The 56,392-nt window shown below is 69.2% G+C and carries 55 protein-coding genes and 2 tRNA genes (2 of these 57 cut by a window edge); 40 read left to right on the top strand and 17 right to left on the bottom strand.

Annotation, left to right across the window (positions count from 1 at the left end):
* The 3 genes in view from IFU30_RS10770 to ilvC are tightly spaced (at most 48 nt apart) and all read left to right on the top strand, a layout consistent with a single transcriptional unit that may run on beyond the window.
* Positions 1-505, top strand: the 3' end of a protein-coding gene (locus IFU30_RS10770) for an acetolactate synthase large subunit (protein WP_085510581.1). Its footprint begins 1,301 nt before the window's first position; only the last 505 of its 1,806 coding nucleotides appear in the window; its start codon lies off the left edge, out of view; it ends in the stop codon at positions 503-505.
* Between the two features lie 2 nt (positions 506-507).
* Positions 508-1,017 (top strand): acetolactate synthase small subunit, encoded by a 510-nt coding sequence (gene ilvN, locus IFU30_RS10765; RefSeq protein ID WP_064296248.1) that lies wholly within the window; start codon positions 508-510, stop codon positions 1,015-1,017.
* Between the two features lie 48 nt (positions 1,018-1,065).
* Positions 1,066-2,094 carry a ketol-acid reductoisomerase gene (gene ilvC, locus IFU30_RS10760; protein WP_064296249.1) on the top strand — a complete coding sequence of 343 codons (1,029 nt, stop codon included), beginning with the start codon at positions 1,066-1,068 and terminating at the stop codon, positions 2,092-2,094.
* An 87-nt stretch (positions 2,095-2,181) separates the two neighbouring features.
* On the opposite strand, the gene IFU30_RS10755 is transcribed toward ilvC, so the two are convergent.
* The 3 genes from IFU30_RS10755 to IFU30_RS10745 form a co-directional block, all read right to left on the bottom strand.
* Complete coding sequence (locus IFU30_RS10755) at positions 2,182-3,504, bottom strand: alpha-L-fucosidase (protein WP_236555404.1); 1,323 nt, start codon at positions 3,502-3,504, stop codon at positions 2,182-2,184.
* A gap of 124 nt (positions 3,505-3,628) precedes the next feature.
* Positions 3,629-4,627 carry a Gfo/Idh/MocA family protein gene (locus IFU30_RS10750; RefSeq protein WP_192005156.1) on the bottom strand — a complete coding sequence of 333 codons (999 nt, stop codon included), beginning with the start codon at positions 4,625-4,627 and terminating at the stop codon, positions 3,629-3,631.
* 7 nt (positions 4,628-4,634) lie between these two features.
* Entirely contained in the window at positions 4,635-5,660 is a 1,026-nt protein-coding gene (locus IFU30_RS10745) for an N-acetylglucosamine kinase (protein WP_192005155.1), read from the bottom strand.
* A gap of 93 nt (positions 5,661-5,753) precedes the next feature.
* Between IFU30_RS10745 and IFU30_RS10740 the strand changes: the two genes are divergently transcribed.
* From IFU30_RS10740 to IFU30_RS10715, 6 genes are all read left to right on the top strand, one after another.
* Positions 5,754-6,701 (top strand): MurR/RpiR family transcriptional regulator, encoded by a 948-nt coding sequence (locus IFU30_RS10740; protein WP_137241910.1) that lies wholly within the window; start codon positions 5,754-5,756, stop codon positions 6,699-6,701.
* Positions 6,702-6,711: 10 nt separating this feature from the next.
* Entirely contained in the window at positions 6,712-7,491 is a 780-nt protein-coding gene (locus tag IFU30_RS10735) for a sugar isomerase domain-containing protein (protein ID WP_192005154.1), read from the top strand.
* 95 nt (positions 7,492-7,586) lie between these two features.
* Positions 7,587-8,993 (top strand): N-acetylglucosamine/diacetylchitobiose ABC transporter substrate-binding protein, encoded by a 1,407-nt coding sequence (gene ngcE, locus IFU30_RS10730; protein WP_079705609.1) that lies wholly within the window; start codon positions 7,587-7,589, stop codon positions 8,991-8,993.
* On the top strand, positions 8,990-9,994 hold the full coding sequence (locus IFU30_RS10725; RefSeq protein WP_079705610.1) for a carbohydrate ABC transporter permease: 1,005 nt from the start codon (positions 8,990-8,992) through the stop codon (positions 9,992-9,994). The genes ngcE and IFU30_RS10725 overlap by 4 nt, the downstream gene beginning before the upstream one ends.
* Positions 9,991-10,902 carry a carbohydrate ABC transporter permease gene (locus tag IFU30_RS10720; RefSeq protein WP_079705611.1) on the top strand — a complete coding sequence of 304 codons (912 nt, stop codon included), beginning with the start codon at positions 9,991-9,993 and terminating at the stop codon, positions 10,900-10,902. Before IFU30_RS10725 ends, IFU30_RS10720 begins: the two co-directional genes overlap by 4 nt.
* Positions 10,903-10,955: 53 nt before the next feature.
* Complete coding sequence (locus tag IFU30_RS10715) at positions 10,956-11,711, top strand: copper homeostasis protein CutC (RefSeq protein WP_192005153.1); 756 nt, start codon at positions 10,956-10,958, stop codon at positions 11,709-11,711.
* A gap of 45 nt (positions 11,712-11,756) precedes the next feature.
* On the opposite strand, the gene IFU30_RS20400 is transcribed toward IFU30_RS10715, so the two are convergent.
* Complete coding sequence (locus IFU30_RS20400) at positions 11,757-12,143, bottom strand: DoxX family protein (protein WP_236555406.1); 387 nt, start codon at positions 12,141-12,143, stop codon at positions 11,757-11,759.
* A gap of 71 nt (positions 12,144-12,214) precedes the next feature.
* On the opposite strand from IFU30_RS20400, the gene IFU30_RS10705 reads away from it, so the two are divergent.
* The 3 genes from IFU30_RS10705 (at position 12,215) to serA (ending at position 14,848) form a co-directional block, all read left to right on the top strand.
* Positions 12,215-12,763 (top strand): hypothetical protein, encoded by a 549-nt coding sequence (locus tag IFU30_RS10705; protein WP_192005481.1) that lies wholly within the window; start codon positions 12,215-12,217, stop codon positions 12,761-12,763.
* A 5-nt stretch (positions 12,764-12,768) separates the two neighbouring features.
* A complete protein-coding gene (locus IFU30_RS10700) occupies positions 12,769-13,140 on the top strand; it encodes a bacitracin resistance protein (RefSeq protein ID WP_192005152.1) in 372 nt (123 codons plus the stop codon).
* 115 nt (positions 13,141-13,255) lie between these two features.
* Positions 13,256-14,848: a phosphoglycerate dehydrogenase gene (gene serA / locus IFU30_RS10695; protein ID WP_071260923.1), complete on the top strand. Its 1,593-nt coding sequence runs from the start codon at positions 13,256-13,258 to the stop codon at positions 14,846-14,848.
* Between the two features lie 107 nt (positions 14,849-14,955).
* On the opposite strand, the gene IFU30_RS20675 is transcribed toward serA, so the two are convergent.
* Entirely contained in the window at positions 14,956-15,513 is a 558-nt protein-coding gene (locus tag IFU30_RS20675) for a TetR/AcrR family transcriptional regulator (RefSeq protein WP_079705616.1), read from the bottom strand.
* 114 nt (positions 15,514-15,627) lie between these two features.
* Here IFU30_RS20675 and IFU30_RS10685 point away from each other — a divergent pair, with 114 nt between their 5' ends.
* The 4 genes from IFU30_RS10685 (at position 15,628) to IFU30_RS10670 (ending at position 20,306) form a co-directional block, all read left to right on the top strand.
* Complete coding sequence (locus tag IFU30_RS10685; protein ID WP_240043915.1) at positions 15,628-17,151, top strand: MFS transporter; 1,524 nt, start codon at positions 15,628-15,630, stop codon at positions 17,149-17,151.
* Between the two features lie 100 nt (positions 17,152-17,251).
* A complete protein-coding gene (locus IFU30_RS10680; protein ID WP_192005151.1) occupies positions 17,252-18,307 on the top strand; it encodes a 3-isopropylmalate dehydrogenase in 1,056 nt (351 codons plus the stop codon).
* A gap of 40 nt (positions 18,308-18,347) precedes the next feature.
* Entirely contained in the window at positions 18,348-19,463 is a 1,116-nt protein-coding gene (locus IFU30_RS10675; RefSeq protein ID WP_085510591.1) for a branched-chain amino acid aminotransferase, read from the top strand.
* Positions 19,464-19,541: 78 nt separating this feature from the next.
* Entirely contained in the window at positions 19,542-20,306 is a 765-nt protein-coding gene (locus tag IFU30_RS10670; protein WP_192005150.1) for a fumarylacetoacetate hydrolase family protein, read from the top strand.
* Positions 20,307-20,312: 6 nt separating this feature from the next.
* On the opposite strand, the gene IFU30_RS10665 is transcribed toward IFU30_RS10670, so the two are convergent.
* On the bottom strand, positions 20,313-21,386 hold the full coding sequence (locus tag IFU30_RS10665; protein WP_192005149.1) for an aminotransferase class V-fold PLP-dependent enzyme: 1,074 nt from the start codon (positions 21,384-21,386) through the stop codon (positions 20,313-20,315).
* A gap of 81 nt (positions 21,387-21,467) precedes the next feature.
* Here IFU30_RS10665 and IFU30_RS10660 point away from each other — a divergent pair, with 81 nt between their 5' ends.
* The 4 genes from IFU30_RS10660 (at position 21,468) to IFU30_RS10645 (ending at position 25,026) form a co-directional block, all read left to right on the top strand.
* Positions 21,468-22,430, top strand: coding sequence for a LysR family transcriptional regulator (locus IFU30_RS10660; protein ID WP_236555409.1), 963 nt, complete (start codon positions 21,468-21,470; stop codon positions 22,428-22,430).
* The gene (gene gltX / locus IFU30_RS10655; RefSeq protein WP_192005147.1) at positions 22,423-23,943 is read left to right on the top strand and encodes a glutamate--tRNA ligase; all 1,521 of its coding nucleotides are present in this window, start codon (positions 22,423-22,425) and stop codon (positions 23,941-23,943) included. The genes IFU30_RS10660 and gltX overlap by 8 nt, the downstream gene beginning before the upstream one ends.
* Complete coding sequence (locus IFU30_RS10650; protein ID WP_192005146.1) at positions 23,940-24,860, top strand: NAD(P)/FAD-dependent oxidoreductase; 921 nt, start codon at positions 23,940-23,942, stop codon at positions 24,858-24,860. The genes gltX and IFU30_RS10650 overlap by 4 nt, the downstream gene beginning before the upstream one ends.
* A 91-nt stretch (positions 24,861-24,951) precedes the next feature.
* Positions 24,952-25,026 (top strand) — tRNA-Gln (locus tag IFU30_RS10645).
* Positions 25,027-25,131: 105 nt separating this feature from the next.
* On the opposite strand, the gene IFU30_RS10640 is transcribed toward IFU30_RS10645, so the two are convergent.
* From IFU30_RS10640 to IFU30_RS10615, 6 genes are all read right to left on the bottom strand, one after another.
* Entirely contained in the window at positions 25,132-25,743 is a 612-nt protein-coding gene (locus tag IFU30_RS10640; RefSeq protein WP_192005145.1) for an arsenate reductase/protein-tyrosine-phosphatase family protein, read from the bottom strand.
* A complete protein-coding gene (locus IFU30_RS10635) occupies positions 25,740-27,146 on the bottom strand; it encodes a polysaccharide biosynthesis tyrosine autokinase (RefSeq protein WP_192005144.1) in 1,407 nt (468 codons plus the stop codon). Before IFU30_RS10635 ends, IFU30_RS10640 begins: the two co-directional genes overlap by 4 nt.
* A gap of 107 nt (positions 27,147-27,253) precedes the next feature.
* Positions 27,254-27,730, bottom strand: coding sequence for a DapH/DapD/GlmU-related protein (locus IFU30_RS10630; RefSeq protein ID WP_079002213.1), 477 nt, complete (start codon positions 27,728-27,730; stop codon positions 27,254-27,256).
* Between the two features lie 154 nt (positions 27,731-27,884).
* A complete protein-coding gene (locus IFU30_RS10625; protein ID WP_124769075.1) occupies positions 27,885-31,307 on the bottom strand; it encodes an error-prone DNA polymerase in 3,423 nt (1,140 codons plus the stop codon).
* A 44-nt stretch (positions 31,308-31,351) separates the two neighbouring features.
* Positions 31,352-32,947: a DNA polymerase Y family protein gene (locus IFU30_RS10620; RefSeq protein WP_192005143.1), complete on the bottom strand. Its 1,596-nt coding sequence runs from the start codon at positions 32,945-32,947 to the stop codon at positions 31,352-31,354.
* Entirely contained in the window at positions 32,944-33,681 is a 738-nt protein-coding gene (locus tag IFU30_RS10615) for a hypothetical protein (protein WP_192005142.1), read from the bottom strand. The genes IFU30_RS10620 and IFU30_RS10615 overlap by 4 nt, the downstream gene beginning before the upstream one ends.
* A gap of 141 nt (positions 33,682-33,822) precedes the next feature.
* Here IFU30_RS10615 and IFU30_RS10610 point away from each other — a divergent pair, with 141 nt between their 5' ends.
* Positions 33,823-34,524 (top strand): SOS response-associated peptidase, encoded by a 702-nt coding sequence (locus IFU30_RS10610; RefSeq protein WP_079705628.1) that lies wholly within the window; start codon positions 33,823-33,825, stop codon positions 34,522-34,524.
* A gap of 167 nt (positions 34,525-34,691) precedes the next feature.
* Here IFU30_RS10610 and IFU30_RS10605 read toward each other — a convergent pair whose 3' ends face one another.
* The gene (locus IFU30_RS10605; RefSeq protein ID WP_056006986.1) at positions 34,692-34,895 is read right to left on the bottom strand and encodes a cold-shock protein; all 204 of its coding nucleotides are present in this window, start codon (positions 34,893-34,895) and stop codon (positions 34,692-34,694) included.
* Between the two features lie 374 nt (positions 34,896-35,269).
* Here IFU30_RS10605 and IFU30_RS10600 point away from each other — a divergent pair, with 374 nt between their 5' ends.
* Positions 35,270-36,364 carry a fatty acid desaturase family protein gene (locus IFU30_RS10600; protein ID WP_085510601.1) on the top strand — a complete coding sequence of 365 codons (1,095 nt, stop codon included), beginning with the start codon at positions 35,270-35,272 and terminating at the stop codon, positions 36,362-36,364.
* A gap of 10 nt (positions 36,365-36,374) precedes the next feature.
* Here the strand turns inward: IFU30_RS10600 and IFU30_RS10595 are convergent, their stop codons facing one another.
* Positions 36,375-37,013: an MBL fold metallo-hydrolase gene (locus IFU30_RS10595; protein WP_124769078.1), complete on the bottom strand. Its 639-nt coding sequence runs from the start codon at positions 37,011-37,013 to the stop codon at positions 36,375-36,377.
* Between the two features lie 83 nt (positions 37,014-37,096).
* Here IFU30_RS10595 and IFU30_RS10590 point away from each other — a divergent pair, with 83 nt between their 5' ends.
* From IFU30_RS10590 to IFU30_RS10540, 11 genes are all read left to right on the top strand, one after another.
* Positions 37,097-37,999, top strand: a complete 903-nt coding sequence (locus IFU30_RS10590) for a YegS/Rv2252/BmrU family lipid kinase (protein WP_192005141.1) — start codon at positions 37,097-37,099, stop codon at positions 37,997-37,999.
* Between the two features lie 108 nt (positions 38,000-38,107).
* Positions 38,108-38,180: transfer RNA gene (locus tag IFU30_RS10585), tRNA-Glu, on the top strand.
* A gap of 164 nt (positions 38,181-38,344) precedes the next feature.
* Positions 38,345-39,400: a trypsin-like serine peptidase gene (locus IFU30_RS10580; protein ID WP_192005140.1), complete on the top strand. Its 1,056-nt coding sequence runs from the start codon at positions 38,345-38,347 to the stop codon at positions 39,398-39,400.
* Positions 39,397-40,323, top strand: a complete 927-nt coding sequence (locus tag IFU30_RS10575; protein ID WP_192005139.1) for a hypothetical protein — start codon at positions 39,397-39,399, stop codon at positions 40,321-40,323. The genes IFU30_RS10580 and IFU30_RS10575 overlap by 4 nt, the downstream gene beginning before the upstream one ends.
* On the top strand, positions 40,320-41,441 hold the full coding sequence (locus IFU30_RS10570) for a DUF4333 domain-containing protein (protein WP_192005138.1): 1,122 nt from the start codon (positions 40,320-40,322) through the stop codon (positions 41,439-41,441). The genes IFU30_RS10575 and IFU30_RS10570 overlap by 4 nt, the downstream gene beginning before the upstream one ends.
* A 190-nt stretch (positions 41,442-41,631) precedes the next feature.
* The gene (gene leuC / locus IFU30_RS10565; protein WP_079705635.1) at positions 41,632-43,128 is read left to right on the top strand and encodes a 3-isopropylmalate dehydratase large subunit; all 1,497 of its coding nucleotides are present in this window, start codon (positions 41,632-41,634) and stop codon (positions 43,126-43,128) included.
* Entirely contained in the window at positions 43,128-43,724 is a 597-nt protein-coding gene (leuD, locus tag IFU30_RS10560) for a 3-isopropylmalate dehydratase small subunit (RefSeq protein WP_079705636.1), read from the top strand. Before leuC ends, leuD begins: the two co-directional genes overlap by 1 nt.
* A 19-nt stretch (positions 43,725-43,743) precedes the next feature.
* On the top strand, positions 43,744-45,114 hold the full coding sequence (gene murA, locus IFU30_RS10555) for a UDP-N-acetylglucosamine 1-carboxyvinyltransferase (RefSeq protein ID WP_064296294.1): 1,371 nt from the start codon (positions 43,744-43,746) through the stop codon (positions 45,112-45,114).
* Between the two features lie 6 nt (positions 45,115-45,120).
* Positions 45,121-45,861, top strand: a complete 741-nt coding sequence (locus tag IFU30_RS10550; RefSeq protein ID WP_192005137.1) for a 1-acyl-sn-glycerol-3-phosphate acyltransferase — start codon at positions 45,121-45,123, stop codon at positions 45,859-45,861.
* Positions 45,851-46,990, top strand: coding sequence for an NAD(P)H-dependent glycerol-3-phosphate dehydrogenase (locus IFU30_RS10545; RefSeq protein ID WP_064296296.1), 1,140 nt, complete (start codon positions 45,851-45,853; stop codon positions 46,988-46,990). Before IFU30_RS10550 ends, IFU30_RS10545 begins: the two co-directional genes overlap by 11 nt.
* Positions 46,893-47,984 (top strand): D-alanine--D-alanine ligase family protein, encoded by a 1,092-nt coding sequence (locus IFU30_RS10540; protein ID WP_192005136.1) that lies wholly within the window; start codon positions 46,893-46,895, stop codon positions 47,982-47,984. The genes IFU30_RS10545 and IFU30_RS10540 overlap by 98 nt, the downstream gene beginning before the upstream one ends.
* A gap of 20 nt (positions 47,985-48,004) precedes the next feature.
* Here the strand turns inward: IFU30_RS10540 and IFU30_RS10535 are convergent, their stop codons facing one another.
* Positions 48,005-48,496, bottom strand: a complete 492-nt coding sequence (locus IFU30_RS10535) for a DUF3515 family protein (protein ID WP_192005135.1) — start codon at positions 48,494-48,496, stop codon at positions 48,005-48,007.
* Between the two features lie 25 nt (positions 48,497-48,521).
* Between IFU30_RS10535 and thiL the strand changes: the two genes are divergently transcribed.
* Positions 48,522-49,538 (top strand): thiamine-phosphate kinase, encoded by a 1,017-nt coding sequence (thiL, locus tag IFU30_RS10530; protein ID WP_192005134.1) that lies wholly within the window; start codon positions 48,522-48,524, stop codon positions 49,536-49,538.
* 64 nt (positions 49,539-49,602) lie between these two features.
* Here thiL and IFU30_RS10525 read toward each other — a convergent pair whose 3' ends face one another.
* Positions 49,603-50,175: an RsmD family RNA methyltransferase gene (locus IFU30_RS10525; RefSeq protein ID WP_192005133.1), complete on the bottom strand. Its 573-nt coding sequence runs from the start codon at positions 50,173-50,175 to the stop codon at positions 49,603-49,605.
* A gap of 71 nt (positions 50,176-50,246) precedes the next feature.
* On the opposite strand from IFU30_RS10525, the gene IFU30_RS10520 reads away from it, so the two are divergent.
* The 6 genes from IFU30_RS10520 (at position 50,247) to mutM (ending at position 55,397) form a co-directional block, all read left to right on the top strand.
* Positions 50,247-52,415, top strand: coding sequence for an ATP-dependent DNA helicase RecG (locus IFU30_RS10520; protein WP_079705642.1), 2,169 nt, complete (start codon positions 50,247-50,249; stop codon positions 52,413-52,415).
* 19 nt (positions 52,416-52,434) lie between these two features.
* Positions 52,435-52,917, top strand: coding sequence for a pantetheine-phosphate adenylyltransferase (coaD, locus tag IFU30_RS10515; protein ID WP_064296302.1), 483 nt, complete (start codon positions 52,435-52,437; stop codon positions 52,915-52,917).
* A gap of 111 nt (positions 52,918-53,028) precedes the next feature.
* A complete protein-coding gene (locus IFU30_RS10510) occupies positions 53,029-53,541 on the top strand; it encodes a YceD family protein (RefSeq protein ID WP_071261222.1) in 513 nt (170 codons plus the stop codon).
* Between the two features lie 3 nt (positions 53,542-53,544).
* Positions 53,545-53,754 (top strand): 50S ribosomal protein L32, encoded by a 210-nt coding sequence (gene rpmF, locus IFU30_RS10505; RefSeq protein ID WP_056006932.1) that lies wholly within the window; start codon positions 53,545-53,547, stop codon positions 53,752-53,754.
* 91 nt (positions 53,755-53,845) lie between these two features.
* The gene (rnc, locus tag IFU30_RS10500; protein WP_086473824.1) at positions 53,846-54,523 is read left to right on the top strand and encodes a ribonuclease III; all 678 of its coding nucleotides are present in this window, start codon (positions 53,846-53,848) and stop codon (positions 54,521-54,523) included.
* Entirely contained in the window at positions 54,507-55,397 is an 891-nt protein-coding gene (gene mutM / locus IFU30_RS10495; RefSeq protein WP_192005132.1) for a bifunctional DNA-formamidopyrimidine glycosylase/DNA-(apurinic or apyrimidinic site) lyase, read from the top strand. Before rnc ends, mutM begins: the two co-directional genes overlap by 17 nt.
* A 3-nt stretch (positions 55,398-55,400) precedes the next feature.
* On the opposite strand, the gene IFU30_RS10490 is transcribed toward mutM, so the two are convergent.
* On the bottom strand, positions 55,401-56,392 hold the 3' portion of the coding sequence (locus IFU30_RS10490; RefSeq protein ID WP_192005131.1) for a GNAT family N-acetyltransferase. Its footprint extends 91 nt past the window's final position; the window shows 992 of its 1,083 coding nt (coding positions 92-1,083); its start codon lies off the right edge, out of view; its stop codon occupies positions 55,401-55,403.

Here is a 56,392-nt window from a genome sequence, read left to right as displayed (position 1 = left end):
CGGCGGTGCCGGGACCATGGGCTACTCGGTCCCCGCGGCCATGGGCGCCAAGGTGGCCCAGCCCGATCGCCACGTGTGGGCGATCGACGGCGACGGCTGCTTCCAGATGACCAACCAGGAACTCGCGACCTGCACGATCAACAACATCCCGATCAAGGTCGCGATCATCAACAACTCCTCGCTGGGCATGGTCCGCCAGTGGCAGACGCTCTTCTACGACGGTCGCTACTCGAACACCGACCTGAACACCGGGCACGACACCATCCGGATCCCCGACTTCGTCAAGCTGGCCGAGGCCTACGGTTGCCTCGCGATCCGCGTGACGAAGGAGGAGGAGGTCGACGCCGCCATCAAGCTCGCCCTGGAGACGAACGACCGTCCGGTCGTCATCGACTTCGTCGTGAGTGCCGACGCGATGGTGTGGCCGATGGTGCCGCAGGGCGTCAGCAACAGCTACGTCCAGTACGCCAAGGACCACAGTCCGTCGTTCGATGAGGAGGCCTGAGCATGAGCAGCCACGTCCTGAGCCTCCTCGTCGAGGACAAGCCCGGTCTGCTGACCCGCGTCGCCGGGTTGTTCGCCCGCCGGGGCTTCAACATCGAGAGTCTCGCGGTCGGCCACAGCGAGATCGAGGGTCTGTCCCGGATCACGGTCGTCGTCGACGTCGAGGAGCTTCCGCTCGAGCAGGTGACGAAGCAGCTGAACAAGCTCATCAACGTCATCAAGATCGTCGAGCTGGATCCGGCGCAGTCCGTCCAGCGTGAGCACCTGCTCATCAAGGTCCGCGTCGACAACTCCACCCGTTCCCAGGTGCTGGAAGCCGTCAACCTGTTCCGGGCCCGCGTCGTCGACGTGGCGACGGACGCCCTCGTGATCGAGGTCACGGGCGACTCCGGGAAGACGACCGCGCTCCTCAAGGTGCTCGAGCCCTACGGCATCAAGGAGATCGCCCAATCGGGTCTCCTCGCCATCGGGCGCGGCTCGAAGTCCATCACCGAACGCGTCTTCAAGAACTAGTCGCATCTGCGGCATATTGCGAAACCACAACCAAGGAGAGAACCACCAGTGACTGAGATTTTCTACGACCAGGACGCAGACCTGTCGCTCATCCAGGGCAAGAAGGTTGCCGTTATCGGCTACGGCTCGCAGGGCCACGCACACGCGCTCAACCTCCGCGACTCCGGTGTCGAGGTCGTCGTCGGCCTGAAGGATGGCTCGAAGTCGATCGCCAAGGCCGAGGAGCAGGGCTTCACCGTCAAGAACGTCGCCGACGCCTCCGCATGGGCCGACGTCATCGTCATCCTCGCTCCGGACCAGCACCAGCGCACGATCTTCGCCGAGTCCATCAAGGACCAGCTCGCTCCGGGCAAGGCGCTCGTCTTCGGCCACGGCTTCAACATCCGCTTCGGCTACATCGAGGCTCCTGAGGGCGTCGACATCTTCATGGTCGCCCCGAAGGGCCCGGGCCACACCGTCCGTCGCGAGTACGAGGCCGGCCGCGGCGTCCCCGTCATCGTCGCCGTCGAGAAGGACGAGACCGGTGGCGCCTGGGCGCTCGCCTGGTCCTACGCCAAGGCGATCGGTGGCCTCCGTGCCGGTGGCATCAAGACCACCTTCACCGAGGAGACCGAGACCGACCTCTTCGGCGAGCAGGCCGTCCTGTGCGGTGGCGTCTCGCAGCTGATCCAGTACGGCTTCGAGACCCTGACCGAGGCCGGGTACCAGCCGCAGATCGCCTACTTCGAGGTGCTCCACGAGCTGAAGCTCATCGTCGACCTCATCTGGGAGGGTGGCATCGCCAAGCAGCGTTGGAGCGTCTCCGACACGGCTGAGTACGGCGACTACGTCTCCGGCCCGCGCGTCATCGACCCGAGCGTCAAGACCAACATGCAGGCGGTCCTCAAGGACATCCAGGACGGCACCTTCGCCAAGCGCTTCATCGACGACCAGGACGCCGGCGCGCCCGAGTTCCTCGAGCTGCGCAAGAAGGGCGAGGACCACCCGATCGAGGCCACCGGTCGCGAGCTGCGCAAGCTCTTCGCGTGGAACGCCTCGAACGACGACGACTACGTCGACGGCAGCGTCGCCCGCTAGTCTCCGCTCGTCCAGCCGCTCAGCGGCACCGAGCCAGAATGCCCGCCCCGATCCGTCGGGGCGGGCGTTCCGTCGTCTGCGGGAGCCTCAGGCCGTCGCTGCTCCGGTCGTGCCGGGCTCGAGGAAGATCTCGATGACCGGGATCGGGGTGTCGGGTTCACCGATCGGCAGGTGCAGGGTCACCGTGTCGGGACCGAGTCCCTTCGGTTGGGTGTGCTGGTTCGGCAGATCGTGCTCCGGGCGATGCACCTGGAACGGCACCTCGGAGCCGTCCGACAACAGCTGCGCGTAGCGCACCCGGCCGCCGAGACCGGGCAGGTGCAGGTGCACGAACGGCCAGGCGAAGACGTGTACGTACAGCCGGTCGCCGCGTTGCGTGTATCGGACGTCGGTCGGACTGCTGAACTCCGACGGGCCGCATCCTCGGATCGCCCGCTCGTGGAGCGCGAACCAGTCGGCGAGGACGTCGAGTCGTTCGATCGCGCGAGGATCGATCGTCCCGCGCGCGGTCGGTCCGATGTTCAGCAGCATGTTGCCGTTCTTCGAGACCGAATCGATCAGCATCCGCAGGAGCAGCTCCGGCGACTTGTAGTCGAGGTTGTCGCGGTCGTACCCCCAGCTGCCGTTCAGGGTCTGGCAGGCCTCCCACCGGAGGGGGTCGCCGTCGGGACCGACCGGTGTCACCACGGGCTGGTACTGCTCGGGGGTGGTGACGTCGCCCGGGAGTTCGAGGCGGTCGTTGATGAGGATCTCCGGCTGCAGCCCGCGGATCATCTCGACGAGTTCCTCGGAGCCCCAGTCGGCGGCGCCCTTCCCCGGCAGACCTTCGATGCCCTGCGAGTAGCTGAAGTCGAAGAAGAGGTAGTCGATCGGGCCGTAGCCGGTGAGCAGCTCGCGCACCTGGCCGTGCAGGTAGTCCCGGTAGCGGGACCAGTCACGGTCGGCGTTCGCTGCGAGCGCCTCGGGGTCGTCGCGTCGCGGGTGGATGCCGTCGACCGTGAAGTCGGGGTGATGCCAGTCGATGAGCGAGTGGTAGAAGCCGATCCGGAGCCCCTCGGCGCGGAAGGCCTCCACGAACTCCGCCACGAGGTCACGGCCGGCGGGCGTGTGCATGGACGTGAAGTCGGTGAGTGCCGAATCCCACAGGCAGAAGCCGTCGTGGTGCTTCGTCGTGAGCACCGCGTACCGGAAGCCGGCCGCCTTGGCCTGCCTGGCCCAGGCGCGGGGGTCGAACCGGTCGGGGTCGAAGTGCTCGCGGTAGCGCTCGTAGTGTTCGGCCGAGAGGTGTTCCCGCGTCTGCACCCACTCATGGCGTGCCGGGAGGGCGTAGAGGCCCCAGTGCAGGAACAATCCGAATCTCGCCTCGTCGAACCAGGCGGTGTCGGGTCGGGGGATGGTGGTCTCGGTCACGGCGGCCCTTCGATCGTCGAGTGGGTTCACGGCGGTGCGGGGGCAGGCTAACACGAAAGGTCGGATGTCTGCTGTCCGGTGGGCCGGCGTGGTCAGGACGTCGGACCTCCTGCGCGTCGACGATTCAGGCGTCGTGGGGTTCGAAGACCTGCACGGGCACGCCGGTGTCCAGCGATGCCTTCGCCGCCAACGCGACCGTCAGGGCCGCGAGGGCACTCCGGCCGGTCACTCGGAACGGTTGGACGTCTCGCTTCACGCAGTCGAGGAAGGAGGCCATCTGTCGTCGGTAGGGATCGGTCTCGTCGAGGTCGTAGGAGCCGTGCGCGGCGGCCGATCCCAGCGCGTCGACCGAGAGCGGCGGTGCGTGGGTCGGGGACGCACCGACGAATCGGTGGGCGATGAGCCCGGTGCTGCCGAGCACCTCGATGGCCGAGCTGAATCCGAAGGCGGGCGGGAGCTCCATGGAGGTGAGGACGCGCCCGATCCCGCCGTCGGCGTAGTCGACCGTCGTCTCGATCGGGCGACCGGTGCCGGTGCGTCGTGCTGACACGGATCGCGGCTGACCGAGGAGCTGGTTCAGCTGGTCGAAGTCGTGGATCGCGAAGTCGACGAGGGGGCCGCCGGAGCGTCGCTCGTCCTGCCACCACGGTGACGGGGCGGCAGGGGAGCTCAGCCGTTCGGCCGTGACGGCGAGGGGTGTGCCGACAGCCCCGGCCCGCACCGCGTCGTCGACCGCCTCGTACCCGCCGAAGAACCTGACGACGTGCGCGACCATGAACGTCCGGCCGGACTCGTCGGCGGCCTGCAGGATCGCGTGGGCGTCGGCGAGCGTCAGGGCGATCGGTTTCTCCAGCAGGACGTGCTTGCCGGCACGGAGCGCCCTGACGGCGAGATCCCGATGGGTGTCGGTCGGCGTGCAGATGACGACGATCCCCACGGAGGCATCCAGGAGCACCTCGTCGACCGAGGTGGTGAGTCGTGCGGCCGGTGCCTCCGGCATGGCTCTCGGCGACCGGGCCGAGCACAGGTAAGTGATCCGGTCGGCTGCACGGAGTCCGGCGAGCGCGCGGACGTGCGCCAGTCCCATGGCACCGGTGCCGATGACGGCGATCCGGTCCGCCATCACCGCGTCACCGCTTCTCTCCAGCAGCCAGGTCCTCGCGCAGGCGGCTGAGGGTCGCGTCGTCGACGTCCCCGCCCAGCATCCTGATGCCCAGGGCGGCGGCTCCGACGAGGCCGTCGGCGACCGGGACGAGTCGGGCCCCGGCGGCAGCCGATGACAGGCGGTCCGCGGCCGAGGGGACGGACGGGAGGAGTCCGTCGACGAGCACGCTGCCGCCGACGACGAGCGTGCTCTCCCTGTGGTCCGAATCCGGAGCCAGCACCCGTTCCACGAGGACCGCCAGGCGGTCGACGGCAGCGTCGAGGATGGACCGCGCGACGTCGTCGTCCGCGGCTTGGAAGGCGAGCGGCGCCAGGCGGGCGATGGCGATGGGGGGACCGTCGTTCACCGAGCGGATGAGTGTGTCGAGTACCGGGGACCGGCGGTGGTCCGCGTCACCGGATGAGGACGGGTCCGGAGTGAACCCGACCGCCCGGGAGAGCAGCGGGGTGAGGCCCGTGCGGGGGCCGATGCCGTCGAGGTCGGCGGCGACCGCGCGGATCACGCGCCGGGCGATCCAGAATCCGGAGCCGCCATCGCCGAGGAGCCAGCCGGCACCACCGACCTCCCGGACGACGAGACGGTCCCTGATCCGTCCCGCGACGCTCCCGGTCCCCGCGACGAGCACGACGCCGTCCGGCGACGCCGAGCCGGAGCCGTACATGCCGAGCAGATCCGGTTCGATGACGACCGGTCCGAGTCCGAGCGGTACGAGGTGTGCGTCCAAGGCGCGGCGGTAGGCGTCGGACACCTGCCCCGCCTGCGTGATCACCACGAGCGACCCGGACGGGAGGGGCGGTATGGACGACGTCGTCCTGGCCTGGTCGAGTGCGGCACGAGCCGCGAGCGCGATCTGCGTGGCAGCGCTGTCCAGACCGGACGACGTCGGATTCCCGCCGCCCGCGCGCCCGGAACCGAGGCGACGTCCTGAGGCGTCCACGAGCACCGCGCGGGACGAGGTGCCGCCGGCGTCGACCGCCAGAGTTGTTTTCATCATCGTCATCATCTCGAAACATGTTGCCGTGGGCCACAACGTACTGTAAGAATCAGTTTCGCGTCACTCCAACGAAGGAGAAAAGGAATTTCCATGACTGTTTCCATCCGCACCGACCCACCGGTCGAGCACGCCACCGGCGTGACCAACCGGATTCGGTCGCGGATGCCGGAGATGTCCGGGGTCATGCTGCGTATCGCGGACTACCTGTTGGAGAACCCAGACGCGCCCCTCACCCTCACGATCGGTGAGCTCGCAGCCGATTCGGGCGTCTCAGCGGCGACCATCACCCGCTTCTGCCGGATCATCGGGTACACCGGCTACGCGCCGTTCCGGGTCGACCTCGCCAAGGACTTCGGTCGCAGCACCGCACGCGACTCCTGGCAGACCGACATCGGCCGGGCGTTCGGCCCCGACGACTCGGCTCCGGACGTCCTGAGCACGCTGCTCAACGCGCACACCCGGACGCTGCGGGAGACCGCCGACGTGATCGACCTCGAGGTCATGCTCGAGATCGCCGCAGCCATCGCGAGCGCCCGGAACGTCGACATCTACGGTGTCGGCGGCAGCGCGATGCTCGCCGACGAGATGCAGGCCAGGCTGTACCGGATCGGCATCAGCACGCACGCCTGGTCGGAGGTCCACGCGGGCCTCACGAGCGCGGCGATCCAGGGCCCGGACTCGGTCGCTCTGGGGATCAGCAACACCGGGCGCACCGAGGAGACCATCCAGATGCTCCGCCAGGCGGGTCGCGCGGGCGCGCTCACCGTGGCGATCAGCAACAACCCGGACTCCCCGCTCGTCGCCGCGTCGACGCTGGCCATCATCACCTCGGCCCACGAACGATTCCTGCAGCCCGACGACCTCTCCGCCAAGCACGGTCAGCTGTTCGTCCTGGATCTGTTGTACCTGTTCGTCGCGCAGCAGAACTTCGAGCGCACGACCAAGCGCCTCGCGGCCTCCGCCCTCGCGGTCGCCCCGCACCGCCGACCGACCAAGGCCGGAGCCCTGTCCGAGACCGCCTCGCCCGTGGGCGTCTGAGAGGAACCGAATGAGCACCACATCCACCACGACCTGGACCGATCACGTCGATCGCTACACCGACGAGGTCACCTCGCGCCTCGCGGACATCACCCAGGCGGCACGGTCCGGCGAACTCGACCCCGCGATCGACCTGCTGGTCGCGGCCCTCGAGCGCGGAGCGGTCATCCAGGCGTTCGGCACCGGCCACTCGGAGGCGTTCGCGATGGAGATCGCCGGCCGGGCCGGTGGACTGATCCCGACGAACAAGATCGCCCTGCGGGACGTCGTCCTCCGCGGCGAACGGTCCGTCGACGACCTCGGTGGTGCCGCGCTGGAGCGCAGCGGCGACGTCGCGGCGGAGCTCTTCGCGATCTCACCGGTGGGGGAGGGCGACGTGTTCATCATCGCGTCGAACTCCGGCGTCAACGGGTCGATCGTGGGACTCGCCCTGATCGCCAAGGAGCACGGCCACCCCGTCATCGCCGTGACCTCGCTGGAGCACACCTCGCGCGTCGAGCCGAAGCACCCGAGCGGGCTGCGGCTCTCCGAGGTGGCCGACGTGGTGCTCGACAACCGTGCTCCGTTCGGCGACGCGACCATCGAGGTCAAGGACGGCGTCCCGGTCGGCGCGGTGTCCTCGATCACGGCGGCCTACCTCGCGCAGCTCCTCACCATCGGCGTCGCGGCGAGGATCGCGGCGACCGGCGAGACCCCACCGCTCTACATCTCGGCCAACATCCCGGGCGGCGACGAGCACAACAGTGTGCTCGAGGACCGCTACCGGGGCCGGATCAGACGTGACGCCTGAACCCGAGGCGTCGCAACTCCCGCACCACACACCCGACAACACCACCCCGACAGCACCACACCCGGGCAACACTCGAATCACTGGAAGGTAGACCGATGGACAAGCAGCCAGCAACGCTCCAACGCCGCGATTTCCTGCGAGGAGCACTCGCGACCGCGATCCTCCTCCCGCTGGGCGGGACGCTCGCGTCCTGTGTCGGCGGCGGAGGCGGGGCGACCACCACCGGCGGACCGGTCTCGGCCGACAACCCGTTCGGCATGGCCGCCAACTCGACGGTCGACGCCGTCATCTTCAAGGGCGGGTACGGCATCGAGTACACCGAGTTCGCCGGGAAGCTCGTCGAGAAGCAGCAGGCAGGCTCGACCGTCAAGGTCACGGCCGCGACGAACATCGCGCAGACCCTCCAGCCGCGGTTCGTCGCCGGCAACCCGCCGGACGTCATCGACAACAGCGGCGCCGGCCTCATCGGCATCAACACGATCCGCGAGCAGCTCGCCGACCTGACGGACGTCATCGAGGCGAAGAACTACGAGGGCAAGGTCATCAAGGACACCCTCTACCCGGGTGTCGTCGAGCCGGGCACCTTCGACGGCAAGTTCGTGCAGCTGAACTACGTGCTGACGGTCTACGCGGTCTGGTACTCGGCAGCGCTCTTCGAGGCGAACGGCTGGACGCCCCCGAAGACCTGGGCCGAGGCACTCGATCTCGGTGCGAAGGCCAAGGCGCAGGGCAAGTACCTGTTCGGTTGGGGCACCGAGGCGGCCACCTACTACCTGACGATGGCGATCGCGTCCGCGATCAAGGAGGGCGGCGACGAGGTCCGTCTGGCGCTCGAGAACCTCGAGGCGGACTGCTGGTCGAAGCCGGCCGTCCAGGACGTGCTCAAGGGTCTCAAGGCGATCATCGACGCCGGCTACGTCAAGCCCGGTGGCGCCGGAACGCAGTTCACCGCTGCGCAGGCGCAGTGGAGCAACTCGGAGGACTTCATCCTCTACCCCTCGGGTGGCTGGATCGAGAACGAGATGAAGACCCAGACGAAGGACGGATTCAAGATGACCGGCGCGCCCGAGCCGACGGTCTCCGCCGACTCAGCCCTGCCGTACTCGGCGCTGCACAGCACCGCCGGTGAAGGGTTCATCGTCCCGTCGCAGGGCAAGAACGTCGGCGGTGGCAAGGAGTTCCTGCGGGCCATGCTGTCGAACGACGCCGCGGTGAACTTCGCCAAGACGACCTTCTCGTCGACGATCGTCAAGGACACGATCCCCGAGGACGGCTTCGGCTCGACGGCGCTCGTGTCCCAGGTGAAGATGTTGAACGACGCGGGCACCGACGTGTTCTCGTGGAGCTTCATCGACCTGTACGGACTCAACACGGACCTCCTCGTCCTCTGGAACACGTTCCTGCAGGGTGGTTCCGACGTCGCCACGCTCACCAAGGGCATGCAGGACATCTCCGACAAGGTCCGCAACGACGACTCCGTGGACAAGGTCACCGTCAAATGACGGCGGTCGGCACGCCGATCGGGAAGGTGGGAGGGGCTACCCCTCCCGCCGCCCGGCGGTTGCGCCGCCGGGACTTCACGTTCGACCGGGTCTCGTTCTTCCTGGTCTTCCTGATCGTGCCGGTGGTGGGGTACGTCGTCTTCGTGGTCTCACCGTTCGCGCAAGCGGCGTACTACTCGTTGACGAACTGGTCCGGGTTCTCCCCGGGCATGGACTTCGTCGGGTTCTCGAACTACACGAAGCTCTTCCAGGACCAGACCTTCCTCCAGTCCATGGGCAACAGCGTCGCGCTCGCGATCGTCCTGCCGCTCGTGACCCTCGGGATCGCATTCCTCTTCGCCTCCCTCATCACGATCGGCGGGCCGAGCAACGGTCCGATCCGCGGCCTCCGCAACTCGAGCGTGTACCGGGTGATCACCTTCTTCCCGTACGTCGTGCCGGCCATCGTCATCGGCCTCATCTGGAAGCAGATCTACGACCCGTCGTCCGGGCTGCTGAACGGCTTCCTGACCGGCATCGGGCTCGACCAGTTCACCTCCTTCGCCTGGCTCGGTTCGCCGGACACGGCGATGATCGCGACCATGTTCGTCATCGTCTGGGGACTCATCGGGTTCTACACGGTGCTCTTCATCGCGGCGATCAAGGGCGTGCCGGCCGAAGTGTACGAGGCGGCACGGATCGACGGCGCGGGCCGCCTGCGGACCGCGCTCACGATCACGATCCCGCTGATCCGCGACAACATCCAGACGGCGTACATCTACATGGGCATCCTCGCCCTCGACGCGTTCGTGTACATGGCCGCGTTGAATCCCGGCGGCGGCCCGTCCAACACGACGCTCGTGATGTCGCAGCAACTGTTCACGACGGCGTTCACCAAGGGCCAGTTCGGCTACGCCTGCGCGATGGGGGTCGTGCTCGCGCTCGTCACCCTGATGTTCGCGGGCGTCGTCTTCCTGGTCAGCCGACTCACCGGCGGCAACGATGAAGGGGTGGCGGAATGACCGTCCAGACCACGGCGACGACCGCGAACCCGGCGGTCGTCGGAACCGGCACGCGCACACCGGCCAGCCGCAAGCCGACCACGGGCGACCGCGTCGTCGGGACGGCATCGCACACGGTGCTCATCATCTGGTCGATCGTGGTCGTCGTCCCGCTGCTCTGGACGGTCATGTCGTCGTTCAAGACGAGCTCCGAGATCTTCGCCTCGCCGTTCTCGCTGCCGTCGAAGTGGAACTTCGACAACTACGTGAACGCGTGGACGACGGCCGGTATCGGCAGCTTCTTCCTGAACTCGATCGTGGTGGTGTTCGGCGCCCTGATCGTGACCATGCTGTTCGGCTCGATGTGTGCGTACGTGCTGGCGCGGTTCCGCTTCTTCGGGAGCCGGGCCATCTACTACCTGATGCTCGCCGGCCTCACGTTCCCCGTGTTCCTCGCGATCGTGCCGTTGTTCTTCGTGCTGCAAAGCCTCGGGTTGCTCAACTCGCTCCCGGGACTCATCCTCACGTACGCGGCGTTCGCCTTCCCGTTCACGGTGTTCTTCCTGTTCTCGTTCTTCAAGTCGCTGCCGGTCTCCATCGCGGAGGCGGCCGCGATCGATGGAGCAGGGGAGTGGCGGACCTTCTTCCAGGTGATGCTGCCCATGGCGAGGCCGGGGCTCGCGACCGTCGCGATCCTCAACTTCGTGGGGCTGTGGAACCAGTTCCTCCTGCCGGTGGCGCTCAACTCGAACCCGCAGAACTACGTGCTGACGCAGGGGATGGCGTCCTTCGCCGCCCAGGCCGGGTACTCGGTGGACTTCGGTGCGCTCTTCGCGGCGTCCGTGATCACCGTGGTCCCCGTGCTCATCGTGTACCTGATCTTCCAGCGCCAGCTGCAGGGTTCGGTGTCGCAGGGCACGGACAAGTAGCGCAGCGGCGTGCGCGTCCTCGGCTCGAGCGGATCACTGGAACAATGGGTCCAATGAGCCTCCAGTCGCCAATCGCCGTCGAGATCGCCGTCCAGGACGTGGAGGGGGTCCGCATCGCCATCCACGAGGGAGCCCAGCGGGTCGAGCTGTGCCAGGCCCTCGGCACCGGTGGGCTCACCCCCTCCATCGGACTGGTCATGGCGGCGGTCCGCGCTGCGGACGAAGCCGGGCTCAACGACTTCGTGCACGTCCTCGTGCGTCCGCGAGAGGGCGGTTTCGTCTACTCGCCCGCGGAGATCGACGTCATGTCCGGCGACATCCTCGCGCTCGAGGCCGCGGGTGCTGCGGGCATCGTCGTCGGCGCCCTCCGGTCCGATCGCACGATCGATCTGGAGGCGCTGGCGCAGCTGCGTCAGGCTGCGGGCTCGCTCGCGGTGACGTTCCACCGGGCCGTCGACGCGACGACCGACCCCGTCCGGTCCGCCGACCAGCTGCGCGACGCCGGTGTGGACCGTCTGCTGACGTCCGGCGGCGCGCGGGCGAGCATCGACGGCGCGGAGAAGCTCGCGCAGATGGCCTCGAGGGGCGACAGCTCGATGCAGATCATGGCCGGTGGCGGCGTCACGATCGATGCGATCCCCGCCCTCGCGCGGGCGGGTGTCGACGCGGTGCACCTCTCCGCCCGTCGTCGTGCCGGCCGGGTCACGGAGACCGGCCCCGGCGGAGGGTCGCCGAGCTACGACATCACGGACGCGACGACCGTCGCTCGCGCGGTGGCCGCGGCCAGGCGCGCTGCCGTCGCCGTCTGAGATCCGTCGGCACTGACGGGATCGTCGACAGGTCCCGTCGAGCGATCAGATCGCCACGATGACGAGGGCGAGGATCAGCACGAGCTGACCGATGAGCCGTGGGACGAACGGCACGGCGAGGCGGCCGAACCGCTCGGGCTGCCGCGCGGCCGCGGCGTTCGCCGGGAACACCGCGACGAGGAACACGATCAGGCAGACCACTGCGGCGAGCCTGGTGGGTGGGACGAGCAGGCCGACGCCGCCCGCGATCTCGCACACACCGGTGATGGCGACGAGCATCCGCGGTGTGATGGTGCTGCCCCGCAGGGGTCCCGGGATCATCGCGGCCATGGTCCTCGCCGGTCCCGGGAGGAAGTGGAGGACTCCCATGCCGATGAACATGATCGCGAGGACGACGGTCAGGGCGGACTGCAGGAGCGGGAACGGGTTCACCAGGCAATTCTGCTCCGTCGCGTCCGGATCGCCGCACTCGGTGGTCGGCCCGGCGGCGATAGGCTGGCGGTATGACTGAGCCGCGGGACGAAGACGCGCTGAGCTGGGCGGGCGACGACGATCCGACGCTCGACGCCTCGGCTTCCGGCGACCGGACCACGTTCGAGCCCGCATCGCCGGAGCCGATCACGCGTGGTCGGGCGACCGCGGCGGTCCAGCCGGCCGCGGAGTCGGCCGGTCCAGGTGCGGAACCGGTCGCCCCTCCTGTCGAGGTCGACGTCGCGAAGTCGACCGACCGGGTCACGGACGAGGCTGCCGCCGGAGAGCGCGAGCAGATGAGTTCGGTCATGCTGGTCACCCTCGGCATCTTCGGTGGGGTCTTCCTGCTGTACAGCGTCGGTTGGCTGATCTCGGCGTTCCGTCCTGACGCGGCCGTCCCGAGCGATGCGGTCGGCCGGTTCATGTTCGATCTCGGACAGGGACTCGCGGTCGCCGCAGGACCCGTGTGGATGGCCGCGACGCTCTGGTTGACCCGTGGCGGCAGACCCGTCGTCAGGATCGCGATGCTCCTGCTCGGTGTCGTGCTCATCCTGCCCTGGCCGTTCCTCCGAGGAGTGTGACCCTGATGCCCTCCATCACCGCGGACCCCGTGTCGAAACCCGCCGTCGAGCGACCCGGCTGGCTCAGCTGGTCCATCGCCGTCCTGTTCGGCCTGTTCTTCGCCTATGACGTCTTCGAAGCCGTCGGCAACCTCGTCGGCATCGTCGGGACGGCGAGCGGCCTCGCCGTGCCGGTCCTGCCGCTCGGCTGGGTCGTCCTCATCGGCGGCCTGCTCCTGCCGGTCATGGCCTTCGCGATCGCCTTCTGGACCGGTCGCGAGCGGTCGCTCGGCGAGCAGGCCGTGCGCTACCTCGTCGCTCTGTGCGTCGTCGCGGCGATCTCGCTGTCGGTCCTCGCGATGTTCGGCGCGCAGCAGCTGATCGACCTCTCCGTCTGACCCGGCCGCCGCATCGTCACACGACGAACCGCCCGGTGCGCCTCCGATAGGCTTGCGATGGCCGCCGGACACCGACGCGCTGCCCACCCCACTGCTACTGCGAAGGAACCGTTCCGTGTCGAAACCGGTCGTACTGATCGCCGAAGAACTCTCACCAGCAACCGTCGACGCCCTCGGGCCCGACTTCGACGTGCGCTCCGTCGACGGGACGGACCGCCCGGCTCTGCTCGCGGCGATCGCCGACGCCGACGCCATCCTGGTCCGATCCGCGACCAAGGTCGACGAGGAGGCCATCCAGGCGGCCACCCGGTTGAAGGTCGTCGCGCGCGCGGGTGTCGGTCTCGACAACGTCGACATCAAGGCCGCCACGACGGCCGGGGTCATGGTCGTCAACGCACCCACGTCGAACATCATCTCCGCGGCCGAGCTCACCGTCGGCCACATCCTGAGCCTCGCCCGCCACATCCCGGCCGCGCACGCCGCGCTCGCCCAGGGGCAGTGGAAGCGGTCCAAGTACACCGGTACCGAGCTCTATGAGAAGACCATCGGCATCATCGGCCTCGGCCGTATCGGTGCCCTCATCACGGCCCGTCTGCAGGCGTTCGGCACGAACGTCATCGCGTACGACCCCTACATCACGTCCGCTCGTGCGCAGCAGCTCGGGGTGCAGCTGGTCACGCTCGACGAGCTGCTGGCGCAGTCCGACTTCATCACCATCCACATGCCGAAGACGCCGGAGACGACGGGCATGATCGCCGGCCCGCAGTTCGCGCTCATGAAGCCGACGGCCTACGTCGTCAACGTCGCCCGTGGCGGCCTGATCGACGAGGACGCGCTGTACGAGGCGCTGTCCAACAACGTCATCGCCGGTGCCGGCCTCGACGTCTTCGTCAGCGAGCCGCCCACCGACACGAAGCTGCTCGGGCTCGAGAACGTCATCGTGACGCCGCACCTCGGTGCGTCCACGGATGAGGCACAGGAGAAGGCCGGCGTCTCGGTCGCCAAGTCCGTGCGCCTCGCGCTCGGCGGCGAACTCGTCCCGGACGCGGTCAACGTCGCCGGCGGCGTGATCGACCCCTACGTCCGTCCCGGCATCCCGCTCGTCGAGAAGCTCGGGCAGGTGTTCGCCGCGCTGTCGACCTCGTCGCTCACGAGCGTCGACGTCGAGGTCCACGGCGAGCTGAGCGGGTACGACGTCAGCGTCTTGAAGCTGGCCGCGCTCAAGGGGATCTTCACGAACATCGTCAGCGAGACGGTCTCGTACGTGAACGCCCCGCTGCTCGCCGAACAGCGCGGTGTCGTCACGCGCCTGCTCACCGACGAGGTGAGCGAGGAGTACCGCAACGTCATCACGCTGCGCGGAGCCCTCAGCGACGGATCGCAGATCTCGGTGTCGGGCACGCTGACGGGCACGAAGCAGACCGAGAAGATCGTCGAGATCAACGGCTACGACGTCGAGGTGCCGTTCGCGAAGCACCACATCGTGATGGTCTACACCGACCGACCCGGCATCGTTGCCGTCTACGGCCAGCGGTTCGGCGAGGCGGGCATCAACATCGCGGGCATGCAGATCGCCCGTCACGAGGCCGGTGGCCCGGCGCTCAGCGTCCTGACGGTCGACTCGCCGGTCGCCGACGACGTCCTCGAGGTCATCCGCGAGACGATCGACGCGACGCTGCTCCGCGAGATCGACATCACCGAGCAGTAGCCCGACCGCTGCTCCGACCCGATGCCCCGCGCCGACCGGTGCGGGGCATCGTCGTCCGCAGGCCGAGGCGCCGACGCCGTTCCGGTGCGCCCGGCAGGGGTCGCGGCTCAGCGCCCGCCGGCGGGAAGCAGCCGCGCGATGACGGCCAGGAGCCGCTCGATCGACTCGTCGCTGCCCTCGTCGGGGTCGCTGACACCCATGCCGAGCTGCGCCGTGTTGGCGTAGAGGCCGTCGGACATCAACACGATGGCACGAGCGGTGTCGGGGTCGCCGACGGCGTCCTCCACCGTGCGCAACCAGCTCCGGCGGATGTCCGCCATCGCGTCGCTCGCCTGGGCGTGCTGTCCCTGCGCCAGCCGCGCGACGGCGATGATCGTCCGGTCGAACGGGGTGCCGCAGTCGACGGAGGTGCGCACGAAGTACTCGACGACGCCCTCCGGGGCCGCGAGCATCCGCGCCGTGTCGGCCTCGCTCATGTCCGAGAGCCGCTCGATGAGGCCGTCGACGAGGGCCTCCTTGCTGCCGAAGTGGTAGAGCAGTCCGCCCTTGGAGACGCCGGCCGCCGCGGCGACGGCGTCGAGGGTGGCGGCGCGTTCGCCCTGCTCGATGAGGAGTTCGGCGAAGGCGTCGAGGACGCGTTCTCGGGCTGCGGTCTGCTTCGCCATGGCTCCATCGTATTCGGCTCGTCGGATTCGGATTGATACTATACCGGCTGGACGGTATAGTCGAGCGGGCGGCGCCCGACCGGCGCCGTTCTCCACGCTTTGAAAGAGGTCACCGTGTCCACCGCCACCGAACCCACCGCCGTCGCCGCTCCCCGTGCCGGTCGGCGAGCCTGGTTCGCGCTCGCCGTCCTCATGCTCCCCGTCCTGCTGGTGTCGGTCGACAACACGGTCCTCAACTTCGCGCTGCCCGCGATCTCGAGCGCGCTCACCCCGACCGGGACGCAGCTGCTCTGGATCGTCGACATCTACCCGCTGGTCCTCGCCGGCCTGCTCGTGTCGATGGGCAGCCTCGGCGACCGCATCGGTCGTCGTCGTCTCCTGCTCATCGGCTCCATCGGATTCGGTGTCGTCTCCGTCGCCGCGGCGTTCGCGCCCAGCGCCGAGCTCCTGATCGCGGCTCGGGCGGCGCTCGGGTTCTTCGGTGCGATGCTCATGCCGTCGACGCTCTCGCTGCTGCGGAACATCTTCCTCGACCGCGACCAGCGACGGTTCGCCATCGCCGTCTGGGCCAGCGGGTTCGCCGCCGGCAGCGCGCTCGGGCCGATCGTCGGTGGGATCATCCTCGAGCACTTCGCCTGGGGCGCGGTGTTCCTGCTCGCCGTCCCGGTGCTCCTGCCGCTCGTCGTCCTCGCGCCCTTCCTCATCCCGGAGTCGAAGGACCCGAACCCTGGACGCATCGACGTGCCGAGCATCCTGCTCATCCTCCTGACGATGACGCCACTCGTGTTCAGCATCAAGCACCTGGCGGAAGCCGGCTTCGACCTGCTCACGGTCGTCTCGATGGTCGTCGGCGTGGTCAGTGGTGTCCTGTTCATCCGCCGTCAGCTCCGCCTCGAGCATCCGCTGCTCGATCTGAGCCTGTTCCGGAGGGCCTCGTTCAGCGGCGCCGTGGTCATCAACCTGCTGAGCGTGACGGCGCTCGTCGGTGGGCTGTTCTTCGTGTCGCAGCACCTGCAGCTGGTGCTGGGCCTGCAGCCGCTCGACGCCGGGCTCGTCCTACTCCCCGGCCTCATCGTGATGATCATCGCCGGCCTCGTGATCGTGCCCATCTCCAAGCGGGTCCGTCCGGGCATCGTGGTCCCGATCGCACTCGTCGTGTCCGCCGTCGGCTACGCCTCCATCGCGATCACCGGGGGAGACGTGTCGGCCCTCGGGATCGGCCTCGCGTTCGTCGCGCTCGGGCTCGGCATCGGCTCCGCCGAGACGGTGTCGAACGAGCTCGTGATCGCGAGTGCGCCGCCGGAGAAGGCCGGTGCGGCGTCCGGTGTCTCCGAGACCGCCTACGAGCTGGGCGCGGTGCTCGGCACGGCGACGCTCGGTACGGTGCTCACCGCGTCCTACCGTTCCACGGTCGTCCTGCCGGACGGACTGACCGCTGCTCAGCAGCAGGCGGCGGGGGAGACCCTGGGTGGTGCGGCGAACGTCGCCGAGCAGCTGCCCGGCGACCTCGCGGGTGCACTCATGGACTCCGCGCGGCACGCCTTCGACAGCGGTGTCGGTGTCGCAGCGTGGATCGGCGTCGGCCTCATCGTGGCCGCCATGCTCGTCGCGGCGATCGGTCTTCGCCGGGTCCGGTAGGGCTCCGTCGATCGTGCCACCCGGAGACGGGTGGCACGATCCGCCCGAGGTCGGAGGCGTTAAGCTGGGCGCACACCGTCGTCGCATCCTCAGGAGTCGCATGTCCCGCACCGTCAAGCTCGCAGTCATCCCCGGCGACGGGATCGGTCCCGAGGTCGTCGGCGAGGCGCTCAAGGTCCTCGATGCGGCGGTGCAGGGTGGCGACGTCCGGTTCGAGCAGACGCCCTTCTCGCTCGGCGCCGCGCGGTTCCTCGAGACCGGTGACGTGCTGACCGACGCGGACCTCGCCGCGATCGCCTCGCACGACGCCATCCTCCTCGGAGCGGTCGGCGGCGTGCCCGGCGACCCCCGGCTCGCGAACGCGAACATCGAGCGTGGACTGCTCCTCAAGCTCCGGTTCAGCCTCGACCACTACGTCAACCTGCGCCCGACCGTGGTGTACCCGGGTGTCCCGAGCCCGCTGAGCGAGCCCGGCGACGTGGACTTCGTCGTGGTCCGTGAGGGCACTGAGGGGCCGTACGTCGGCAACGGCGGAGCGATCCGCCAGGGCACGCCGCACGAGATCGCGAACGAGGTCTCGGTCAACACCGCCTACGGGGTGGAACGGGTGGTGCGCTACGCGTTCGCCGCTGCGGCCGCACGTCGGGGGAAGCTGACCCTCGTCCACAAGACCAACGTCCTCGTCTTCGCCGGGTCGCTCTGGAAACGCGTCGTCGACGCGGTGTCCGTGGAGTTCCCCGACGTCGCGGTCGACTACCTGCACGTCGACGCGGCCACCATCTTCCTCGTCACGGATCCTGCTAGATTTGACGTCATCGTCACGGACAACCTCTTCGGCGACATCCTCACCGATCTGGCCGGCGCGATCAGCGGCGGCATCGGACTCGCGGCCTCGGGAAACATCAACCCGGACGGCACGTACCCGAGCATGTTCGAGCCCGTCCACGGATCGGCGCCCGACATCGCCGGGAAGCAGCTGGCCGACCCGACCGCCGCCATCCTCTCCGTCTCCCTGATGCTGTCGCATCTCGGCCTCGAGACGGAGGCGGCGCGAGTCGCCACTGCCGTCACCGCCGACATCGCCGCCCGCACCGGCGCAGCACGCACGACGACCGAGGTCGGCGATGCGATCGCGGCCCTCGCGGCGAACCGGTAGACGCCCACCAGACACGCAGATCACGACGGAAGACACCATCATGACGATCAACCTCCCCATGGCGCAGCGCGAACTCGCCTTCACCGTGACCCCCAACGAGCAGCCCGTCCCCGCCGCAGAGCGCGACGCGATCCTCGCCGACCCGGGCTTCGGGCAGCACTTCACCGACCACATGGTCGACATCTGCTGGTCCGAGCGCGGTGGATGGCACCGCCCACGGGTCCAGGCCTACGGTCCGATCTCGCTCGACCCGGCTGCCGCCGTCCTCCACTACGCCCAGGAGATCTTCGAGGGCCTGAAGGCGTACCGTCACGCCGACGGCTCCATCTGGTCGTTCCGCCCCGACGCCAACGGCCGCCGCTTGCAGCGCTCGGCCAAGCGTCTCGCGCTGCCGGAGCTCCCGGTCGAGTACTTCGTCGAGTCGATCAAGCAGCTCATCGCCGTCGACGGCTCCTGGGTGCCGTCCGCACCGGAGACCAGCCTGTACCTGCGGCCCTTCATGTTCGCCAAGGAGGCCTTCCTCGGCGTCCGCCCGGCGAAGAAGGTCAACTACTACGTCATCGCCAGCCCGGCCGGCGCCTACTTCACCGGCGGCGTCACCCCCGTGTCCATCTGGCTGTCCACCGACTACAGCCGTGCGGGCAAGGGCGGCACCGGGGCGGCGAAGACCGGCGGCAACTACGCGTCCTCCCTGCTCCCGCAGGCCGAGGCGTACGAGCACGGGTGCGCCCAGGTGCTCTTCCTGGACGCACAGGAGGCGACCTACATCGAAGAGCTCGGCGGGATGAACGTCGTCCTCGTCAAGCGCGACGGCACGCTCGTCACGCCGGAATCGGACTCGATCCTCGAGGGCATCACCCGCGACAGCATCCTGCAGCTCGCGGAGGACCGCGGACACCGGGTGGAGCGCCGCCGGGTCACGATCGACGAGTGGCGCGAGGGCGTCGAGAGCGGCGACATCGTCGAGGTGTTCGCCTGCGGGACGGCTGCGGTCGTCACGCCGATCGCGCAGCTGAAAGCCAAGGACTTCACCGTGGGCGACGCCGACGCTCCGGCGGGCGAACTGACGATGTCGCTGCGTCAGGAACTGACCGACATCCAGTACGGTCGTCTGCCCGACCGTCACGGGTGGATGACGCGTCTCGACGCCGAGTAGCCTCCGAGCAGCCTGGGAAGCCCCGCACCTCGTGCGGGGCTTCCGTGTCGCCGCCGCACCTCGGGATAGGCTGGCCTGGTGAAAATCGCTCGCTTCAGTCACGATCAGGCCATCCGCTACGGCATCATCGACGATGCGGATCTCGTCGTCCTCGACGGCGATCCGCTCTACTCGGGCTTCGAACCGACGGGGGAGCGCGTCCCGCTCGCGGATGCGGTCCTGCTCGCGCCGGTCATCCCTCGCTCCAAGGTCGTCGCCGTCGGCAAGAACTACCGCGACCACGCCGCCGAGATGGGCGGGGAGGCTCCCACCGAGCCGCTGCTCTTCCTGAAGCCCAACACCTCCGTGGTCGGGCCGGGGGACGCCGTCGTCTTCCCGAAGCAGTCCGAGCGCATAGACTTCGAGGGTGAGCTCGCCATCGTGATCGGCGGCGTCGCCAAGAACGTCAGCGCGGAGCGTGCCGACGAGGTCATCTTCGGCTACACGATCGCGAACGACGTCACGGCCCGCGACCTCCAGGAGTCCGACGGCCAGTGGGCCCGCGCGAAGGGCTTCGACACGTTCTGCCCGCTCGGCCCCTACATCGAGACGGAGTTCTCCTTCGACGGCGCGACGATCGAGACCCGCGTCGACGGTGAGGTCCGCCAGCACGCCCCGCTCTCCGACATGGTGCACTCCATCGGCGCGATCGTCGAGTACGCGTCCGCCGTCTGGACGCTCCTCCCGGGCGACGTCATCCTGACCGGGACGCCGGCCGGCGTCGGAGCCTTCACCGACGGCCAGGTCGTCGAGGTCGAGGTCTCGGGCATCGGCATCCTCCGGAACACCGGCCGCCGACCCTGACCCGCGTCAGCTGCGCCGGCCGAGAGCGGTCAGCGCAGCTGCGACGTCGTCGTCGGTGTTCCAGAGGTGGAACGCGACCCTCGCCCGGCCGGCGCGACCCGATGCCGTGATCCCGGCCGACTGCAGCGCTCGGAGGTCGCGTCCATCGGGATCCGTCCACGTCACGATGGCCGAGGCCGTCCCGGTGAGGAGCGACCGGCTCTCGCCGATGCCCGCCCGGAGTGCCGCGGCGAGCCGGGTGTCGTGCTCGTACACGGCGACGGCGTCGACCGCCGCGAAGAGGGCGATGGCGGGCTCGGCGCCGACCCAGGCCTGCCAGGCGGGGGAGACGTCGAACCGTCGTGCGCTCTCGGCGAGATGCAACGACGGGCCGTAACAGGACGACCAGACGTCGTCACCCGAGTACCAACCGGCCTGGCTCGGGCGGAGGCGGTCCATCACCTCGTCGCGCACCGTCATGAACGCCACGCCTCGTGGCGCGCAGAGCCACTTGTAGGCGTGGCACACGGTGATGTCGTCGGCCGAGGCGTCGACGGGGAGCCACCCGGCCGCCTGGGTGAGGTCGTTGAGCGTCAGCGCGCCGTAGACGGCCGCCGCCTCCCGGATCGCGACCACGTCGGCGACCGCGCCGGTCGCGGACTGCACTGCGGAGTAGGCGACGAGCCAGGTCGAGGCGTCGATATGGGGGGCGAGTTCGGTGAGCGGCGCGTGGTGGACACGGACACCGCGGTGCGCCTGCATGAGGAACGGGGCGACGAGCGAGCTGAAGTCGCCCTCGACGCACAGGACCTCGGCGCCGTCCGGCACGGACGCCGCGACCATGGCGACCATGGCGGAGGTCTGGGATCCGATCGCGACCGAGCGGACCGGTACGTGGACCAGCTCGGCGAAGGAGCCGCGCACCCGCTCGACGACGGCGCCGTAGGCGGCTGCATCGGTTCGAGCCGCCTGCCAGGCGGAGAGGTCGGCCATGATGGCGTCCGTCGTGCCGATGGTCGGCAGTCCCAGCGTGCAGGCGGCCAGGTAGCCGGGTGCGGATGGGAAGGATCCGCTGGCTTCCTGGCAGCTGAGGGTGCTCATGCATCCAGTCTCTTCGCCGGGTATCCATACGACAAGGACCGACTCTCGATGAGAACCATAACGAGGAATTATGCTTCGAGGGTGTCCACCCTCTCACCGCAGCCCTCGTCATCGGCCCTCGACGCCGGTTCCCTCCTCGTCGTCGGCGCCATTGCCTCGACCGGGTCGATCACGGCCGCCGCGCACGCGCTCGGCTCGAGTCAACCGGCGGTGAGCCAGCATCTCCGCCGGCTCGAGCGTCGGCTCGGCATGCCGGTCGTCGAGCGCGTCGGTCGGGGCGTCCGCCTCACCGAGGCCGGTGCGATCCTCGCCGGACACGCGGTTGCGGTGGACCGAGCGGTGCGCGCGGCGTCCGAGGAGGTCGCGGCACTCGCGGGGCTGCGGAGTGGGCGGGTGCGCCTCGTCGCCTTCCCTTCGGCGTCGTCGATGCTCGTGCCGCAGCTCCTCGCTCGCCTGGCCGACGAGCATCCGGGGATCGGGGTCTCCTTCGTCGAGGCCGAACCGCCGGAGGCCGTCGCCGCGGTCCGTGCCGGTGAAGCCGACGTCGCGATCACCTTCAGCTACCCGGGCGATCCGGACGACCCGCATCGGGAGAGCGCGGCCGGACTCCGCGTGCGCCGGTTCGGCACCGACCCGATGCGCCTCGTGCTCCCGGTCGGCCACGCTCGAGCCGGTGATCGGCAGGTCGACCTCGCGGCCCTCGCCGGTGAGCGTTGGATCGCGGGTTGTCCGCGTTGCCGAGGTCATCTCCTCGGTCTCTGCAGGTCGAGCGGCTTCGAGCCCGTCATCGCGCACGAGACCGACAATGCGATCGCGGTCACCGCCCTGGTGGCGGCCGGGCTCGGCGTCGCCCTGCTACCCACCCTCGCGCTCGCGGCCGCACAGCTGCCGACCGAGGTGGTCGTGCTGCCGACACGCAACGACGACGACCGGGCGCTCCACCTCGTCAGCGCCGAGCACGCGGACCGTATCCCCGCCGTCGCTGCACTCCTGCGGATCGCCGCGTCCGTGGGCGGCGCGACTAAGATGACAGGCGATGTCTGACACGATTACGCACCCCTTCTCCACGGCTTCCGGCACCGACGTCCGCGTCCGGTTCTGCCCGTCGCCGACCGGCACGCCCCACGTCGGTCTCGTCCGCACGGCGCTGTTCAACTGGGCGTACGCCCGGCACACGGGGGGCAAGCTCGTCTTCCGGATCGAGGACACCGATGCCGCTCGCGACAGCGAGGAGAGCTACGAGCAGCTCGTCGACGCGCTCACGTGGCTGCGGCTCGACTGGGACGAGGGCGTCGGCGTCGGCGGACCCCACGCGCCGTACCGGCAGTCCGAGCGGAGCGACATCTACGCCGACGTGATCGCACGGCTGACGGCTGCCGGGCACCTCTACGAGAGCTTCTCGAACGCCGACGAGATCGACGCCCGCAACGAGGCGGCCGGCCGGCCGAAGCAGTTCGGGTACGACAACTTCGACCGCGACCTCACCGACGAGCAGCGCGCCGCGTTCCGAGCCGAGGGCCGCGAGCCGGCACTCCGTCTGCGGGTCCCGGACGACGACCTCAGCTTCGACGACCTCGTGCGCGGTGAGATCACCTTCCCGGCCGGGTCGTTCACGGACTTCGTCCTCGTGCGCCCGAACGGCAAGCCGCTCTACACGCTCGTGAACCCCGTCGACGACGCCATCATGCAGATCACCCACGTCCTCCGCGGCGAGGACCTGCTGCCGTCGACGCCGCGGCAGATCGCCCTGTACCACGCGCTCATCGACATCGGCCTCACGACCTTCGTCCCACGGTTCGGTCACCTGCCGTACGTCATGGGCGAGGGCAACAAGAAGCTCTCCAAGCGCGACCCGGAGGCGAACCTCTTCCACCACCGCGACCGTGGCTTCGTGCCGGAGGGGCTCATCAACTACCTCGCACTGCTCGGATGGTCGCTGAGCGGCGACCGCGACGTCTTCTCGATCGACGAGATGATCGCCGCGTTCGACGTCGTCGACGTCAACCCGAACCCGGCGCGCTTCGACCTCAAGAAGGCGGAGTCCATCAACGGCGACCACATCCGACTGCTGGAGCCGGCCGACTTCCTCGGCCGCATCACGCCGTACCTCGTCGAGGCCGGTGTGGTGGGCGAGCCCGTCACCGAGGCGCAGCAGGCCGTGCTCGAGCAGGCCGCCCCGCTCGTCCAGGAGCGCATCGCGTTGCTCGGCGAGGTCCCCGCGCTCCTCGGCTTCCTGTTCCGCGGTGCCGCGGAGCTCGAGTACCAGGAGGACGCGCTCAAGGGGCTTCCGGCGAACGCCGGCGAGGTGCTCGCCGCGTCCATCGGCGCCCTCGAGCTCGTCCCCGAGTCGGAGTGGACGGCCGGATCGATCCAGGACGCGCTCGCCGGCGCGCTCATCGAGGGCCTCGGACTGAAGCCCCGTATCGCCTACGGCCCGCTCCGCGTCGCCGCGTCCGGGCGTCGGATCTCCCCGCCGCTGTTCGAGTCGCTCGAGATCCTCGGGAAGACGGAATCGATCACGCGACTCGATCGGCTCTCCGCGCACCTCGCGTCATGAGCGACTCGTACGACGTCGTCGTCGTCGGCGCGGGACCCGCGGGACTCTCGGCCGCGCTGAACCTGGCGCGCGCGCGTCGGCGCATCCTCGTGCTCGACGGCAATCGCCCACGGCACGCTGCGACGCTGCGCTCGCACGGCTTCCTCACCCGCGACGGCATCGCTCCGCTGGATCTCCGGCGAATGGGGCGCGAGGAGGTCGCCGCGTACACGAACGCGGAGGTCCAGTTCGCGTCCGTGCAGTCGATCGAGGCGACTGCTGACGGCTTCCACGTCGTCGCCCAGGGGGTCCGCGGCGAACCGGATCGCGACGTCGTGACCCGGACGGTCGTCGTCGCGAGCGGTCTCACGGAGACGCTGCCGAAAGTCGCGAACCTGCGGGCCTTCTACGGAACGGATCTGCACAGCTGCGTCGAGTGCGACGGGTACGAGAAGGCCGACGCGCCGCTCGCGCTCATCGGCGAAACGACGGACCTGGCGGAATGGGCGATCCTCATCGCGCAGTGGTCGTCGGACCTTATCGTCTTCACGAACGGTACCGACACCGTCACCGGCCCCGAGGAGGCTGCGCTCGCCTCCGCGGGTATCCGGGTCGAGCGCGGAGCGATCGCGGAGCTCGACGGCGGTCGCGACGGCTTCACCGGTGTCCGCCTCGCCGACGGTACGCTCATCCCGCGCTCCGGGGGCTTCGTGCGGCCGCAGTGGGCCGCGCCCCTCGGATATCTGGAACAGCTCTCACTCGATCGCGACACCGACGGGTACGTCGTGGTCGACGCCTGGGGTCGCACGTCCGTGCCGGGCGTGTACGCCGCCGGGGACATCACGCCTCCCGGCCCGCAGCAGCTCATCGTCGCGGCCGGGAACGGCGCTCGCGTGTCCAGGGCACTCAACCGGGACCTCGCGGGCATCCCTAGCTGAGTGACCCGCGACGCGCCCGGGACGCTTCGATTTGAGACGGCCGCCTCCGTAGGCTAGTGTTGTTCTTCGGTCGGGGCTTCGGTTCTGACAGTGGGGTATGGTGTAATTGGCAACACGACTGATTCTGGTTCAGTTGTTCTTGGTTCGAGTCCAGGTACCCCAGCCAGACGGCAACATCACGACGAAGGCCCGCGATCATCGCGGGCCTTCGTCGTTTCCGGCGTGCTCGGCCCGTCCATGGGCCGGTGGACGCAGAGGCACACCGACGTCCTTACCGCAGCCCCGAATCCTCCTCGACGGCAGTGCGCTCGAACGCGACGATGCGCTCGACCGCCGGGGCGATCTGCGACGCCATCCGATGGAAGACCTCCGGGCCCTGACCGAACGGGTCGACGACGTCGTCCTGGGCCGGATCCGGGAGTCGTGCGCTCGTCCGGTTGGCCGCCAGCTCGGGGGCAAGACGCATCCAGCGCGCTGCTCGCGCGCGGGGGAGTCGTCCCGAGTCGACGGTGTCGAGGAGCCGGGCGAACTCACGCAAGGAGAAGGTCCGACGCAGCGCCTCCGGGCACAGTCTGAGGACGGCGCTGCGATGCTCCCGCGTCATGGTCAGGACGACGTCCTGTCGAGTGACGAGGCCCGCGGTGAGCTGCGTCGCGGTGAAGCCGGCTGCCGTCGCGGCGAGTGGACCGAGCAACGCCGCGCTCGAGGCGTCGATCGGGTGGCCGCGCAGCGCGCCCGTCCCGGCGCTCCGCACCTCGAAGCCGGACGCGTCGACCTCCGCCAGCCCGCCGCCGAGGAGAAAATGGGCATACGGGGATCGACAGATGTTGCCGGTGCAGACGATCAGGATCCGGGTCGGAGGCGGATCGAGCGGGGTGTTCATGCCGTGGTCCGCCGTGGTCGACGCGTCGGGGCGGTCCGGTGGTAGTACGCGTAGGACGACGACTGCTCTCCTCGAGCCACCTCGATGCGGTTGAGGACGACCCCGAGGAGCTTCGCCTGGACGAAGCTGAGGTTCTCGAGTGACTGCCGGAGCTGGTCGCGGTGCAGTCGGCCGTCGGCCGACGCCACGAGCAGGACGCCGCTCGCAAGGGTCGACAGTGCTGTCGGGTCCGAGACGTTGATGAGCGGGGGCGTGTCGATGACCACCACGTCGTACGCGCGTTCCATCTCGGAGAGCGCACGCTCCATCGCTGCTGATCCGAGGAGTTCGCTCGGATTCGGCGGCAGCTCGCCGGAGGTGAGGACAGCGAGACGCCCCGCCCCGTCGACCGCTTGCGAGGCATCGCCGAGGCTGATCCTGCCGGTGAGCACGGTCGTGAGCCCGACCGCACCCTCGAGACCGAACATCTCGTGCTGGCGGGGTCGGCGCAGGTCCGCATCGACGAGGAGGACGGAGTTCCCCGCCTCTGCGAGGACGAGCGCGAGGTTCGCCGCGGTGGTGCTCTTCCCCTCGCCCGGGACCGAGGACGTGACCATCACACTGCGGAGTCCGCCGTCGATGGAGGCGAACTGGAGGTGTGTCCGAAGCTGCCGGAAGCTCTCGGCGCGCCGGCTGTAGCTCTCCGTCGATCCGAGGATGAGTTGGGCCGCGTCGGTGGGTTCCGTGTGGAAGGCGCCGAGGATGCTCGTGTCCGTGAGCTTCTCGATCGCCGCGCGACCGCGGAGTCGGGTGTCGAGGACCTCGATCAGCAGCGTGATCCCGACGCCCAGGGCGAGGCCGGCGAGGATGCCCACCGCGAGGTTCTGCAGCACGTTCGGCGCGACGGGGGACCGGGGTGGAGACGCCTCTTCCACGATCGTCAGCCCGACCGGGGTCGGATCGCCCAGCGCACCGGCGGAGTCCACCTCGTTGGCGCTCTCGACGTCGTCGACGAGGTCGACGAGCACCTGGGCTGCGGTGTTCGCGATGCGGGCTGCCGCAACCGGATCGCTGTCGACGGCGGAGATGTCGATCAGGACCGACTGGGCGGGATTGGACGCTGAGATCGTCCCGATGAGCGACGCGGGGTCGAGGTCGAGGCGATCGGCCACCGTGGACCGGACGGTCGAACCGGTGGCGAGGATCACGTACGAGGCGACGCGGCTCTGGGCGAAGGCGTTGCCCTGATTGAGGTCGCCGACGGAGTCGCCGCCGGTGACGGCGACGAACAGCTGGCCCGTCGACTGGTACACGGGTTGGGTGATGAGGGTGTACCCGTGGGCGAGCGCCGCTGCTCCCATGGTGATCGCGACGATGAGCAGCCAGCGATGGCGGAGGATGCGCAGGTAGTCCTTCAGGTCCATCCTGATATGTTAGTTGTCTGACATGTGTGTCGCGTCCGGCGGAGACGACGCAGGGCCCGGACTCACGAGTCCGGGCCCTGCATGACGGTGGTGGAGCGGTCTGCCGGTCAGGCGGCCTTCCCGAACCGGTCGGTGCCGTTCGCACGAGGTCGGCGCGGGGCGCGGTTCGTCTGACGGACCGTCGGTTCGGTCATGACCGGTCGTTCACTGCCGACCACGGTGCGGTCTGCGACCCTGGCATCCCGATCGACGCTCGCGCCGTGGGCGACCTGGACGTCGGCGCCGAGACGGGCGTCGCTTCCGACCCGCGCTCCGCGTCCGATGACACAGCGCTCCCCGATGTGGACGTTCGCGCCGATGAAGGCGCCTTCGCCGATCACTGCGGACCGGTCGATCCAGGTTCCGGCACCGATCCAGGCGTTGGCACGGATGTCCGCGTCAGCCTCCACGAAGGTAGTGCGTTCGATGAACGCCGACGGATCGATCAGTGCACGAGCTGCGACCATGCCCTTGCCGTTCGGGTGGTGACGGTACCGTTCCACCTCGCCGGTCCGGCCTTCGATCTCTTCGTACACTCTCGCCATGGGTGACCCCCTTCTGGTCTACTCAACACTGGGGACAACGCCGGGTGGCTCCCGGTCATTCCTTCCCGGGGCCTGCCTGGGAATCCCATGAGTCTCGTGCTGTGCTGTAGAGGGTGTTCGGAGGAGGAGCCCGCCGCGGTTTGGTCGTGACGGGTCATTGGAAGTCGCGCGAACGGGTGTTCGCCCCGATCCGGAGCGCTTCCAACCGATCCGCCACCAGATTGACGATGCCTTCCGGTGATCGCTCCAGCATGCCGCGGACCACCATCGCCGGGGCTTCCCTGGCCACGCGGCGATACCGGTTCCAGACGCCGACACTGCAGATCACGTTGACGAGTCCCGCTTCGTCCTCGAGGTTCATGAAGGTGATGCCGCTCGCCGTCGCCGGCCGTTGCCGATGCGTCACGACGCCCCCGACCTCCACGCGACGGTCCGTCTGCGCCGTCAGGAGTTCGTCGGACCGCAGCGCCCCTCGTCGCATGAGCTCGGCTCGGACGTGGCGGATGGGGTGGTCGTCGGTCGACATCCCGGTCGACCAGATGTCGGAGATGAGTTGTTCGGCGGCCGTCGGAACCGGGAGCAACGGCGGCTGCACGGTCGTGAATGTCCCCTCGAGCTGGTCGGGACGATGCCGACTGGCCTGCGCTGCGCCCCACATCGCCTCACGACGGGTGAGGCCGAATCCGTCGAAGGCGCCTGCCGCCGACAGCGACTCCAACTGCGAGGAGCTCAGGCCGATGCGCCTGGCCAAGTCGGCCTGGCTGGTGAACAGCCCTCCGGACTCCCGTTCGGCGACGATCCGCTTCGCGAGCTCCTCACCGATCCCCTGGACGGAGGAGAGTCCCAGCCGGACGGCGAGTGCGCCGTCGCGCCGGTGTCCTGCCGAATCGTCGGGAAGGAGCGGATCGAAGAGCCCGGTCGGCCCCTGTTCGTGTTCGAGGCAGCGCGTGCGCCCGCCGGGAGCGACCGGGGCGCCGGGGGTGGCCTCCGGGTCGAGCGCTTCGAGGCCGGCCTGTGCGCCGGAGCGATGCAGATCGGGACGCAGGACGGAGACGCCGTGTCGGCGGGCGTCGGCGACGAGGGTCATCGGCGAGTAGAACCCCATGGGCTGCGCGCGGAGCAGGGCCGCGAGGAAGGCCCCCGGGTAGTGCAGGCGCAGCCAGGCGCTCACGTAGACGAGGAGGGCGAAGCTCAGGGAGTGGCTCTCGGCGAAGCCGAAGTTGGCGAAGGCCTGGATCTTGGCGTACACGGCATCGGCGTCCGCACCGACGATGCCGTTACCGGCCATGCCGAGGTACAGCGTGTCCTTGAGGCTCTCGATCTTCTCCTCGCCGCGCTTCGATCCCATCGCCCGGCGCAGGAGGTCAGCGTCCTCGGCCGAGCACCCACCGACGGCCATCGCCATCTGCATGAGCTGCTCCTGGAACAACGGCACGCCGAGCGTGCGTTCGAGGACCGGTTCGAGGCTCGGGTGGAGGTAGGTGATGGGCTCCTGGCCGGTCTTCCGGCGCAGGTAGGGGTGCACCGCGCCGCCCTGGATGGGCCCAGGACGGATCATGGCGACCTCGATGACGAGATCGTAGAACCGGCGGGGGAGCAAGCGTGGCAGCATGCCCATCTGCGCGCGGCTCTCCACCTGGAAGACCCCGATGGTGTCGGCCCGGCAGAGCTGGTCGTAGACCCCTGCTTCGTCCTTCGGGATGGTCTCCAGGGTCCAGCGTTCCCCGGTGTGCTCGGCCACGAGGTCGAAGCAGTACTGGATGGCCGAGAGCATGCCGAGACCCAGGAGGTCGAACTTGACGAGACCCATCCAGGCGCAGTCGTCCTTGTCCCACTGGAGGACCGTGCGACCGTCCATGCGCCCGTGCTCGATCGGGCAGACCTCGCCGACCGGCCGATCGGTCAGCACCATGCCACCCGAGTGGATGCCCAGGTGCCGAGGCAGGGTGAGCATCTGCTGCGCAAGACCGACGACGCGCTCGGGGATGTCGTGGTCGGCGCTCGACATGACCCCGCCCCAACGCTCGACCTGTTTCGACCAGGCGTCCTGCTGACCGGGGCTGTACCCGAGCGCCTTGGCGGTGTCGCGGACGGCGAACTTCGGCCGATAGCTGATGATGTTCGCGACCTGAGCGGCGTTGCGGCGCCCGTAGGTCTCGTAGACGTACTGGATGGCCTCCTCGCGCCGGTCGGAGTCGAAGTCGACGTCGATGTCGGGCTCCTCCTCCCGCATGCTGGAGAGGAACCGTTCGAACGGCAGCTCGTAGAAGATCGAGTCGACGGCGGTGATCCCGAGCAGGTAGCAGACGGCCGAGTTCGCGGCGGAACCGCGTCCCTGGCAGAGGATGCCCCGGCCGCGGGCGAAACTGACGATGTCGTGCACGATCAGGAAGTACCCGGGGAAGTCCTTCTGCTCGATGACCTCGAGCTCCCGTTCGATGCGTCGGAGGTGTTCGGGAGTGGCGTCGGGGTACTTGACGGGGACGGCTTCGAGCACGAGGTGCCGAAGCCAGCTCATGGGCGTATGGCCCTCCGGGACGCGCTGTCGCGGGAGCTTCGGGCGGACCGCCCGCAGGCTGAAGGCGAGTTCGTCGGCCAGCTCGACGCTCCGTGCCACCGCTCCGGGATATCTGGCGAACCGGTCCGCCATCTCGGCTCCGCTCCGCAGGTGCGCGGTTCCGGCCGCGGGAAGCCATCCGTCGAGCTCGTCGAGGCTGCGTCGTGCTCGGACGGCCGCCAGCGCGGTCTGGAGTCGATGCTGCTCGGGCGTGGCGTAATGGACGTTGCCCGTGGCGACGACGGTGAGGTCGAGCAACGCCGCGATCTCGGCGAGTGCATCGTTCTCCGCCGAGTCCTCCGGGTGGCCGTGGTCGCTCAACTCGACGACGACGTGCTCCGGACCGAACAGGGCGACGAGTCGGTCGACCGCGGCGGCGGCGGCCTCCAGGCCGTGCTCACGGAGCGCGGTGCGGACGAACCCCTTGCGGCACCCGGTGAGCACGGTCACGTGGCCGGCGACGGAAGCGGCGAGCCGCTCGAGGTCGTAGATCGGGTGGCCCTTCTCAGCTCCGTCGGCGAGTTGTGCGTCCGTGATCGCGCCGGCCAGGCGGTGATACCCCTCTGCTCGACGGGCGAGCAGGAGTAGATGATGCCCGACGGGGTCGGGGACGCCGTTCTGCGGCCGGTCCAAGCCGATGGACAGTTCGGCACCGTAGACCGTCCGGAGGTCGGGGAACCGTTCCGCCGCCTCGGCCATCCGTACGACGCCGTAGAAACCGTCGTGGTCGGTGAGCGCGAGCGCGTGCAGGCCGAGTGCCGCAGCCTCTTCGACGAGCCGCTCCGGCGGGCTCGCGCCGTCGAGGAAGCTGAAGCTCGAGTGCGCGTGGAGTTCCGCATAGGGGACCCGCGTCGTCGTCGGGCGCTGCTCCGGTGGTTCGGGGACGTACGGTTGACGCTTCCGCGACCAGGCCGGGCTGTCCCCGCCGTCGGCTCCCAGCGGCAGGGTGGCCGGTCGGCTCGCGTCGGACAGACGGCGCTCGAACTCTGACCATGAGACCGGGGGGTTGTTCCATCCCATGCTGGGCTCCTTCGTCATGCGGTGCGGTGCGGACGTGATGTGGTTCAGTCGTAGCGGGCCTCGGCCCTCCAGTGCTGCTCCTCCAGCAGGAGGAGCCAGGCCTCACCCGAGTCGTCGAGGACTTGGAGGCGGTGGACGCGATGGTGGCCGTCGTCGTCCCACCAGCGTTCGTCGATGCTCCAGGGGCCGGCCCAGCCGTCGATGACGTGCCAGTCCGAGAGGGCGAAGAACCGTGCGGGCGCTGCACTCACGGTGCTGCGCTCGTCGACCGCCACGGCCAGTCCCGTCGCGTCGACGACCTCGACCGGCACGGCGGTGTCGAAGACGGTCGACGGAGCCGCTCCCGGGATGGTCCCGGGCCAGGGCCGGTTCCTGCGTTCGGCCACGGCCGCCTCACCACCCGGTGGAACACTGCCCCAGGGGACCAGGATGCGGCGGTCGAGGAGGAGGCGTCCGCCGGACGGCACCGCGGTCACGACGCCGTCGTGACCGAGCATGCTCTGGACGCGGGCGAGTCCGCTGTGGATGCGTTCATCCGGTCCGCTGCCCCAGAGCCCTTCCTCGTGTTCCGCGGCGTCGTCGAGGGTCTCCGGGACGACCTCGACGAGTTCGACGGGGGAGGCGAGTCCGTGATCGATGTTGGACGCGCCCTGCAACTGCCAGCGCACGCGATCGAGGACGTCGCCGGCGGTGAACCAGCGTGGGTGGAGCCAGGTGCGGGTGGAGCGCTCCCCGCGCTCGCTCCGCATGCTGATCGTGATCGCGGTGGTCACGAGGCCGGCCTCGGCCAGGCCGGTGATGAACCGTTCCGCGGACTGCCGGAACCCGAAGGTCAGCTGATCGATGCGGTCGAGCGGGGGCTCGAAGGCGATCGACACGGCCAGCTCCGTCGGCGGCACGCGAGGGACGACGCTTCGGGCGTCCGCGCCGGCCGCGAGGCGGTGCGCTCGGGCGCCGTCGGGGCCGAAGCGGTCGCGGACCTCGGTCGCGGGCAGTGCGCCGAACGCCCCCAGGGTGCTGATCCCGAGCCGGTGCAGCAGTGAGCTGAGTTCGGGGCGCCCGAGTGTGGACAGGGGGAGTGGGGCCAGGAAGGCGGGAGAGGCTCCGGAGGGGATGACGATGATCCGGGAACCGTCCTGCTGGAACGCGGTGGACCTCGCGGCCTGCTCCGCGGCGAAGGGGCCGTCGGCGATGCCGATCCGTGCATCGGGGACACCGAGCTCGTCGAGGCGGGCCAGGAGGACCTCCGCCGCAGCCGACTCGCCGCCGTAGTATCTGCTCGGTCCTCGGGATCGGATGGCGCAGAGCCCGGCCCGGAAGGGCTGGACGCCCGGCATGAGCTCCTCGATGCCGAGGAGGATCGGCTCGAAGGCGCGGGCGTCGACGACCGGGTCGTAGTCGGCGGTCGCCAGTTCCGGACAGCGGGCCTCAGCCTCGCGGACACGGAGTCCTCGCCGCACTCCTGCTCGACGTGCGGTGGCGTCGCAGGCCAGGACCTCACCATGCTCGATCAGGGCCAGCGGAGCGTCGGTCGTGTCCTCGGACAGCGTCCCGGAGAGTCGTGCCGCCACGATCGGCCAGTCGGGGCACCAGAGGACCATGGTGCGCTCGACCGGTCCCGCAGGCGGTTCGGTCGTCATCGGTTCACGACCATCGGGAGCCGGACGACCGTGTCGTCGTCGAGGAGGCCGGAGCCGGCGAGCGGCGCGGTGCGACCCTCGGTCGATCCCAGGGGCAGCGTCAGGTGTGCGGTCCTGGGCCGGCCCGCAGCCCCCTGGCCGAGCATCGAGCTGACGGTGAGCCGCCGATGCCGGAGATGTCCGTGCCCCGCCCCGAGGCCGCTCCAGGAGCTCTCGGTCACGCGCAATGTCGCATCGCTCTGCGGCCAGGAACCGAGGACGATCAGTGCGGCCTCGCGCTGCCGGAGGCGAGCCGCGAGTCTGGCGGCGTCGCTCGGGGCGATCCGTCCGGGAGGCGCTGTGATGAGCACGCCGGCGACGTCGGCCATGGCCGCGGTGACCGTGAGCCAGTCCGGACCGGGCTGGGGGACGAGGACGAGTCGTTCGAGGTCGATGCCCATGGAGGCCGCCGCCTCCACGCCGAACGACGGGAGACCGATGACGGCGCACCAGGTCCCGGCTGCGGACGGTCCGGCCATGAGCGACATGGCGAGTGCCGTGGAGCCGAGCACGGAGTAGCTGCCTCCGGACTGGAGGGCGCCACCGGGCAGGAGCCGGGAGAGCTCAGGAGCGGTCGGCAGGGATCGGGTGTCGAGGCGCGTCCCCTGCATCCGCTTGATGCGCCCCTGGAGTTCGTGCAGCTCGGTCGCGGTGTCCGCCCTGACGGGGGAGTCGACGAGTGCGCGGAGGGCCATGGCTCAATATTCGAACATATCTTCGAATAAGTCAACCGGCTCGATCCGGTCTCGACGACGACTGACGGATGACTCGACCATGGTCCTGCATCCCACCGACACGCGGTCCGCGGTGTCAGCAGCGCCCGGTACGCTGGGCCCATGTGCGGACGTTTCGTCGTGACCGAATCCACCGAGGAACTCATCGAGCTCTTCGACATCGACCACGCGGCTGCCGAGTTGCCCGGGCCCTCGTACAACGTGCGCCCGACCGAGCAGATCCCGATCATCCTCGACTCGGTGAAGACGGGGCCGGTGGTCCGCCGGCTCGAATCGGCGCGGTGGTCACTCGTGCCGTCGTTCGCCACCGAGTTGAAGAGTCAGTACCCGACCTTCAACGCTCGCGCGGAGGAGGTCACCACCAAGCCCACGTTCGCGCCATCGGTCAAGCAGAAGCGCGCGTTGGTCCCTGCCGCCGGGTACTACGAGTGGCACACCGAGGGTGCGACGAAGACCCCGTACTACGTGCAGACCGCTGGTGGTGAACCGATCGTCTTCGCGGCCCTCTACTCGTGGTGGCGCGACCGCTCGCTACCGGACGACGACCCACGGCGTTGGGTGCTGAGCGCGACCATCCTCACGCGGCCGGCGGTCGGTCCCTTGCAGGAGCTGCACCCACGGACGCCCGTGACGCTGCCTCCGGAATGCTGGGACGCCTGGCTCGATCCGCACCACGAGGCCGACCAGGACGAGGTCGACGAGATGGTGTCCGCAGCGACCGACGTCGCGGAGCAGCTCGTCTTCCACCGGGTGGCGCCGTTGCAGGGCGATGGACCTGAGCTCATCCTCCCCGTCCAGGAGTAGCCGCAGGAGAGTCGCCCGGAGGCGCGGAACCGCCCAGGAAACACGAAACCCGCCCCGGACACACAGAACCGCCCCTGACGCGAACGTCAGGGGCGGTTCTCGGTGTCTCAGACGCGAGGGCTGGAATGACCGGCCGCTCGGATCGTCAGCTCCGACTGATCAGAGAATCAGAGGGGGCGGATGTTCTCGGCCTGCAGGCCCTTAGGGCCCTGGTTGGTCTCGAACTCGACCTTCTGGTTCTCCTCGAGCGAGCGGTAGCCGCTCGTCGCGATGGCGGAGAAGTGTGCGAAGACGTCGGCGCTGCCGTCGTCAGGAGTGATGAATCCGAAGCCCTTTTCGGCGTTGAACCACTTCACAGTTCCAGTTGACATGTATTTCCTCTTTCATGAGTGACCGTTCCCGACTTTCGGGCCCGTTCGTCGCGGTGTTCTTTGCTCGCTCCTCAGAAAAGCAGCGTATCCATCGGTGGAAACGCGGCTTGAAATACCTGCGCAACACAACAACTTCGATCCACGTTAGCCCATCTCGGCTCGAAACGGCAGCCGAACACGTAACGGATTGGCCAATTCTGCGTCTTTTCTCGACAACTGGCGGGTGAGTGGCCTGATCTGGGGTCGGATGTCGTGATGTGGGGTGATTCTTCAGACACCGACCGTAGGCTGTGGCCATCTGCAGAGCTCGCGCTCGTCCGAGCATCCGCTCATCGCCCCGGCTGGGAAGTCGACACGATTCCTCCGGAGTGCCCATGTCAACTGAAGCCATCCTCGGCCCGGTTCGTGCCACGAGCCCCCGCAAGCCCGGCGCTGCGAACGTCACCAGCTCCTACTCGTCGCTGTTGAAGACGGTTCGCGAAGCGGGACTCCTCCGCCGCCACCGCACGTTCTACATCCTCACGTTCTCGTTCCTCGTCATCGCGCTCCTCGGCTGCGTCACCGGGTTCGTCCTGCTCCGCGAGTCCTGGTTCCAGCTGCTCATCGCCGGCGCGCTCGGCATCATCCTCACCCAGTTCGCCTTCCTCGCCCACGAGGCCTCGCACCGCCAGGTCTTCGAGTCGGGCCGCGCGAACGACCGCGCCGGCCGGTTCCTCGCGGCGGGCATCGTCGGCATCAGCTACTCGTGGTGGATGACGAAGCACACGCGCCACCACGCGAACCCGAACCAGGTCACGAAGGACCCCGACATCGAGATCGACACGATCTCCTTCATCGAGGAGGACGCTGCCAAGGCCAAGGGCCTGCAGGCCCTCATCACCCGCAAGCAGGGCTACCTCTTCTTCCCCCTCCTCATGTTGGAGGGCATCAACCTCCACGCGCTGTCCTTCAAGACCCTCTTCGGTCCGGGCAAGGTCGACGGCCGCGCCGCCGAGATCAGCATGATCGTCGCCCGCGTCGGTCTGTACCTGGCCGCGATCTTCCTCTTCCTGCCCGTCGGCATGGCGTTCGCGTTCCTCGGCGTCCAGCTCGCGGTCTTCGGCGTCTACATGGGTGCGTCCTTCGCGCCGAACCACAAGGGCATGCCGATCATCCCGGCCGACATGAAGCTCGACTTCCTCCGCAAGCAGGTGCTGACCTCGCGCAACGTCCGCGGCTTCGGCATGGCCACCTTCATGGGCGGCCTGAACTACCAGATCGAGCACCACCTGTTCCCGAGCATGCCTCGCCCGGCTCTGGCTCGTGCTCGCGTCATCGTGCGGGAGCACTGCGAGACCCAGCAGGTGCCGTACACCGAGACGACCCTGCTGCAGTCCTACGCCATCGTCATCGAGTACCTCAACCGGGTCGGCCTCTCGGCCCGCGACCCGTTCGACTGCCCGGCGGCGGCGAACTTCCGCCGCCGGTAGTCGACCGGTCTCAGACCTCGAGCGTGTCGAGCGGGGCGAGCGGGTAGTAGGTCCCGCCGCCCTGTTCGGTCGCCCACTGCAGGCGGTCGTGCGACATGCTCTGTCCCGGCCCCGAGAGCACCATCTCGTGCGTACCGAACGCGCGCTTCGGCGCGACGGCGGTGACGAAGTCCATGCCCTCGGAGATCTTCATCCACGGTGCACCCGCCGGGGCGGCCAGGACGTCGACCTCGACGCCCTCGGGGACGGCGAAGGAATCGCCGGGGTAGTACACGAGGTCGTTGATGAGGACGCCCACGTTGTCGATCACCGGGATCGACGAATGGATGACCGCGTGGGTCCCGCCGAAGAAGCGGAGCGTGAAGGGCCCCGCTTCGACCACGTCTCCCGGGGCGACGACGGTGATGTCGTACCCGTCCGCGGCGGCGGCCACACCGGCCGGTCCGTAGAGGACGGCCTCCGGGCTCGCGGCGAGGATGCGGTCGAGGTGCTCCGCGGTCCAGTGGTCGGGGTGCAGGTGCGTGATCAGGACCGCCGCGGTGTGCTCCACATCGGCGATCGGGGACGTGAACGCGCCCGGGTCGACGATCAGCTTGGCGCCGTCCGTCTCGAGGAGGAATGCTGCATGTTCGAACTTCGTGAGTCTCATAGGACGAGTGAATACCGTGGGAGCGCCGGGGGCAACCCGGTCGTCCGGGTATCCACCCGCCGTGGGCCTGTCAGAATCGGCAGGTGACCACGCAGCCCCGACGCATCGGCGTCGCCATCAACCCGACCGCGTCGTTCGGCTCGACCCGAGCCGTGGGCCCGATGGTGCTCGACGCCCTCGAGCAAGCCGGGCATCGCGCCGTCCGCCTGCAGGAGCGGACCGTCGGACAGCTCCGGAGTGCGGTGCAGACTGCGATCGAGACCGGGTTGGACGCGCTCGTCGTCGTCGGTGGCGACGGCATGGTGAGTCTGGCCGTCGAGGCGGTACGTGACTCGGGCCTGCCGTTCGGCGTGGTCCCGTCCGGTACGGGCAACGACATCGCCAGGGGCCTCGGGATCCCGTTGGGTGATCCCACAGCCGCGATCGCGTCCCTGCTCCGTGCGCTCGAGGGTGAGCCGCGGGTGATCGACGCCGGCACGGTGGCCGACGGCGAGCGGACGACCTGGTTCGTCGGTGCGGTGTCCGCAGGCTTCGACGCCCTCGTCAACGAACGGGCGAACCGCATGCGACGGCCGCGCGGGCGCAGTCGGTACACGATCGCGATCCTCCGTGAGCTCCTGGCCCTGCGACCCCGCCGGTACGAGCTGACCGTGGACGGGGCGCCGGAGACGGTCGACGCCGTCCTCCTCGCCGTCGCGAACAACACCTCGATCGGTGGCGGCATGCTCATCGCGCCACAGGCGGACCTCGCCGACGGCCGATTCGACCTCTTCGTCGTCGCACCCGTGTCACGGTTCCGGTTCCTCCGGCTGTTCCCCAAGGTCTTCTCGGGTGCCCACACGGATCTCGACATCGTGCGACTGTCGCGGGTCCGTTCGGTCTCGATCGCCGCGGACGGCATCACGGCCTACGCCGACGGGGAGCGCATCGGTCCGCTGCCGGTCACGATCGACGTGGTCCCCGGCGCCCTCCGAGTGCTCGCGTGACCGCGTCCGCCCGAGCACGACCACCGCGCGACACGCCCGTCGGATGCCGCTGGTGGCCTCGATTTGTACGGCTCGAAATCGTATGGCATACTCATATCCGTTGCTTACGGCCCCATCGTTTAGCGGCCTAGGACACCGCCCTCTCACGGCGGCAGCACGGGTTCAAATCCCGTTGGGGTCACAACACCGAACGAAGCCTCGCTTTCCTGAGTCATCAGGAAGCGGGGCTTCGTTCATTTGGCGGCTCGAGTGCGCCTCGGGATGGCCACGCGGGCCTTCCGGGACGCTCCGAAGGCAGGGCCCGCACCGATCTCGCCGAGTGCCGCTGCGTGCTAGCTTGGCCGGGTGACCGTGAAGCAGAAGCGCCGCGCTCCGGCGACAGCCGCAGTCCTGATCCTCGCCGCCCTGCTGACGGGGTGCTCCATCCCGGTGACGGGGGAGCCCGTGGCCGGCGGTGCCGGCCCCGTCGTCGACGTCGCCGGCGGCACCGACGACACGCTGCGCAAGGACTTCGACGCGAGTCCCCAGGAGGTCAACGACTACTGGACCGACGACAAGTTCGGCGGAGCGACGGCACCGGATCTGAAGCCGGGGGAGGACACGCTCACGGGCGACCAGGCCACCGGCGTGGTCGTGCACCCGAGTACCGGGGTCGGTCCCGACGTCGACGTCAAGGCCATCACCCCGACAGCAGCCGGCGACCCGTACCCGGCGACCGGACTGGCGGCGGCCACGCAGGGACGTCTCTACTTCTCCATCGGTGGCGCCACCTACGTCTGTTCCGCGAGCGTCGTCAACGCCCCGACCATGGACCTCGTCCTGACCGCGGGCCACTGCGTCTGGGACACGTACGGCAAACAGCTCGCCGAGAACATCATCTTCATCCCGGCCGACGCGGCCAACGGCCAGACCCAGCCCTACGGGCAGTGGGCCGGGGTCAGCACCTACGTCCCCGACGAGTTCACCAGTGAGGCGACGTCGGACGCCAGTGGTGCGACGAGCGGCAACGGCTGGGCCTACGACTTCGCCTTCATCCGACTCGCCCCGAACGCGTCGGGTCAGAAGATCCAGGAGGTGACCGGCGGTCAGGGCATCTCCTTCGGTACCCCGCCAGAGGGCATCACCGTGATCGGTTACCCGTCGGCCGCACCGTTCGACGGACAGTCGCAGCGCTACTGCGCGAGCCAGGCCGCCACGAAGGGATACGCCGGATACCGGGTCGACTGCCTCATGACCCCGGGTTGCTCGGGCGGCGGCTGGCTCACCCGGCTGGATCCAGCCACCGGCGCCGGGTACGTCACCTCGGTCACCTCGCGCGGCGACGGTTCCTGGCTCGAGGGCCCCGTCCTCGGACAGCGGGCGCTCACCCTGTACAACGACGCTCTGGCGGAGGGGTCATGACCGCCCGCACGAGCATGACGCGACGCCGTCGGCGGATCGGTGTCCTGGCTTTGGCCGGGAGCGCCGCACTCGCCTTGAGCGCCTGCACGACGCCCGGATCGGCGTTCCCCGACGCCGCCGCCCAGCAGAGGTACATGCAGGATCTCGCCGAGGCGAGGTTCGAGCTGCTGTCAGCCCAGATCGGCCAGGCTCCGGACGTGATCGGGTCGGCATACGTCCATGCCGTCTCGGGAGACCTCGAGTCGCACGAGAACGACTCGGTGGTCCTCTTCGGCGACCCGACCGCCTCGTTCAGCCAGGACAAGGGCTCCGCCGACGGCGACACCGTCGACATCTATCACCAGGCGGGAGTCGACTACGACCTCCTGCTGCTCGGCGGTGAACTCAAGGAGCTCGCGCCGACTGAGTGGGTGGCCGTCCAGACGCAGTACGTGGCCGAGGAGGACGCGGAGGGGTCACTCGGACCCGCCTGTGTCTACCCGGGCATCTCCATCGCCTGCGACATCTACTCCGCGGTCGAAACGACCCGCAGCTCGGGGGACGGCGCGCTCAGCAGCGTCGTGGTCTCGATGCGGAACGACGGCTCCTCACAGATCTCGACGAGCGCGAGCCTCGAGAGCGTGCTGGCCGTCGGGACGCTCTTCGACCTCCCGGACGACCTCGTGTCGTCGTTCAGCGAGGACGACCTGGCGACCCTCCTGCCGGTGACGATCTTCCAGAACGCCGAGGGTGGCCTCGTGAAGATGGAGTTGAGCGGGACGGTCGAGAGCGAGACCAAGCTGCAGTTGCAGGCCGGCTTCGAGGTGTCGGGTACGTCGACGCTCGAAGACCTGCCGACCGCACCATCAGGATTCGACGTGACGGTGATCCCGGCGGCCGATCAGGCCGCGTTCTGGGATCGGATCGAGGAGTTGAGGAAATGACCGACGACCAGAAACCCGAGGACCTCGGAAAGCCCCCGGTCGGCGGCCCCCTGCGCCCCGACCAGCAGCCGCCGGGATTCCCCGACCCGAACGCACCCCGCCTGGAGTTCGGACCGGGCAGCCCGCAGCGTCAGACGCCGCCGCAGAACGGTGCACCCCAGAACGGCGCGCCGCAGGGTCAGAACGGACCACCGCAGGGCGTCCCGTCGCAGAACGGCCCGTCTCAGCCGTCCGCGCCTGGTCAGACCGGTGGAGGGCCCCGCCCGCAGGGAGGCGCCCCAGGGCAGCAGTCCAACGGTCCAGCCCAGCAGCCGCCCACCCAGCCCGGTGCGCCGTTCGCCGGCGCGCCCGGTGGGCAGCCGTGGGTGCAGCAGCAGCGGCCCTCGAACGCAGGCCCGAACCAGCAGCCGCAGCAGCAGGGGCGGCCAGGCGGTCCGGACGGGTTCCGGCCCCCGACATCGAACGGTCAGCCCGGTCACGCGCCCAGGGGTCTTCAGCTGGGTCAGGCCCCCGGCCAGGCTCCACAGGGACGTCCGCTCGGCGCGCCGCAGGGCCGGCCGCAGAGCCAGCCTCAGGGGCCGCAGGGCCAGCCGCCCTACGGTCAGACACGCCCGACCGGGCCACAGCCCTTCGGTCCGGGACAGGCGCAGCACCCGAACGGCCCGTTCCAGCCAGGTCCACAGCAGCAGGGATCGCAGGCCGGCCCACAGCAGACCGGTCCGTTCCGTCCAGGCCCCGAGTACGGGGCGACCGGCCAGCAGCCGGCTTCGGGGCCGAAGGCCGCCCGCAAGCCGCTCGGGCGCAAACTCTGGATCGGCGTGCTCATCGGTGCGGTCGCCGCATCGCTCATCGCCGTCCCGCTCACCCTCCTCTCGGTCGGTCGCCTGTTCACGCCGATGCTCGACCGCGGCTCGGTGCAGACCGGTGTGGCCGAGGTGCTCAAGCAGGACTTCGGCCTCGCAGACGTCGAGAAGGTCGAGTGCCCGAGCGATCAGCCGGCCACGACCGGGACACAGTTCGAGTGCACGTTCTCGTACAACGCGAAGAGCTACCCGGTGGCCGTCGAGGTCATCAACGACCAGGGGCAGTACCGCGTCGGGATCGACGCGCCGAAGTAGCACGGTGTCGGCACCGGCGTCCCCTCGAGCGACGACGGTGCCGACGGCTTCGTCACGGCCGGGTGGTACGCTGGGCGAATGTTGTCCGGGCTGCTCCTCCTTCCCAGCCGCGACGAGGCCTAGTTCCAGGCTCCCTCGTCGCGGAGGTCGCTGACGCCTGACCACTCATCGTTTGAAGGAATTCCACGACATGTCGCAGCTGAACGCCGATCCGTCCGTCCCGAGCATTCCCGAGCACCCGCGCACGCTCGCCGAGAAGGTCTGGGACGACCACCTCGTCGTCAAGGGCGAGGACGGCACGCCCGACCTCATCTACATCGACCTGCACCTCGTCCACGAGGTGACGAGCCCGCAGGCCTTCGACGGTCTGCGCCTGGCCGACCGGCCGCTGCGTCGCGTCGACCTGACGATCGCGACCGAGGACCACAACACCCCGACGCTCGCGATCGACAAGCCGATCGCCGACCTCACGAGCCGCACACAGATCGAGACCCTCCGTCGCAACGCCGCGGAGTTCGGGGTGCGGATCCACTCCCTCGGCGACCTCGACCAGGGGATCGTCCACGTCGTCGGTCCGCAGCTCGGCCTCACGATGCCCGGGATCACGGTCGTCTGCGGCGACTCGCACACCTCGACCCACGGCGCCTTCGGGGCCATGGCCTTCGGCATCGGCACCAGCGAGGTCGAGCACGTCATGGCCACGCAGACGCTGCCGTTGAAGCCGTTCAAGACCATGGCGATCACCGTCGAGGGCACGTTGCGGCCGGGCGTGACCGCGAAGGACATCATCCTCGCCGTCATCGCGAAGATCGGCACCGGCGGTGGGCAGGGCTACGTCCTCGAATACCGCGGCTCGGCGATCCGTGCGCTCTCCATGGAGGGCCGCATGACGATCTGCAACATGTCGATCGAGGCCGGGGCCCGGGCCGGCATGGTCGCCCCGGACCAGATCACCTACGACTACCTGCAGGGCCGCCCGCACGCTCCGACCGGAGCCGACTGGGACGAGGCCGTCGCCTACTGGGACACCCTCGCGACCGATGAAGGCGCCGCCTTCGACGCCGAGGTCTTCCTCGACGCCGACACGCTGGAACCCTTCGTCACCTGGGGCACCAACCCGGGCCAGGGCGTCTCGCTCAGCGAGAACGTGCCCGACCCCGCGGCCATCGCCGACCCGAACGAGCGGTCCGCCGCCGAGCGCGCCCTGGAGTACATGGCGCTCGAAGCCGGCACCCCGATGAAGGAGATCCCGGTGGACGCGGTCTTCATGGGCTCCTGCACGAACAGCCGCATCGAAGACCTGCGGGCGTTCGCATCCGTCATCGAGGGCCGCACGAAGGCCGAGGGTGTGCGGGTCATGGTCGTCCCGGGTTCCGCCCGGGTTCGGATCGAGGCTGAGGCCGAGGGGCTCGACAAGATCATCACCGACTTCGGTGCGGAGTGGCGGTTCGCCGGATGCTCCATGTGCCTCGGGATGAACCCCGATCAGCTCGCTCCGGGGGAGCGCTGCGCCTCGACGTCGAACCGCAACTTCGAGGGTCGCCAGGGCAAGGGCGGCCGCACGCACCTCGTCTCGCCGCTCGTCGCCGCGGCGACCGCCATCCGCGGAACACTCTCCAGCCCTGCCGATCTCGAGGTCGAGCCCGGCAGACACGCCGCCACCGAGCAGGAAGGCGTGCACGCCTGATGGACAAGTTCACGACCGTCACCGGCGTCGCCGCTCCGATGCGGCGTTCCAACGTCGACACCGACCAGATCATCCCCGCCGTCTATCTGAAGCGGGTCACGAAGACCGGCTTCGAGGACGCGCTCTTCGCGGGGTGGCGTCAGGACCCCGATTTCGTCCTGAACCAGCCCGTCTACCAGGGTGCCAGCATCCTCGTCGCGGGGCACGACTTCGGCACCGGCTCGTCGCGTGAGCACGCCGTGTGGGCCTTGCGCGACTTCGGGTTCAAGGTCGTCGTGTCGTCCCGCTTCGGCGACATCTTCCGCGGGAACTCCGGGAAGCAGGGTCTCCTCGCCGCCCAGGTCAGCGAGGAGGAGCTCGAGCAGCTCTGGGCTGCGATCGAGGCCGCTCCCGGCGCCGATTCCGTCGTCGACCTCATCGCCCGCACCATCACGGTCGGCGATCTCACGGTTTCGTTCCAGGTCGACGATTACACTCGGTGGCGGCTCATCGAAGGACTCGATGACATCGGGCTGACGCTCCGTAGCGAAGAGCAGATCACCGCGTTCGAGGCCCGGCGGCCGAACTGGCTGCCCCGCACCATTCCCGTCAAGTAGCAAGGCAGTAGGTACCGGTTTGAATTCACTCGTCCAGGCGTCACAGGCGGCAGGCTCGTCGGTCGGACTCGATGTCGACCGCATCACGATCAACGGCGGTATCCCGCTCAGAGGCCGCATCGAGGTCAAGGGTGCCAAGAACCTCGTGACCAAGGCGATGGTTGCGTCGCTACTCGGCGAGAACGTCAGCGTCCTGCGCAACGTGCCGAACATCAGCGACGTCCGGGTCGTCCGCTCCCTGCTCGAGATCCACGGCGTGGACGTGACGGAGGGCGAGAACCCGAACGAGCTCCGCCTCGACCCGACCAACGTCGAGTCCGCCCACATGGAGGAGATCGACGCACACGCCGGCTTCTCCCGGATCCCGATCCTGTTCTGCGGGCCGCTACTCCACCGCCTCGGGGCGGCGTTCATCCCCGACCTCGGAGGCTGCCGCATCGGCGACCGCCCCATTGACTTCCACCTCGACGCGCTCCGCAAGTTCGGCGCGGTCGTGGAGAAGCTCCCGCAGGGCATCCGTCTCTCGGCCCCGAACGGTCTGCACGGGACGACGGTGCACCTTCCGTACCCGAGCGTCGGCGCCACGGAGCAGGTCCTGCTCACGGCGGTCCGTGCCAAGGGCACCACGGAGCTCAAGGGTGCGGCGATCGAGCCGGAGATCATGGATCTCATCGCCGTCCTCCAGAAGATGGGCGCGATCATCTCCTACGAGCCCAACCGCGTGATCCTCATCGAGGGCGTGGACAAGCTCGAGGGGTACGACCACACGGCCATCGGCGACCGCAACGAGGCAGCGAGCTGGGCGTCGGCCGCGCTCGCGACCGACGGCGACGTCTTCGTCGGCGGCGCGAAGCAGCAGGACATGATGACGTTCCTCAACATCTTCCGCAAGGCCGGTGGCGGGTTCGACATCACCGACGACGGCATCCGGTTCTACCGCAAGGAGGAGCTGAAGCCCGTGGTCATCGAGACCGACGTCCACCCCGGCTTCATGACGGACTGGCAGCAGCCCCTCATCGTCGCGCTGACGCAGGCGACGGGCGAGTCGATCGTCCACGAGACGGTCTACGAGAACCGGTTCGGATTCACGGACGCGCTCAACACCATGGGCGCGAACATCGTCGTGCACCCCAACGGGCTGTCGGGTACGCCTCGTCGCGTGCCGCGGCGCAACCTCGAGCAGGCCGCCGTGATCAACGGCCCGACGCCGCTGCACGGTGCCGACATCGAGGTCCCCGACCTCCGCGGTGGCTTCAGCCACCTCATCGCGGCGCTCACCGCCGAGGGCAAGTCGACGGTCAGCAACGTCGGCATCATCAGCCGTGGGTACGAGAACTTCATCGTGAAGCTCCAGCAGCTCGGTGCTGACTTCGTCCTCGAAACGAAGTAGTCCGCCGTGGGGGTGGAACGGTCGAGGCCGTCGATCTACTGGTTGCTGTCGTCGATCGCGATCCCGCCGTTCAGTGCTCTCGTCAAGCTCCGCGTCCGGCACGGCGAACGCCTGCCGCAGGAGGGGCCGTTCATCCTGTCGCCCAACCACGACAGCGAGTTCGACCCGCTGATCATGGGCGTGGCCGTCTGGCGGCTCGGGCGACAGCCTCGCTTCATGGCGAAGGGCAGTCTCTTCAAGGTCCCGGTGGTCGGGTGGTTGTTGCGGAAGTCCGGACAGATCCCCGTCGAGCGCGAGGGCTCCGCCCGTGGGATGGACCCCGTCAGCGCCGCAGCACACCTGACCGAACGCGGGCAGGGTGTCGTCGTGTACCCGGAGGGCTCGCTCACCCGCGACCCGGGCCTGTGGCCGATGCGCGGGCGAACCGGCGCGGTCCGGATCGCCCTCACGCACGGCCTGCCGATCATCCCCGCCGCGCACTGGGGCACGCAGGAGGTCATGCCGCGGTACGGCAAACTGCGGGTGTTCCCGTTGCGGAAGCGCGTCGAGGTCGCCATCGGCGAGCCGGTGGACCTCTCGGCCTTCGCCGGGCGGCAGCTAGACTCGAAGACGCTGAACGAGGCGACCGAGGTCGTCATGCAGGCCATCACCGCCCTCTGCGAGGAACTGCGCGGTGCCCAAGCTCCCTCTGAGCGTTGGGATCCCTCGAAACACCAGCAGAAGGAGACAGGCCGCTTTGAGTCCTAGGAACGTTCCGCAACCACCGGCCGCCACGAGGGTCGCCGTGCTCGGAGCGGGCAGCTGGGGCACGACGTTCGGCAAGATCCTCGCGGACGGTGGCTCCGACGTGGTCATGTGGGCCAGACGACCCGAGCTCGCTCGCGAGATCACCGAGGCCAAGCGCAACAGTGACTACCTGCCCGGCATCAATCTGCCGATGCGGATGACGGCGACCGCGAGCATGGTCGACGCCGTGCGCGGTGCCTCGGTCGTGTTCCTGTCGGTCCCGAGCCAGTCGTTGCGCGACAACCTCATCGCGCTCCGCCCGCACCTCGAGGACGGCACCATCGTCGTCTCGCTCATGAAGGGCGTCGAGCGTCGCAGCGGATCCCGGATGAGCGAGGTCATCCGCGAGACCCTCGACATCGACCCGTCACGCATCGCCGTCGCCTCCGGCCCCAACCTCGCGCTCGAGATCGCCCGCGAGCAGCCGACGGCCGCCGTGATCTCCTCGGAGAGCCTCGAGACGGCGCAGACGGTCGCGCTCCTCGCGCGCAACCGGTACTTCCGCAGCTTCGTGAACACCGACGTCATCGGTACCGAGTTCGGTGGTGTGCTCAAGAACCTCATCGCCGTCGCGATCGGCATCGTCGACGGCGTCGGCTACGGTGAGAACACGAAGGCCTCCATCATCACCCGCGGGCTGGTCGAGATGACCGACTTCGCGGTGGCCCACGGCGCGCAACCGGAGACCCTCTCAGGCCTGGCCGGGCTCGGCGACCTCATCGCGACGTGCCAGTCGCCGCTGTCCCGGAACAACACGGCGGGGCGTCTGCTCGGCCAGGGGTATCAGTTCGACGACGTCGTCAAACAGATGCAGCAGACCGCGGAGGGGCTCGCGTCCGTTGCACCGGTGCTCGAGCTGGCCAAGGCGAAGGGGGTCGCGATGCCCATCGTCGAACAGGTCAAGCAGGTGCTCGACGGCACGCTCGACCCGAAGGACATCGCACCGCACCTCACGACCGACGACGACGAACCCCAGGGGGAGAGAAGCAACGATGACGCACAAGACCGGAGTGGTGGTGCTCTTTGGAGGCCGTTCAAGCGAGCACTCGATCAGCTGCGCAACGGCGGGCGGCGTCCTCGCCGCGATTGACCGCGAACGGTACGACGTCTACCCGGTCGGGATCGCCCACGACGGCTCGTACGTCCTCGAGGTCGACGACCCGAGCCGGTACGCGCTCGACCCCGCGCACTTGCCGGAGGTCGACCCCTCGCGGCCGGCCGTGCGCTGGCCTGAGCGCGTCGGCAGCCGTGAGCTGACCGTGGTCGGGGAGGACGGCGTCCCGTTCACCCTCGGTCCCATCGACATCGTCTTCCCGATCCTCCACGGTCGGTTCGGCGAGGACGGCACCGTGCAGGGCATGCTCGAGCTCGTCGACCTCCCGTACGTCGGCTCCGGCGTCCTCGCGTCCTCGCTCGGCATGGACAAGCACTTCACGAAGACGGTGCTCCAGGCCGCCGGGATCGCCGTCGCGCCGTGGGTGCGGTTCACCGCCCACGAGTGGGCCACGGCACCCGAGGAGGTGCTCGCATCGCTCGGATCGCTCGGGTCACCGGCGTTCGTGAAGCCGGCGCGAGCCGGTTCGAGCGTCGGCGTGTCGAAGGTGTCGACGCCGGACGCGTTCCGTGCAGCGATCGAACTAGCCCTCGCCGAGGACTCGACCGTGCTCGTCGAGACCGGTCTGGTGGGCCGAGAGGTCGAATGTGCGGTCCTCGAGTCCCTCCCCGGCGAGGCACCTCGTGTCTCGGTGGCCGGCGAGGTCGTCGTGACCGGACGCGACTTCTACGATTTCGAGGCGAAATACCTCGACGCACCCGGTATCGAGCTCGTCTGCCCCGCCGACCTTCGTCCCGAGCAGTTGTCGGAGATGCAGGACCTCTCGCGTCGGGCGTTCGAGGCGTTGGGCTGCGCGGGGCTCGCCCGGGTCGACTTCTTCCTGACCGCGGACGGCTTCGTCGTCAACGAGGTCAACACCATGCCGGGGTTCACCCCGATCTCGATGTTCCCGAGCTGCTGGTTGGCCTCGGGGCTCAGCTACCCCGAGCTCATCACCGAGCTGATCGAGGTCGCGCGCGCCCGCTCCTGAATGCAGCGGCGCCGGAACGGTCAGCCGTCGGTGGGGATCGGGAGCTCGGCGTCGCCGAGGGCGGTGCACTTCCCGGTGACGGGGAGCACGGACACGGCAGGCGCCAGATCAGCCAGGACGGTGCTGCTGGCGACGGCGTCGCCGTCGAGCACGATCTCGACCGCGGGCGTGCGCCCGAAGGTGGTGAACCGGTAGTTCGGCGCGTCGGCGTCGTCGATGATCCAGTCGACGCCGTTCACCGACTGGCACTGCTGCGTGGTCGGGCCGGGGATCGCGACCCCGCAGTGCAGGAGGACCGTCGCGGGATCGCCCCAGGCGCCGGTGGCCTGGGCGTCGGTGCCTCGCTCGGGCAGCTCGGCGACGACGTCGGGCAGACGCACCGTGACCTCCGCGCACTGCGGGTTGTTCGCATCGGCGGCGGGTTCGAGCGCGACGGCGGGCGCGCAGCCCGCCAGGGCCAGGGTTGCGGCTGCGGCGAGGGCGGTGGCGAGGAGCGCACGAATCGGGGACATCGCCCACCAGGCTACCGTTGATCCCATGAACGAGTCTGGGAGCGCGTCCGACGATCACGGAACGGTCGGGCCCTGTGTCGGGGACCTCGCCGAGGGGGAGCTGCTCGAGCGCATCTTCCCTCGCCTGCCGCACGCCGACGCCGAACTCCTCGGGCCGGGTGACGATGCCGCCGTCGTCCTGGCGCCGGACGGTCGGTTCGTCGTCACGACGGACACGATGATCCACGGGCCGGACTTCCGGCTGGCATGGTCGAGCGCCCACGACCTGGGGTGGAAGGCTGCGGCCAGCAACCTGGCGGACGTGGCGGCGATGGGGGCGCGTCCGACGGCACTCGTCGTCGCACTCGCCATGCCCAAGCACCTGCCGGTTGCCGTCCTCGACGGGTTCGCCGACGGACTGCGCGACGCCTGTGCCGAGCTCGCGCCCGGCTGCGGTGTCGTCGGCGGCGATCTGGCCGTGTCCGACGTCTTCATGATCGCGGTGACGGCGTTCGGCGACCTGGAGGGTCGTGCCCCCATCCGACGTGACGGAGCGCGACCCGGCGACGTGGTCGCGGTCGCGGGGGAGTTGGGTTCGGCTGCGGCAGGCCTGCGACTCCTCTTCTCACGTGGGGTCGACGCCGACGGCGTGCCCTCGGCCGAGGCAGCGGCCGGCCTGCGACGCGATCACCGGGTCGAGGTGGAGGCACAACTCGCACCACGGCCACCGATCGCCGCCGGTGTCGTCGCCGCCGTCGCCGGTGCCACGGCGATGCTCGACCTGTCGGACGGGCTCGCGCTCGACGCCGGTCGCCTCGCGCGGGCGAGTGGGGTCGCGATCGACCTCCGGGCCGAGGACCTGGGTGCCGACATGGCGCTCGCCCTCGCCGGCGGCGAGGACCACTCCCTCCTGGCGACGTTCCCGGCCGCCACCACGATCCCCGCCGGCTTCCGGACCATCGGCACGGCCCGGACCGGTGCCGGGGTCCTCGTCGACGGTGTGGCCTACGACGGTCGCGCCGGTTGGGACCCCTACCGCGACTGGGACGACGCGTCCGGTTGAGCGGTGTGGCCGGCCGCCGTGGCGCGAAGACCCTGCGGAGACGCGGTGACGGTGAAGCGGTGGCTCAGACCGGCGTGATCCACCAGACGACGGTCTCGCCGTAGGTGCTCTTCCGCAGGACCTCGAGCGCTGGGGGAAGGGTCGGTTCGGGCGAGCGGGAGCTCCGCTCGACGAGCACGAGCCCGTCGTCGGTGACCAGACCGACGAGCGCGGCGAGGTTGGCCGTGAGCTCCGCCTCGGGGAGGTCGTACGGGGGATCGATGAAGACGAGGTCGGACGGGACCGTCGCCCCGGACAGGTAGGCGCCGACCGACTTGGCGTGCACCGTGATGCGTGGTGCCGCACCGCGAGGTGCTGCCGAGGTCACGATCTTCGCGTTGTCGCGACACAGCTTCGCCGCCTCCGACCCTCGGTCGACGAGGGTGACGACCGCGGCACCCCGGCTGGCGCACTCGAGTCCCAGCGACCCCGACCCTGCGTACAGGTCGAGCACCTCGGCGCCGGCGATGACATCGCGGGCCTCCAGCGCGGAGAAGAGTGCCTCGCGGACGCGATCGCTCGTCGGTCGTGTCCCGCTGCCCGGGACCCGGATCGTGCGTGATCCGGCGAAACCCGAGATGATCCTGATGCCGGCCATGGTCCCATCCTCGCAGGCTGCGCGAAGCCGAGCGAACCGCGGTGTCCGAGGTCCGGAATAGAATCGACGGCATGACGGGGATCGAGCTGGGCACGAAGCTCGGCGGTGTCCTCGGCGGCCGAACCGCGACGGCACTCCAGAAGGCGTTCGGCGTCGAGACCGTCGGCGACCTCCTCGAGCACTACCCGCGTCGCTACGCGAAGCGCGGCGAGCTGACGGTCATCGGCCTGCTGCCGCTCGGCGAGGACGTGACGATCGTCGCCGACGTCCTCGAGGTCCGCGACCGCCAGATGAAGCAACGCAAGGGTTCCATCCTCGAGGTCGTCATCTCCGACGGTCAGGGTCGGCTCAACCTGACCTTCTTCAACCAGCCCTGGCGCGCGAACGAACTCCGGCCGGGACTCCGCGGCATCTTCGCAGGCAAGGTCGGCGACTACCGCGGCAGTTATCAGCTCGCCCACCCGCAGTACCAGATCTTCCCCGACGACGCTGAAGCCCCGGCGCTCGCCGACGCCCAGGCGAAGGCGTGGTCGGAGGCCCCCATCCCGATCTACCCGGCGACGAGCACGATCACGAGCTGGAACCTCAGACAATCCGTCGAGCTGGTTCTGGACGCCCTGCCGCCGCAGGAGGACCCCGTCCCGCGGTCGGTCCGGGCGGCGAGGGGTGAGCTCTCCTTCGACGCCGCTATCCGTGCCGTCCACCGCCCGACGGTCGATCGTGACTGGCAGCGCGGTCGCCGCAGCCTGCGGTACCAGGAGGCGTACCTCCTCCAGACGGCCCTGCTCCAGCAGCGCGCCGCCACCCGTGCGCTGGCGGCCGAACCCCGCGTGCCGAAAGCCGGCGGCTACCTCGAGCGCCTCGATGCCGCGCTCCCGTTCGAGCTGACCGGCGACCAGCAGACGGTCGGCACGGAGATCGCGGCCGATCTCGCGCAGCCCAATCCGATGAACCGGCTCGTCCAGGGCGAGGTCGGCTCGGGCAAGACGCTCGTCGCCCTCCGGGCCATGGCGGCCGTCGCCGACAGCGGGGGACAGTCGGTGCTGCTGGCGCCCACCGAGGTCCTCGCGGCGCAGCACCTGCGGTCGATCGTCCGTTCGCTCGGCCCCGACCTCTCGGCCGAACTCATGCCGACGCTGCTCACCGGCCAGCTGCCGACGTCCGATCGCAAACGGGCGCTGCTGCGGATCGTCGCCGGCCAGGCCCGGATCGTGATCGGGACGCACGCTCTGCTGGGTGACGCCGTGACCTTCGCCGATCTGGGGATGGTCGTCGTCGACGAACAGCACCGCTTCGGCGTGGAGCAGCGCGACCAGCTCCGCCAGAAGGGACGCACACCGCCGCACGTCCTCGTGCTGACCGCGACGCCGATCCCACGGACCGTGGCCATGACCGTCTTCGGCGACCTCGACGTCAGCATCATCAAGGAGCTGCCACGCGGGCGGCAGGGGATCGAGAGCTTCGTGGTCGCCCTGGCCGATCACCCGCGGTGGATCTCCCGCGTCTGGGAGCGCCTCGCCGAGGAACTCGCGCAGGGGCGGCAGGGGTTCGTGGTGTGCCCGGCGATCGACGCCAAGGAGGTCGAGCCCGGTGAGGAACTCGAGGAGGACGCCGACCCGGCGCGCCCGATCGCGTCCGTGCTCACCACGGTGGAGCAGCTGCGTACCCACCCGCTGCTCGCGTCGCGACGCATCGACGTCCTTCACGGCCGGATGAGCGCGGAGGAGAAGGACCGGACGATGCGGGCCTTCGCCGCCGGTGAGATCGACGTGCTCGTGGCGACGACGGTCATCGAGGTGGGCGTCGACGTCCCCAACGCCTCGACGATGGTCGTGCTCGACGCGGAGCGCTTCGGGGTGTCGCAGCTCCACCAGCTCCGCGGACGCGTCGGTCGAGGCGGCGTCCCGGGGCTGTGTCTGCTCGTCACCGCGGCGGAGGCGGAGAGCACCGCACGCGAGCGCGTCGACGCGGTCGCCGCGACGCTCGACGGCTTCGACCTCGCGCAGGTCGACCTCGAGCTGCGGCGCGAGGGCGACGTCCTCGGCAGCATGCAGTCGGGCGGGCGGTCCTCGCTCAAGCTGCTCCGGGTCGTGCACGACAGCGAGGTCATCATCGAGGCGCGGGCGGATGCCGCCGAGCTCCTCGACACCGATCCCGACCTCGCCGACCACCCGGTGCTGGCCGAAGCGCTCCGCCGACGCCTCGACGAATCCGACCGCGCCGCGCTCGCCAAGAACTGAGCACCGATAGGCTGGCGACATGAAGCGGATCGCCGTCGTCCCCGGATCGTTCGACCCAGTCACCCTCGGTCACCTGGATGTCATCGAGCGGGCGGCGCGCATCTTCGACGAACTGCACGTGCTGGTCGTGCACAACCCCGACAAGTCCGCGCTGCTGCCGATGCCGCAGCGGGTGTCCTTGCTCGAGCGCTCCATCGCCGACGGCGGATTGCCCGACAACATCGTCGTCGCGCAGTGGAACGTCGGCCTGCTCGTCGACTACTGCACGGACGTCGGCGCGAGCGTGCTCGTGAAGGGCATCCGCTCGCAGGTCGACGTCGCGTACGAGACGCCCATGGCCATCATGAACCGCAGCCTCGCCGGCGTGGAGACGGTCTTCCTCCTGCCTGATCCCGCGCACGCGCACGTCTCCAGTTCACTCGTCCGGCAGGTGGCCGCGCTCGGTGGCGATGTCAGCCCGTACGTCCCGCAGGTGGTGGCGACCTTCCTCCAAGAGGGCTAGGGCGTTCTCCCGGTCGGGTTCGGCGTAGAATCGTCGATCGTGACTAGGAAGAGAACGAACAATTCGCCGTTCAGCGTCAATGTGCGCGATCTGGTGAACCGTCCCGGGGAGATGCGCGAGCACGACCTCGAGGTGGTGCTCGCCGAGCGCTGGGGCGAGGGTCTGGTCGCCGTCCAGGAGGGCACGACGCTCTCCGAGCAGGTGCGTCTCGAGTCCGTGCACGAGGGGATCCTCGTGACCGTCGACGTCGACGCACTGGCGACCGGCGAGTGCGGCCGTTGCCTCCGCGACATCGAACTGCCTGTCGAAGTCGAGATTCAGGAACTTTTCGCGTATCCTGATTCGGAAGCGTCTGACTTCGAGGTTCACGACGACCACGTGGATCTTGAACCTCTGGTCAGAGATGCGGTAGTTCTCGCATTACCGTTTCAGCCGGTGTGCCAGCCGGATTGCCCCGGACTCGACCCCGAGACCGGTGAGCGGCTGGCCGAACGTCCGGAACGACACCCTCACGACGTCGCAGATCCTCGCTGGTCTGCGCTCGCGGGCTTGTCCTCAGACTCCGTACTTGACACAGACGCCAGTAGCGCCCAGCGCGCCGCTGCAGACACAGAAGAGAGATAGATCATGGCTGGAAACCCCCCGAAGCGGAAGGTCTCGCGCTCGAACACCCGCTCGCGTCGCTCGCAGTGGAAGGCCGCCGTGCCGACGCTCGTGAAGACGGTGGAGAACGGCCGCGTCACGTACAGCCTGCCGCACCGCGCCAAGGTCGTCGAGGACTCGCAGGGCACCGCCCTGTACCTCGAGTACAAGGGCCGCAAGGTCGCAGACGTCTGATCCGCGCGTTGAACGTCCGCGTTCGAACAGCGTGAACACGAATCATTCCGACCACACCGGAATCGGCTCCGTATCGGAGACCGATCCCGGTGTGGTCGTTTTCGCACGGCAACTGGGTGTCGACGTCTCGTACGAGCTGCTCGACCTGGCGCTGACGCACCGCTCGTACGCGTACGAGCACGGTGGACTCCCGCACAACGAGCGCCTCGAGTTCCTCGGCGACTCGATCCTCGGGCAGGCCGTCACCGTCATGCTCTACCGCGACTTCCCGCACCTCGACGAAGGGCAGCTGGCGAAGCGACGTGCGAGCCTCGTCTCGACGATCGCGCTCGCTGAGGTCGCACGCTCGATCGGTCTGGGCGAGCGGATCAAGCTCGGCAAGGGCGAGGACCAGACCGGTGGCCGCGACAAGGCGTCCATCCTGGCCGACACGATGGAGGCCGTCATCGGCGCGACGTACCTGTCGGCCGGACCCGACGCCGCGACGGCACTCGTCCTGCGCCTGGTGAACCCCCTCCTCGAGAACCCTGAGCGCTTCGGCGCGGCGATGGACCCGAAGACGAGCCTCCAGGAGGCCGCCGCGGCCATCGGTGCGCCGGCGCCCGTCTACGAGATCGCCAGCTCCGGCCCCGACCACAACCGACGGTTCGTCGCGACGGTCACCGTGGGCACCGCGGTCACGGCGACGGGCTCCGGCACGAGCAAGAAGCACGCCGAGATGGCGGCGGCCCTGGAAGCCTGGTCGAGGATCAGTGCCGGAACTCCCTGAGGTCGAGGTCGTCCGCGCCGGCTTGGAGCCCGCCGTCAGCGGGGCGACGATCGCCGGCGTCGAGGTCTTCGACGAACGCTCCCTGCGCCGCCACGCGAGTGGTGTCGCCGACTTCACGGCACGGCTGACGGGGCGGACCATCCGATCTGCCGTCCGACGCGGGAAGTTCCTCTGGTTCCCCCTCGACGACGATGAGGCGATCGTCGGTCACCTGGGCATGAGCGGGCAGATGCTGCTCCGGTCGCCCGGCGACGACGCCGACCGACTCCTGCGCATCCGCTTGCAGTTGGAGCATCCCGAGCACGGCGAGCTCTGGCTGCACTTCGTGGACCAGCGGATCTTCGGCTCCATGGCGGTGACCGCGCTCGTCCCGACGACGGACGGAGCCGCAGGTGGGTTCGGCGACGAGGTCGCGATGGTGCCCGACCAGGTCGCGCACATCGCCCGCGACCCGATGGACCCGGCGTTCGACGACGCCGTCTTCCTCCGACGACTGCGCGAGAAACGCACCGGCGTGAAGCGGGCGCTCCTCGATCAGACCCTGGTGAGCGGGATCGGCAACATCTACGCGGACGAGTCGCTCTGGGCGGCGCGCATCCATCCCGAACAGGAGACCGCCCGTCTCGGGCTCGGACGCGCCGGCCGGCTGCTCGAGGAGGTCCGTGCCGTGCTCGCCAAGGCCCTGGCCGAGGGCGGGACGAGCTTCGACGCCCAGTACGTGAACGTCAACGGTCAGGCGGGGTACTTCGCCCACAGCCTGAACGCCTACGGACGGCAGGGCAAGCCGTGCGCGCGCTGCGGCACGCTCATCGTCCGCGAGCAGTTCATGAACCGGGGCTCGCACCGCTGTCCCGTGTGCCAGCGCCGCACCTGACGATCAGTCATCGCGGGGGAGTCGGCGCTGCCATTCACCCGAGTAGCCGACGATGCGGAAACCGAGTCGGTCGTTGATCGCGAGCATGTGCGCGTTCTCGTCGGCGTTCCAGGTGTAGATCCGGGACCGCTCGGGTGCCTGATCGGCGAGTGCGAGGAGGTTCGCCGCCTTCATCCAGAGTCCGAGGCCGTGTCCCCGGTGGTCGGCGAGCACGAGCGTGTCCCACTGCTCCGCGTGTTCCTTGCCCTCCCCGAGGACGAGCTCGCTGTACCCGGCGACCGCGCCGCTGTCGCGGTGGACGGCGGCGACGACGATCGCGTGGTCGCCAGACGCCGCCAGCTGTGCCTCGCGGGCGCGGACCCGCTCGGGCGTCCAGACCTCGGGGTCGAGTTCCAGATCGGCGGCCGGGATGTCCGTCGCCATGTGTTCGCGGGCCGTGGCGAGTGATCCGAGCAGCTCGTCGGGGGTGCGGTCCACCCAGTGCACGAGGCGGTACTCGTGTCCGGCTCGGGCGGTCGATGTCGCGACGATGTCCGGCAGCTCCCCGAGCGTCGTGGCGAGGTCGCAGCGGTTGGTCCGCTCGACCTGCGCGAGGGCGTATCCACGATCGAGCATGAACCGGCTGGCCGCGGCGTTCGCGGGGATCGCCCGATCGCCGACGCTCGCACCGAGGAGCGGTTCGCCGGCCGGGATGTCGTCGACGGCGTGCTGGGTGAAGGCGGTCACCGTCGGGCGACCGGCCGCGAGGGCCCGTCGCTCCAGCTCCGACAGGAGCGCTGTGCCGATCCCTTGACGACGCGCGTCGGGGAGGACGCCGACGTCCAGGGAGGCCGTCGCCGCGTCGGCTTCGGTGCCGTACCCGAGCCAGCCGCGACCGACCACACGGCCGTCGAGGACGGCGGCGAGCAGGACGCGTCGCTGGAACCGCTGGTCGCGGTACTCGGGCAGGGTCATGGCGGAGGTCAGAGCGAAGTCGTCGGTGGACCAGATCTCCG

The organism is Plantibacter sp. CFBP 8798 (assembly GCF_014841195.1).
Lineage (GTDB): Bacteria > Actinomycetota > Actinomycetes > Actinomycetales > Microbacteriaceae > Plantibacter > Plantibacter auratus.
The sequence above is the reverse complement of the archived record's forward strand: the minus strand, read 5'-3'. Positions and strand labels throughout refer to the sequence as shown.

Excerpts from the sequence above, each read along its gene's own strand:
- IFU30_RS10620 (WP_192005143.1), bottom strand. The coding sequence starts at position 32,947 with ATGACGACCGAACCGCCTGCGGGACCGGTCGAGCGCACCATGGTCCTC.
- IFU30_RS10510 (WP_071261222.1), top strand. The coding sequence starts at position 53,029 with ATGCGCGAGCACGACCTCGAGGTGGTGCTCGCCGAGCGCTGGGGCGAG.
- IFU30_RS10735 (WP_192005154.1), top strand. The coding sequence starts at position 6,712 with ATGAGCACCACATCCACCACGACCTGGACCGATCACGTCGATCGCTAC.
- IFU30_RS10520 (WP_079705642.1), top strand. The coding sequence starts at position 50,247 with ATGACGGGGATCGAGCTGGGCACGAAGCTCGGCGGTGTCCTCGGCGGC.
- IFU30_RS10610 (WP_079705628.1), top strand. The coding sequence starts at position 33,823 with ATGTGCGGACGTTTCGTCGTGACCGAATCCACCGAGGAACTCATCGAG.
- IFU30_RS10630 (WP_079002213.1), bottom strand. The coding sequence starts at position 27,730 with ATGGCGAGAGTGTACGAAGAGATCGAAGGCCGGACCGGCGAGGTGGAA.
- IFU30_RS10615 (WP_192005142.1), bottom strand. The coding sequence starts at position 33,681 with ATGGCCCTCCGCGCACTCGTCGACTCCCCCGTCAGGGCGGACACCGCG.
- leuD (WP_079705636.1), top strand. The coding sequence starts at position 43,128 with ATGGACAAGTTCACGACCGTCACCGGCGTCGCCGCTCCGATGCGGCGT.
- IFU30_RS10705 (WP_192005481.1), top strand. The coding sequence starts at position 12,215 with ATGACTGAGCCGCGGGACGAAGACGCGCTGAGCTGGGCGGGCGACGAC.
- IFU30_RS10750 (WP_192005156.1), bottom strand. The coding sequence starts at position 4,627 with ATGGCGGACCGGATCGCCGTCATCGGCACCGGTGCCATGGGACTGGCG.
- rpmF (WP_056006932.1), top strand. The coding sequence starts at position 53,545 with ATGGCTGGAAACCCCCCGAAGCGGAAGGTCTCGCGCTCGAACACCCGC.
- IFU30_RS10745 (WP_192005155.1), bottom strand. The coding sequence starts at position 5,660 with ATGAAAACAACTCTGGCGGTCGACGCCGGCGGCACCTCGTCCCGCGCG.
- IFU30_RS10720 (WP_079705611.1), top strand. The coding sequence starts at position 9,991 with ATGACCGTCCAGACCACGGCGACGACCGCGAACCCGGCGGTCGTCGGA.
- IFU30_RS10725 (WP_079705610.1), top strand. The coding sequence starts at position 8,990 with ATGACGGCGGTCGGCACGCCGATCGGGAAGGTGGGAGGGGCTACCCCT.
- IFU30_RS10525 (WP_192005133.1), bottom strand. The coding sequence starts at position 50,175 with ATGGCCGGCATCAGGATCATCTCGGGTTTCGCCGGATCACGCACGATC.
- ilvN (WP_064296248.1), top strand. The coding sequence starts at position 508 with ATGAGCAGCCACGTCCTGAGCCTCCTCGTCGAGGACAAGCCCGGTCTG.
- IFU30_RS10665 (WP_192005149.1), bottom strand. The coding sequence starts at position 21,386 with ATGAGCACCCTCAGCTGCCAGGAAGCCAGCGGATCCTTCCCATCCGCA.
- IFU30_RS10535 (WP_192005135.1), bottom strand. The coding sequence starts at position 48,496 with ATGTCCCCGATTCGTGCGCTCCTCGCCACCGCCCTCGCCGCAGCCGCA.
- IFU30_RS10675 (WP_085510591.1), top strand. The coding sequence starts at position 18,348 with ATGACGATCAACCTCCCCATGGCGCAGCGCGAACTCGCCTTCACCGTG.
- IFU30_RS10575 (WP_192005139.1), top strand. The coding sequence starts at position 39,397 with ATGACCGCCCGCACGAGCATGACGCGACGCCGTCGGCGGATCGGTGTC.
- IFU30_RS10640 (WP_192005145.1), bottom strand. The coding sequence starts at position 25,743 with ATGAACACCCCGCTCGATCCGCCTCCGACCCGGATCCTGATCGTCTGC.
- IFU30_RS10570 (WP_192005138.1), top strand. The coding sequence starts at position 40,320 with ATGACCGACGACCAGAAACCCGAGGACCTCGGAAAGCCCCCGGTCGGC.
- ngcE (WP_079705609.1), top strand. The coding sequence starts at position 7,587 with ATGGACAAGCAGCCAGCAACGCTCCAACGCCGCGATTTCCTGCGAGGA.
- IFU30_RS10700 (WP_192005152.1), top strand. The coding sequence starts at position 12,769 with ATGCCCTCCATCACCGCGGACCCCGTGTCGAAACCCGCCGTCGAGCGA.
- IFU30_RS10605 (WP_056006986.1), bottom strand. The coding sequence starts at position 34,895 with ATGTCAACTGGAACTGTGAAGTGGTTCAACGCCGAAAAGGGCTTCGGA.
- IFU30_RS20675 (WP_079705616.1), bottom strand. The coding sequence starts at position 15,513 with ATGGCGAAGCAGACCGCAGCCCGAGAACGCGTCCTCGACGCCTTCGCC.
- IFU30_RS10715 (WP_192005153.1), top strand. The coding sequence starts at position 10,956 with ATGAGCCTCCAGTCGCCAATCGCCGTCGAGATCGCCGTCCAGGACGTG.
- IFU30_RS10740 (WP_137241910.1), top strand. The coding sequence starts at position 5,754 with ATGACTGTTTCCATCCGCACCGACCCACCGGTCGAGCACGCCACCGGC.
- IFU30_RS10595 (WP_124769078.1), bottom strand. The coding sequence starts at position 37,013 with ATGAGACTCACGAAGTTCGAACATGCAGCATTCCTCCTCGAGACGGAC.
- IFU30_RS10625 (WP_124769075.1), bottom strand. The coding sequence starts at position 31,307 with ATGGGATGGAACAACCCCCCGGTCTCATGGTCAGAGTTCGAGCGCCGT.
- IFU30_RS10650 (WP_192005146.1), top strand. The coding sequence starts at position 23,940 with ATGAGCGACTCGTACGACGTCGTCGTCGTCGGCGCGGGACCCGCGGGA.
- IFU30_RS10600 (WP_085510601.1), top strand. The coding sequence starts at position 35,270 with ATGTCAACTGAAGCCATCCTCGGCCCGGTTCGTGCCACGAGCCCCCGC.
- IFU30_RS10635 (WP_192005144.1), bottom strand. The coding sequence starts at position 27,146 with ATGGACCTGAAGGACTACCTGCGCATCCTCCGCCATCGCTGGCTGCTC.
- coaD (WP_064296302.1), top strand. The coding sequence starts at position 52,435 with ATGAAGCGGATCGCCGTCGTCCCCGGATCGTTCGACCCAGTCACCCTC.
- leuC (WP_079705635.1), top strand. The coding sequence starts at position 41,632 with ATGTCGCAGCTGAACGCCGATCCGTCCGTCCCGAGCATTCCCGAGCAC.
- IFU30_RS10680 (WP_192005151.1), top strand. The coding sequence starts at position 17,252 with ATGTCCCGCACCGTCAAGCTCGCAGTCATCCCCGGCGACGGGATCGGT.
- IFU30_RS10540 (WP_192005136.1), top strand. The coding sequence starts at position 46,893 with ATGACGCACAAGACCGGAGTGGTGGTGCTCTTTGGAGGCCGTTCAAGC.
- gltX (WP_192005147.1), top strand. The coding sequence starts at position 22,423 with ATGTCTGACACGATTACGCACCCCTTCTCCACGGCTTCCGGCACCGAC.
- thiL (WP_192005134.1), top strand. The coding sequence starts at position 48,522 with ATGAACGAGTCTGGGAGCGCGTCCGACGATCACGGAACGGTCGGGCCC.